Origin of the sequence: Streptococcus infantis, from assembly GCF_047464715.1 — a bacterium.
GTDB classification, from domain to species: Bacteria; Bacillota; Bacilli; order Lactobacillales; family Streptococcaceae; genus Streptococcus; species Streptococcus infantis_S.
Genome location: NZ_JASHBJ010000005.1, coordinates 1 through 57,671, shown reverse-complemented (window position 1 = coordinate 57,671; position 57,671 = coordinate 1). Strand labels below are relative to the sequence as shown.

General features: G+C 40.6%; 50 protein-coding genes, 1 tRNA gene and 1 pseudogene (1 of these 52 running past the window's edge). 38 read left to right on the top strand and 14 right to left on the bottom strand.

What is annotated here, in order from left to right; translation table 11 throughout:
- A protein-coding gene (gene queA / locus QM419_RS07905; protein WP_414278416.1) for a tRNA preQ1(34) S-adenosylmethionine ribosyltransferase-isomerase QueA crosses the window boundary here: on the top strand, nucleotides 1-475 show its end. 563 nt of this gene lie to the left of the window's left edge; the window shows 475 of its 1,038 coding nt (coding positions 564-1,038); its start codon lies off the left edge, out of view; it ends in the stop codon at nucleotides 473-475.
- Nucleotides 476-661: 186 nt separating this feature from the next.
- Entirely contained in the window at nucleotides 662-1,225 is a 564-nt protein-coding gene (locus QM419_RS07900) for an ABC transporter substrate-binding protein (RefSeq protein WP_414278415.1), read from the top strand.
- A 281-nt stretch (nucleotides 1,226-1,506) separates the two neighbouring features.
- Here QM419_RS07900 and QM419_RS07895 read toward each other — a convergent pair whose 3' ends face one another.
- The 4 genes from QM419_RS07895 to QM419_RS07880 form a co-directional block, all read right to left on the bottom strand.
- A complete protein-coding gene (locus tag QM419_RS07895; protein ID WP_250307650.1) occupies nucleotides 1,507-2,385 on the bottom strand; it encodes an SDR family NAD(P)-dependent oxidoreductase in 879 nt (292 codons plus the stop codon).
- Nucleotide 2,386: 1 nt separating this feature from the next.
- Nucleotides 2,387-3,223, bottom strand: a complete 837-nt coding sequence (locus tag QM419_RS07890) for an alpha/beta fold hydrolase (RefSeq protein WP_060955223.1) — start codon at nucleotides 3,221-3,223, stop codon at nucleotides 2,387-2,389.
- 13 nt (nucleotides 3,224-3,236) lie between these two features.
- Complete coding sequence (locus QM419_RS07885; RefSeq protein WP_060955224.1) at nucleotides 3,237-4,241, bottom strand: NADP-dependent oxidoreductase; 1,005 nt, start codon at nucleotides 4,239-4,241, stop codon at nucleotides 3,237-3,239.
- Between the two features lie 77 nt (nucleotides 4,242-4,318).
- Entirely contained in the window at nucleotides 4,319-4,750 is a 432-nt protein-coding gene (locus tag QM419_RS07880) for an Rrf2 family transcriptional regulator (protein WP_060955225.1), read from the bottom strand.
- 650 nt (nucleotides 4,751-5,400) lie between these two features.
- Here QM419_RS07880 and QM419_RS07875 point away from each other — a divergent pair.
- Together QM419_RS07875 and QM419_RS07870 are read left to right on the top strand one after the other, a co-directional pair.
- On the top strand, nucleotides 5,401-6,690 hold the full coding sequence (locus tag QM419_RS07875) for a DUF308 domain-containing protein (protein WP_414278414.1): 1,290 nt from the start codon (nucleotides 5,401-5,403) through the stop codon (nucleotides 6,688-6,690).
- Between the two features lie 9 nt (nucleotides 6,691-6,699).
- Nucleotides 6,700-7,788, top strand: a complete 1,089-nt coding sequence (locus QM419_RS07870; RefSeq protein WP_414278413.1) for an AI-2E family transporter — start codon at nucleotides 6,700-6,702, stop codon at nucleotides 7,786-7,788.
- 271 nt (nucleotides 7,789-8,059) lie between these two features.
- Here QM419_RS07870 and QM419_RS07865 read toward each other — a convergent pair whose 3' ends face one another.
- The 4 genes from QM419_RS07865 to QM419_RS07850 form a co-directional block, all read right to left on the bottom strand.
- Nucleotides 8,060-8,575, bottom strand: a complete 516-nt coding sequence (locus QM419_RS07865) for a DUF308 domain-containing protein (RefSeq protein WP_414278412.1) — start codon at nucleotides 8,573-8,575, stop codon at nucleotides 8,060-8,062.
- A 218-nt stretch (nucleotides 8,576-8,793) separates the two neighbouring features.
- A complete protein-coding gene (locus QM419_RS07860; RefSeq protein WP_260467130.1) occupies nucleotides 8,794-9,210 on the bottom strand; it encodes a helix-turn-helix domain-containing protein in 417 nt (138 codons plus the stop codon).
- Nucleotides 9,211-9,306: 96 nt separating this feature from the next.
- Nucleotides 9,307-9,379 (bottom strand) — tRNA-Lys (locus QM419_RS07855).
- A gap of 262 nt (nucleotides 9,380-9,641) precedes the next feature.
- Nucleotides 9,642-10,913, bottom strand: coding sequence for a replication-associated recombination protein A (locus tag QM419_RS07850; RefSeq protein ID WP_414278432.1), 1,272 nt, complete (start codon nucleotides 10,911-10,913; stop codon nucleotides 9,642-9,644).
- Nucleotides 10,914-11,028: 115 nt separating this feature from the next.
- On the opposite strand from QM419_RS07850, the gene QM419_RS07845 reads away from it, so the two are divergent.
- The 8 genes and pseudogenes from QM419_RS07845 (at nucleotide 11,029) to QM419_RS07810 (ending at nucleotide 19,625) form a co-directional block, all read left to right on the top strand.
- Nucleotides 11,029-11,499 carry a DUF3013 family protein gene (locus QM419_RS07845; RefSeq protein ID WP_254724845.1) on the top strand — a complete coding sequence of 157 codons (471 nt, stop codon included), beginning with the start codon at nucleotides 11,029-11,031 and terminating at the stop codon, nucleotides 11,497-11,499.
- 9 nt (nucleotides 11,500-11,508) lie between these two features.
- Entirely contained in the window at nucleotides 11,509-11,937 is a 429-nt protein-coding gene (locus QM419_RS07840) for an NUDIX hydrolase (RefSeq protein ID WP_235083456.1), read from the top strand.
- Complete coding sequence (locus QM419_RS07835) at nucleotides 11,934-12,335, top strand: hypothetical protein (RefSeq protein WP_036758379.1); 402 nt, start codon at nucleotides 11,934-11,936, stop codon at nucleotides 12,333-12,335. Before QM419_RS07840 ends, QM419_RS07835 begins: the two co-directional genes overlap by 4 nt.
- Nucleotides 12,314-13,264 carry a 50S ribosomal protein L11 methyltransferase gene (gene prmA / locus QM419_RS07830; RefSeq protein WP_235083455.1) on the top strand — a complete coding sequence of 317 codons (951 nt, stop codon included), beginning with the start codon at nucleotides 12,314-12,316 and terminating at the stop codon, nucleotides 13,262-13,264. The genes QM419_RS07835 and prmA overlap by 22 nt, the downstream gene beginning before the upstream one ends.
- A gap of 1 nt (nucleotide 13,265) precedes the next feature.
- The gene (locus QM419_RS07825; protein WP_414278411.1) at nucleotides 13,266-14,009 is read left to right on the top strand and encodes a 16S rRNA (uracil(1498)-N(3))-methyltransferase; all 744 of its coding nucleotides are present in this window, start codon (nucleotides 13,266-13,268) and stop codon (nucleotides 14,007-14,009) included.
- A gap of 10 nt (nucleotides 14,010-14,019) precedes the next feature.
- A complete protein-coding gene (gene pepF / locus QM419_RS07820; protein WP_414278410.1) occupies nucleotides 14,020-15,816 on the top strand; it encodes an oligoendopeptidase F in 1,797 nt (598 codons plus the stop codon).
- Nucleotides 15,817-18,318: 2,502 nt separating this feature from the next.
- Nucleotides 18,319-18,681: pseudogene (locus QM419_RS07815) on the top strand (choline-binding protein C); the annotation flags it as partial.
- 275 nt (nucleotides 18,682-18,956) lie between these two features.
- Nucleotides 18,957-19,625 carry an MIP/aquaporin family protein gene (locus QM419_RS07810; RefSeq protein WP_414278409.1) on the top strand — a complete coding sequence of 223 codons (669 nt, stop codon included), beginning with the start codon at nucleotides 18,957-18,959 and terminating at the stop codon, nucleotides 19,623-19,625.
- A gap of 88 nt (nucleotides 19,626-19,713) precedes the next feature.
- Here the strand turns inward: QM419_RS07810 and trxA are convergent, their stop codons facing one another.
- The 3 genes from trxA to QM419_RS07795 all read right to left on the bottom strand — a co-directional run bounded on the left by trxA (nucleotide 19,714) and on the right by QM419_RS07795 (nucleotide 20,739).
- Nucleotides 19,714-20,028, bottom strand: a complete 315-nt coding sequence (gene trxA, locus QM419_RS07805; RefSeq protein ID WP_001029581.1) for a thioredoxin — start codon at nucleotides 20,026-20,028, stop codon at nucleotides 19,714-19,716.
- A gap of 14 nt (nucleotides 20,029-20,042) precedes the next feature.
- The gene (locus QM419_RS07800; RefSeq protein WP_414278408.1) at nucleotides 20,043-20,264 is read right to left on the bottom strand and encodes a DUF4649 family protein; all 222 of its coding nucleotides are present in this window, start codon (nucleotides 20,262-20,264) and stop codon (nucleotides 20,043-20,045) included.
- 94 nt (nucleotides 20,265-20,358) lie between these two features.
- Entirely contained in the window at nucleotides 20,359-20,739 is a 381-nt protein-coding gene (locus QM419_RS07795; RefSeq protein ID WP_414278407.1) for a MarR family winged helix-turn-helix transcriptional regulator, read from the bottom strand.
- 181 nt (nucleotides 20,740-20,920) lie between these two features.
- Here QM419_RS07795 and QM419_RS07790 point away from each other — a divergent pair, with 181 nt between their 5' ends.
- Together QM419_RS07790 and QM419_RS07785 are read left to right on the top strand one after the other, a co-directional pair.
- On the top strand, nucleotides 20,921-21,295 hold the full coding sequence (locus QM419_RS07790) for a CidA/LrgA family protein (protein WP_004250774.1): 375 nt from the start codon (nucleotides 20,921-20,923) through the stop codon (nucleotides 21,293-21,295).
- Nucleotides 21,292-21,987: an LrgB family protein gene (locus QM419_RS07785; protein WP_414275113.1), complete on the top strand. Its 696-nt coding sequence runs from the start codon at nucleotides 21,292-21,294 to the stop codon at nucleotides 21,985-21,987. Before QM419_RS07790 ends, QM419_RS07785 begins: the two co-directional genes overlap by 4 nt.
- Nucleotides 21,988-22,069: 82 nt before the next feature.
- Here the strand turns inward: QM419_RS07785 and QM419_RS07780 are convergent, their stop codons facing one another.
- The 3 genes from QM419_RS07780 to QM419_RS07770 are packed head-to-tail and all read right to left on the bottom strand — an operon-like array spanning nucleotide 22,070 to nucleotide 23,881.
- Nucleotides 22,070-22,801: a hypothetical protein gene (locus QM419_RS07780; RefSeq protein ID WP_263394365.1), complete on the bottom strand. Its 732-nt coding sequence runs from the start codon at nucleotides 22,799-22,801 to the stop codon at nucleotides 22,070-22,072.
- A 15-nt stretch (nucleotides 22,802-22,816) separates the two neighbouring features.
- Entirely contained in the window at nucleotides 22,817-23,512 is a 696-nt protein-coding gene (locus QM419_RS07775; RefSeq protein ID WP_414278406.1) for an ABC transporter ATP-binding protein, read from the bottom strand.
- A 3-nt stretch (nucleotides 23,513-23,515) separates the two neighbouring features.
- The gene (locus QM419_RS07770) at nucleotides 23,516-23,881 is read right to left on the bottom strand and encodes a GntR family transcriptional regulator (protein ID WP_414278405.1); all 366 of its coding nucleotides are present in this window, start codon (nucleotides 23,879-23,881) and stop codon (nucleotides 23,516-23,518) included.
- 142 nt (nucleotides 23,882-24,023) lie between these two features.
- Between QM419_RS07770 and nrdR the strand changes: the two genes are divergently transcribed.
- From nrdR to QM419_RS07650, 24 genes are all read left to right on the top strand, one after another.
- Nucleotides 24,024-24,497, top strand: a complete 474-nt coding sequence (gene nrdR / locus QM419_RS07765; protein WP_004250782.1) for a transcriptional regulator NrdR — start codon at nucleotides 24,024-24,026, stop codon at nucleotides 24,495-24,497.
- A complete protein-coding gene (locus QM419_RS07760) occupies nucleotides 24,498-25,667 on the top strand; it encodes a DNA helicase (protein WP_414278404.1) in 1,170 nt (389 codons plus the stop codon).
- Complete coding sequence (gene dnaI, locus QM419_RS07755; protein WP_414278403.1) at nucleotides 25,668-26,564, top strand: primosomal protein DnaI; 897 nt, start codon at nucleotides 25,668-25,670, stop codon at nucleotides 26,562-26,564.
- A complete protein-coding gene (locus QM419_RS07750; RefSeq protein ID WP_414275110.1) occupies nucleotides 26,561-27,274 on the top strand; it encodes an NADPH-dependent oxidoreductase in 714 nt (237 codons plus the stop codon). Before dnaI ends, QM419_RS07750 begins: the two co-directional genes overlap by 4 nt.
- Nucleotides 27,275-27,287: 13 nt before the next feature.
- Nucleotides 27,288-28,598, top strand: coding sequence for a ribosome biogenesis GTPase Der (gene der, locus QM419_RS07745; protein ID WP_414278402.1), 1,311 nt, complete (start codon nucleotides 27,288-27,290; stop codon nucleotides 28,596-28,598).
- A 192-nt stretch (nucleotides 28,599-28,790) separates the two neighbouring features.
- Complete coding sequence (locus QM419_RS07740; protein ID WP_414278401.1) at nucleotides 28,791-29,630, top strand: TPM domain-containing protein; 840 nt, start codon at nucleotides 28,791-28,793, stop codon at nucleotides 29,628-29,630.
- A gap of 39 nt (nucleotides 29,631-29,669) precedes the next feature.
- The gene (locus QM419_RS07735) at nucleotides 29,670-30,263 is read left to right on the top strand and encodes a LemA family protein (protein ID WP_414278400.1); all 594 of its coding nucleotides are present in this window, start codon (nucleotides 29,670-29,672) and stop codon (nucleotides 30,261-30,263) included.
- 179 nt (nucleotides 30,264-30,442) lie between these two features.
- Entirely contained in the window at nucleotides 30,443-32,956 is a 2,514-nt protein-coding gene (gene secA / locus QM419_RS07730; RefSeq protein WP_414275106.1) for a preprotein translocase subunit SecA, read from the top strand.
- 80 nt (nucleotides 32,957-33,036) lie between these two features.
- A complete protein-coding gene (locus QM419_RS07725) occupies nucleotides 33,037-34,068 on the top strand; it encodes a 3-deoxy-7-phosphoheptulonate synthase (RefSeq protein ID WP_414278399.1) in 1,032 nt (343 codons plus the stop codon).
- A gap of 1 nt (nucleotide 34,069) precedes the next feature.
- Nucleotides 34,070-35,101, top strand: a complete 1,032-nt coding sequence (locus QM419_RS07720; protein ID WP_414278398.1) for a 3-deoxy-7-phosphoheptulonate synthase — start codon at nucleotides 34,070-34,072, stop codon at nucleotides 35,099-35,101.
- Nucleotides 35,102-35,146: 45 nt separating this feature from the next.
- On the top strand, nucleotides 35,147-35,509 hold the full coding sequence (gene acpS, locus QM419_RS07715; RefSeq protein WP_235084146.1) for a holo-ACP synthase: 363 nt from the start codon (nucleotides 35,147-35,149) through the stop codon (nucleotides 35,507-35,509).
- Entirely contained in the window at nucleotides 35,499-36,602 is a 1,104-nt protein-coding gene (alr, locus tag QM419_RS07710; protein WP_414278397.1) for an alanine racemase, read from the top strand. Before acpS ends, alr begins: the two co-directional genes overlap by 11 nt.
- 24 nt (nucleotides 36,603-36,626) lie before the next feature.
- Nucleotides 36,627-38,642, top strand: a complete 2,016-nt coding sequence (recG, locus tag QM419_RS07705; protein WP_414278396.1) for an ATP-dependent DNA helicase RecG — start codon at nucleotides 36,627-36,629, stop codon at nucleotides 38,640-38,642.
- Between the two features lie 310 nt (nucleotides 38,643-38,952).
- Nucleotides 38,953-39,936, top strand: a complete 984-nt coding sequence (locus QM419_RS07700; RefSeq protein WP_414278395.1) for an acetylxylan esterase — start codon at nucleotides 38,953-38,955, stop codon at nucleotides 39,934-39,936.
- A gap of 350 nt (nucleotides 39,937-40,286) precedes the next feature.
- Nucleotides 40,287-44,030 carry an SIALI-17 repeat-containing surface protein gene (locus tag QM419_RS07695; protein ID WP_414278394.1) on the top strand — a complete coding sequence of 1,248 codons (3,744 nt, stop codon included), beginning with the start codon at nucleotides 40,287-40,289 and terminating at the stop codon, nucleotides 44,028-44,030.
- Nucleotides 44,031-44,322: 292 nt separating this feature from the next.
- Entirely contained in the window at nucleotides 44,323-45,021 is a 699-nt protein-coding gene (locus tag QM419_RS07690) for an N-acetylmannosamine-6-phosphate 2-epimerase (protein ID WP_414254029.1), read from the top strand.
- Between the two features lie 116 nt (nucleotides 45,022-45,137).
- Nucleotides 45,138-46,454 carry an ABC transporter substrate-binding protein gene (locus QM419_RS07685; protein ID WP_414259703.1) on the top strand — a complete coding sequence of 439 codons (1,317 nt, stop codon included), beginning with the start codon at nucleotides 45,138-45,140 and terminating at the stop codon, nucleotides 46,452-46,454.
- A gap of 237 nt (nucleotides 46,455-46,691) precedes the next feature.
- On the top strand, nucleotides 46,692-47,558 hold the full coding sequence (locus QM419_RS07680) for a carbohydrate ABC transporter permease (protein WP_414259702.1): 867 nt from the start codon (nucleotides 46,692-46,694) through the stop codon (nucleotides 47,556-47,558).
- Between the two features lie 16 nt (nucleotides 47,559-47,574).
- The gene (locus tag QM419_RS07675) at nucleotides 47,575-48,414 is read left to right on the top strand and encodes a carbohydrate ABC transporter permease (RefSeq protein ID WP_004250812.1); all 840 of its coding nucleotides are present in this window, start codon (nucleotides 47,575-47,577) and stop codon (nucleotides 48,412-48,414) included.
- 443 nt (nucleotides 48,415-48,857) lie between these two features.
- Nucleotides 48,858-49,310: a YhcH/YjgK/YiaL family protein gene (locus tag QM419_RS07670; RefSeq protein WP_414259701.1), complete on the top strand. Its 453-nt coding sequence runs from the start codon at nucleotides 48,858-48,860 to the stop codon at nucleotides 49,308-49,310.
- A 20-nt stretch (nucleotides 49,311-49,330) separates the two neighbouring features.
- Complete coding sequence (locus tag QM419_RS07665) at nucleotides 49,331-49,981, top strand: YesL family protein (protein ID WP_004250816.1); 651 nt, start codon at nucleotides 49,331-49,333, stop codon at nucleotides 49,979-49,981.
- Nucleotides 49,982-50,145: 164 nt separating this feature from the next.
- Nucleotides 50,146-51,063, top strand: a complete 918-nt coding sequence (locus QM419_RS07660; RefSeq protein WP_178894574.1) for a dihydrodipicolinate synthase family protein — start codon at nucleotides 50,146-50,148, stop codon at nucleotides 51,061-51,063.
- Between the two features lie 15 nt (nucleotides 51,064-51,078).
- The gene (locus QM419_RS07655) at nucleotides 51,079-51,963 is read left to right on the top strand and encodes an ROK family protein (protein ID WP_414278393.1); all 885 of its coding nucleotides are present in this window, start codon (nucleotides 51,079-51,081) and stop codon (nucleotides 51,961-51,963) included.
- Nucleotides 51,964-52,274: 311 nt separating this feature from the next.
- Nucleotides 52,275-57,671, top strand: a 5,397-nt coding sequence (locus tag QM419_RS07650; RefSeq protein WP_414278392.1) for an alpha-L-fucosidase, incomplete at its 3' end; no start/stop codon positions are given.

The window sequence follows — 57,671 nt, the reverse complement described above, 5'->3', positions numbered from 1 at the left end:
CAAAGAATTACTAGAAGAAATCCAGCAAAAAGGCGTTCATCTAGTCTACCTGACCTTGCACGTTGGACTTGGGACCTTTAGACCTGTTTCAGTAGATAATTTGGATGAGCATGAGATGCACTCAGAGTTTTATCAATTGTCTGAGGAAGCAGCAGCGACCTTGCGTCGGGTCAAAGAAAATGGTGGCCGTGTCATTGCTGTGGGGACTACCTCTATCCGTACGTTAGAAACCATCGGAAGCAAGTTTGATGGGCAAATCCAGGCTGACTCTGGCTGGACTAATATCTTTATCAAGCCAGGCTATGACTGGAAGGTGGTGGATGCTTTTTCTACTAATTTCCATTTGCCGAAGTCTACCTTGGTCATGCTTGTCTCAGCTTTTGCAGGCCGTGAATTGGTCCTCAAAGCCTACCAGCATGCTATCGAGCAAAAATACCGTTTCTTTAGCTTTGGCGATGCCATGTTTATCTACTAAAAAACGAGCAAATCAAAACTAGAAATAAAAGGGCTAATTCCTACTTGGATTAGCCTTTTTTCGATATATGATAGCTATTGAATTAAAAGCAAATAAATGATACACTGAAGACTACGATACAGCCGTCAAATATATGCAAAATCTGACGAGCTACTTTTATCTGAGTCTATTTCAAAGGAGATTTTTATGAAAAACAAAACATTGCGCTATACGAGCCTATCAGTCCTGACCTTGTTGACTGCCTTGACCTTGGTTGCCTGTGGTGGAAAGACCGACAAGAATACGTCAGTTTCAAACCAAAAGGAAACAACAACTCAAGTAACGACGGCTTCAGCAAGTAAAACAGAAGCAGGCCAAAAAGAGGGGCAGAAGTCTGAAGCAAGTAGTGGGTCAGATGCTAAAACGACGCAAGCAGAACAAAAGGAAGATAAGCAAAAGTCACAAGAAGCTTACGCTAAATTTGTGGGAACTTGGGAAAATTATGCAGGGACAACTGCAACAGTTACATCTGATGGAATTGTAACAATCCAAAGTTCAAAAGGAACCTTTAATTATGAGATGGGTCGAGTAGAGGAAAAAAATGGTTATTACTCAGCAGGAATCCAACTTGTTGATGGTGGAGAAGGTGCTCGCCTTATCTACACTCCAGCGGGAGTCCAAAATGAATTGACAGGTACAGATGGTAGCCAAGAAGTCTTGTCCATCGGCCAATCACCAAGTGACAAAGATAGTCATTTTTACCGTAACTAAGAATACCAGTAAGAAGTAAGGGTGTAGAAACGCCCTTGCTTTCTAACCAATTTAAAATATAACAAAGGAAATAGAAAGAGGTAAAGGTGTTTTTTCTATGACGCCGTCGTGTCTTTATCGGCGAATGCAATGGACAGGCTGTTTATTATGACCAAAAGACAGGAGAGGCTTTAGCTGCTCCAAAGAGTGTCTTGCTCAATACTGCAGGCGCTCGTGACACGAATTCCTTTATCCCTGAATTGGTAGTTCTCTTTCTAGCAAAATGGAAAGAGAATTTTTTTCTAATTAAGCAGAGCATATTTCTGTTTAAACAACTCAATTTTATCATTGCAGTAATTGATTAAATCTTGTGCTTTTTCAAATGTGTAGCCTTTTTCAGATACAGACTTGACTTTCTTTTCATCAAAATAGTAGCCAGTCAAGCCCCTGACTTCCTCTGATAAGGTGAGATAATAGCCTGTTTCGATTCCCTGATCTAGATCTTTCGAGAGAGACTTCATCAGGCGTCCGAAGAGAGACTTTTTTGTCTTTTCATCACTAGAATTATTCCCTAAGTTAGTCGAGATAAGACCAGGATGATAGGCATTGATGGTGATGTTTGAACCTCTTAAAAAGAAGTCTCTTGCCAGATAGCGTGTCATCCAAATAGTGTAAAGTTTTGAATTATTGTAGGCCAATCCTGGATTGTATTCTTTCTCAAATCCAAAGTCCAAATCCTTGACCTTGGCAAAATGATGCATATAGGAAGAAGTATTAATGACACGGCTGTCAGCCGATTTTTCTAACAAGGGGCTTAGCTCAGTTGTTAACAGATAGGGAACGAGAACGAATAACATAAAAGTCAACTCGACATTTTTAGCACTCGCTTTTCGTTCTTTTCCTGCATACAGGCCTGCATTGTTAAACAAGACATCGATCCTTTGAAAGTCTCGCTTGATTTCCCCTACAAATCGATAAACATCGTCTAATTTTGAAAAATCTGCCAAGTAGCTCGAAACTCTGCCTCTCAAGGAAACGGCCCGAACCTCTTGAAGCGCCAGCTCAAGTTTTTGAGGATTGCGACCATGGAGGATGACCTGATGGCCTTCACTGGCTAATTTCTTTGCCAAATGTTTACCGATACCGTCAGTAGCACCTGTAATCAGAATCGTTTTGACCATATTAGTCCTCCAAGAAAGCAATGAGTTCTTTTGAAAACTCCTCTGCATATTGGAAGATCGAACCGTGACCAGCATTTGGATAGATGATCAGCTTACTATCTTTTATTTTCTCATGCATATCATAAGAATTTTCTGTTGGAACCTGCATATCCTTGTCCCCGTTGACGATTAAGGTTGGTTGGGTGATAAATCTTAGGTCGTCTTGAGAATCTTTCCCCCAACGTTTAATGGCTTTGAGTTGAGTCAAGAAACCAGGCACACTCATGTCTTTGTCCGCAAATTCCTTGGTTCGCATTCCCATTCGTCCGAGAACTTTCAAAGCTTCGATTTTTCCTTGTTCATCATGGTTATAGAAGATATAGCGTTTAGGATCGATGCGCTCGAGTCCAGCTTTAAACATATAGTTAAATGTTTTCCCTGTGACCTTATCAATCTCTTTTCCACCTCGAGGTCCTGTTCCTGCTATAATGAGACGATTGACCAAATCAGGCTTGATTCGGACCATTTCTTGGGCAATCATCCCTCCCATAGAAAGACCTAGGAGATTGATTTTATCGTAACCAAGGGATTGAATAAAGGCAATCGTCTGCTCAGCCATTCCAGAAATGGTTGGGGCCACTTTTCCTTGACTGGCTCCCACACCAGGAAGGTCGACCACAATCACATGGTGCTTTTCAGCAATCAAGTCCAAAAGTTTTGGATCCCAGTTGTCGAGGGTTGCTGCCAAGTGGACCAGCATCAGAAGAGGTAGTTTTGATTTGCCTTTGCTGAGTTCGCGATAGGCAATTTTGTTCCCTTCAACAGTGATGTATTGATTTTTAGTTGTAAGATATGACATTGTCTTTTCCTTTTTATTTCTTAAAGCTGAGGACAGTTTTTCCACGTGAGCGACCATTAGCGACCTTGTCTAAGGCGCTATTCACTTCTTCAAATGGATAGACTGTATCGATAGATGGCTTGATTTCTAATTTGCTAAAGAGGTCAGCTACCTCTTGTAATTGAGCACCATTGCTTTCCACAAAGATAAAATGGTAGTGAACGCCGTATTTGTCAGCCATCTTATCAAATTTGCGACCAGCTAAGCCAAGAATCATCTGTTTCCATTTTGGCAGGTTCATGCGTTTGGCAAAGTCACCATTTGGCATAGCACGGAGGGAAACAAGCTGACCACCTTTTTTCATGATAGACATTTGTTTTTCAGTCTCAGCGCCACCAAGGGTATCGAGGACATAATCAACCTGGCTAACAGTTTTTGTATAATCCTCTGTTTTATAATCGATAAAGCGGTCTGCTCCTAGGTTCAATACACGCTCAGCGCTATCTCCAGCCCCATTGGTAATGACCTTCAAACCTTTAGCCTTAGCAATCGGAATGGCCATACCGCCGACACCGCCTGTACCACCAGAGATAAAGATGGTTTTGCCAGCTTGAGCCCCCATGAGTTCTAAGGCTTGCATAATGGTTAAGGCAGTCAAAGGAACAGCAGCGGCTTCCTCGTCAGACAGATAGTCTGGAACCTTGGCTAGAGCCTGACTATCGACAGCTACGTATTCTGCAAAGGCACCAATATGATTAAGTGGTAAACGCCCAAAAACTCGGTCTCCGACTTTGAGATTTTTGACTTGTCTACCTGTCTCTTCAATGATACCGACCACTTCATTTCCAGCAGTTTGTGGAAGTTTGTAAGGGACGATCACCTTTACTTCACCACGGGAAATCATGTTATCCAGAGGATTAACACCAGCTGCGGTGACTTTGACCAAAACTTCTTTGTCTGTGATGCTTGGTTTTGCGATTTCTGTGATGTTTAGTGTGATATTGTTTTTGTTATAAGTAGTATGTTGTGCGACTTTCATTGTCTACCCTTTTCTATTTTTTGTTGTATCCGATAGAGATACAAGCATAGTCTTTTTAAAACTGATCTGCATGCAAATCAGTTTCGTTTTTGTTTGGCATCTTTATAAAGATTGTTAATGACATCTTCTAAGGTTTGCTGGGCTAGTTCCTTATCAAGTTGAGCTTCAGCGCTAGCAAATAGTGGCGAAATGGCAGCTTGAATATGTTTCCCTACTGGGCAATCCGGATTGCTATTTTGGTGAACGGGAAATAAGCTGATGTGGTTGACTTCTTGTGTGGAAAAATAAATCTCAAGTAAGGTCACTTCCTTTGGGGACTTACTGAGTTGATAGCCTGTTTTTCCTTGATGGGAAGTAATTAAGCCAGCGTTTTTCAATAAGGCAATCACCTTACGAATATAACTAGCGTTGGTTCCGACGCTCTCAGCCAGAGCTTGTGAACTTAAGGTATCCTTGCTCTCGCTAATCATGGTTAGGATATGTAAGGCTACTGAAAATTTTGTATCCATATAAACTCCTTTGGATAACTTGTATCTAATACGAGAACAAGTATATCACAAATAAAATGAAAAGCAAGACTTTTGTTTTAAATTTTTAAAATATTTTTGAAGAGTGTCATCAGATTAGAGATGTCTGGAAAGGCAGTTCATAAAAAATAGTGAGATAAACTTGTTTTAAAGAAACAGCATCTCCCCTCTCTGCTTGATCAAACATATCTTAGTTTGTGCCTAGTAAACTTTGTTTAATAATCTAATTATATGTTATTTCATTCCGTTTTTTTGTTCTTTTCAAAGCGTTATGAGGACTTGAAACTTCTTTTATGATTTTTAATTAGTAAAATGTTGAACTATAGTGAGTTTTGTGTCACAATAGATAGTATATAAATCATTAATAGAATAGAAATAATATTTTCCTACCTTTACAAGAAGGATTGGTTGCACCTTTTTTATCTAGCAATTATGGTTAGCTTTCAAGTTTAGCTAGTTTTTAAAAGCTCTGATTTCGACTCAATAAAACAAATTTCAGAAGTGCAAAAGACAAGATGGTGACATTGCTACAGTCAGTCGCCATGTCTTGCTGGCACAGGCTGTTTGTGCCGTCAGCTATTTACCAGTCAATTTGATCAAAGGGCTTAATTATTATTTTTGAAAGGTCTTTTATGGAAAAAATTCTTTCTTTAGGTCTGACAGGTAAGAAATTACTTGTTCAGGGTTTCTTGTTTGTTCTGCTAGGTCTTATCTTGATGGTCACGGGAACTTGGTTGCCAGTGACGGTTATTCGACTGGTTCTGTTTTTAGCTTGGATAGCAACGGTCTTAGATTTAGTATTACGTATTTTCAAAAAAAGTCAGTCAACGGACACCTTGGGAGTTGCACTGGTTAAATTGTTAGTGATGGGATATTTGCTAGGCTCGAATCTTGCTACTGATGTGCCAATTTATATTTTGGCTCTTGTGATTGGAATTTCTCAGATTTTTCATGCTAGTATCAACCTTGTCACCTATGTTCTCTACCGCAAAAACAAAATTCGACCTCGTTTTCGTTTCTTACTAGATGGTCTCGTACTAGTTTTTCTTGGTGGGACTAGTCTTTTGTCCTCTACGGGAAATTCTGTCTTTCAACTCTTTGTTTTAGGGGCTTATTTTTGCCTTTATGGTGTGTCCAATATCCGTGACGGTTTCTTATTTGAAAAGGAAATTGGGAAAAACCATCTCAAACGTCGTGTCAGAATGAGCTTACCTATTGCCCTAGCCGCTCTCATCCCTGCAAGTACTTTAGCAAAAATCAATAAATTCATGCAGGAAAATGCTGATGAGGAAGAAGATATCCATCTTGGAATAGTGAAGTCTGGTAAGACAGCAGAGCTAGAAATTTTTGTTCATACAGCTGAGACCTCCCTGTTTTCAGCTATTGGTCATGTGGATATCTTCTATCAGGGCCGTGTTATTTCTTATGGCAACTATGATCCGTCATCTGAGACCTTATTTGGTATGGTAGGAGATGGTGTCTTATATTTCTGTGACCGTGATAAGTACATTGACTTATGTAAACGGGAGAGTCAAAAAACGCTATTTGGTTACGGAATAGATTTGACACCGGAAATGGAAGAAGCGGTTCAGGAAAAATTAGCTGAATTAAAACAACTAACGATTCCTTGGGAGCCAAGCGCAGATAAAATTAAAACGGAAGATGGTAAGGAAGACTACACCTACGCTTATAAAATCAGACATGAGACGGATGGGGAACTTTATAAATTTATCAAATCTAAGTTTAAATCCTACTTTGTCTTGTCCACAAACTGTGTGCTCTTGGCTGATACCATAGTCGGTCAAGCTGGAACAGATATCCTCTCACCAAAAGGATTTATCGCTCCAGGAACTTACCAAGCCTACCTTGATCGAGAGTTTGAAAAACCAAATAGTATAGTCGTATCTAAACATGTTTATTAAGGAGAATTTATGAACTTAGTTAAAAAATATACCCCGTTAATCCTTTTTATAGGGCTGGTTGCTCTTGTAATTCTGAATGCATCGAGCTTTATATCAGGAGCAATCTCTCTCTTTGATGTAACATCAACCTTGATTTATGGTGCTGTTATTGCTTTTGTGCTTAATGTTCCTATGAAAAAAATTGAACAGTACTTAGTTAAATTGAAGGTAAAGGCAGAGTTGCGTCGTCCGATTGCCATGGTACTTGTTTTCCTAGCTCTTATCTTAATCGTGATTGCTCTTTTGGTTTTGGTGCTGCCAACCCTAGCTCAGACTATTAGTCAGCTGGGAACAGTCCTTTCAACAGTCCTTACTCAACTTGGGAAATTGCTAGGCAGCTCGGAATTTGTAACCAAAGACATGTTGTCAACTATCGTATCAGGCATACAGGGACAATCTAGTTCTATTAGCCAAGCTTTGATAGGTTTTTTATCAGGTCTGACTAGTAATATCGGCAATATTTTTTCAAGTTTGATGAATGCCTTTTTGATTATAGTCTTCACCTTTTTATTTTTATCCAGTAAGGAACATTTGGCAGCGATGACGAGTCGACTTCTAAAAGTTTTTCTTCCAGAGAAGGTGGTGATAAAGTTGACTTACATTGGACAAGTAGCACTAGAGACTTATGACCAATTTTTGATGAGTCAGCTGATTGAAGCATTTATCATAGGAGTTATGATAGCGGTTGGTTACAGCCTGTTTGGGATACCCTATGGAGTAATGACAGGTATATTTGCAGGAGTGCTATCGTTCATTCCTTATGTAGGGCCTATGATTGCTTGTGTTGTGGGAGCGATTTTTATCTTCACAGTCAGTCCTACTCAAGCCTTACTTTCTCTTCTTCTATATCAAGTTATACAGCTGATTGAAGGAAACCTTATTTATCCCAAAGTTGTAGGTCAGTCTATTGGTTTACCAGCTATTTTCACGCTTGCGGCTGCTAGTATTGGAGGCAATCTCTTTGGCTTACTTGGGATGATATTCTTTACCCCCGTATTTGCTGTTATCTATCGATTGGTTAAAGAATTTGTCGTTGCAAAGGAAAATCAGGTAGATTGAGAAAGACTGAATTTAATAAGATATACTAAGAAGAGAGTGAAAGATTCTCTTCTCTTTTATTTTTAAATACTTTGCTACAAAAAGCTATTGGACGTAAAAAAGCCTTGATTTCAAGGCTTTTTCCTGTTGATTTAGATGCCCCTACAAGGGCTCGAACCTGCGCCCCATAGATTAAGAGTCTACTGCTCTACCAACTTAGCTAAAGAGGCAACAGAAAAAGCTGAGAATGTAACTTCCCAGCTATTTTAATATGCCCAAAATGGCAGCTAGATTATTTACGAAAGGCATCAAGGATATAGGTGAAACCAACAATTAAAAATGCAAAGGCAACGACATAAACGACAAAGACACTTGTAGCTACTGGATTGAACAAAATCACTAGACCTAGTAAAAATGCAAGCAACGCTATCCACATGATATGGTTGCCAATAATAGGGAAAATCAATCCCAGACGATTGCCTTTAAAGAAAGCAATAATGGCTTCTACAATTAACCAAATTCCTACAATGGTCGGAATGACGACCGGCAGGGTCACAAAGCCATAAGCAACGAGGTAAAGAGCTAAGAGAAGACTAACAAATCCTTGGAAAAGATAAACAGGTGAGCGAAGCTCTTTTGGTGCAGAGAAATAGCCTAAAATAGCTGCTATAGAAGAAACCAGTAAACCAAATGAAATCCACCAGCTGTAAGCAACAAGATTAGCTACTGGGTTTGTAAATAGGAAAAGTCCTAAAAGGACAAAAACAACTCCTGCAAGGAATAGCAGTAAACGATTAGAAAATTTCATTTCAACACCCCCTATATAGTATAGTTTTCTAATAAAACTATTGTACTTATTTTTATAGAAAATGTCAATAAAATAAATAAACAATTTGGAAGTTTCAGTCTGACTTACAAAAAGAAAAGGAGTTTTCACTCCTTTTCACAGATTGAAGACAAAGTCCTTATAAAAGTGTCTTCTAAAGATTTTAACTTCAATCTGAAGCGAGGTTATCCTCGCTTTTTCTATTTATCAAACAATTCCTTATTTTCAATTAAGAGTTCTAGTGGAGATTTATCCCTTGCTTCAATAAAACCAGGTTCATATTGGTTATGAAGTGTTCTTTTCTGAGAAGTTGGATCAATATACAACTCATCTCCATCTTCTGTGTATAGTTGGTTGCCTCTTGTTAGGTAAAGTAAATCCTCTAAGTACTGTCCATCAGTATGTAGGAAATGCTCGATGTATTTGACAGCTTTTAAGATTTCACTTACTTTATCAGAGTATTCATTAGATTCAAGAACACTCTTTTCTAACTCAATCTCTTTACTCGTTCCAAAGAGTTGGGTTGGAGTTGCATTAAAATATTCCGCTATCTTATCCAAATTTGCAAAGGTAGGATAGCTTTTTTGTTTTTCATAATCAGAGATGTCTGGAAAGATTGCTCATAAAAAAAATGTGGGGCAAATGATGGGGCAAATCAGTTATAGACAAGCAAAAAAGCCTTATAAATAAAGGCTTTTTCCTGTTGATTTAGATGCCCCCTACAGGGCTCGAACCTGTGACCCATAGATTAAGAGTCTACTGCTCTACCAACTGAGCTAAGGAGGCAAATAAAAAGCTGTATTGGTGCCGAAACTTCACGGTTTGTATTGAACCCGCGCAATTAAGCAGGTGGGCAACTCGCTCTAACTGAAGCTGTTTCCGTGTGAGACGGCCTACATGCTGTTAGAAGACTTTTGTTTCCCTAATAATACAAAAAATAGTCGGTCAACACTTAAATGTGAAGTCGTACACCACAGCGTTTCTATGATTATATGATACCACTTTTTCAAAAAAAATCAAGGGAAAATTAAAAATTTTGAAAAGGATTTCATAAGTTTCGTAATTTATCAATGGTTTCCTTGCGTTGAGCTAGGGCACGTTCGTATTTTCCACTATCTTCTGGTGAGAAGTAGCTATGGTTGCGGATTTTTTCTGGCAAGTACTCTTGTTTGACCCAGTGACCTGGGTAGTTGTGTGGATAGAGGTAGTTTTGGGCATTGCCTAGTTCCTTGCTACCACTATAGTGACCATCACGCAAGTGACGTGGGATTGGTAGGTGACCGGATGATTTAAGATCAGCCAGAGCCTTATCCATAGCCACATAGGCTGAGTTGGATTTTGGAGAAAGGGCCAAATCAATCACAACATTGGCAATGAGGATGCGGGCTTCGGGGAATCCAATCCTCTGTGCTGCATCCAAAGCAGTTACAGTATGAATCTGGGCTTCAGGATTGGCTAAGCCAATATCTTCATAAGCAATCACAGTCAAACGACGAGCTAGGCTAGGAAGGTCACCGGCCTCTATCAAGCGAGCAGCATAGTGGAGACTAGCATCGACATCGGATCCACGGATGGATTTTTGCAGGGCAGATAGAACATCATAGTGTCCGTCTCCATCCTTGTCCATAGTGATGTAGTTTCTCTGAAGACTATTTTCCATGATGTCGAGCGTAATGTGACGTATACCTTTGTCATTAGCTGGAGTGGAGAGAACTGCCAAATCCAGCGAGTTAAAGGCAGAACGGAGATCACCGTTGGTAGATGTTGCGATAAAATCAAGGGCATCATCATCTAACTCGACAGGGAAATCAAAGCCTCTTTCAGGGTCAATCAGGGCTATTTGAACGGCCTCTTTAACATCTTGGTTAGACAAGGGTTCCAACTCAAAAATCTGAACACGGCTACGAATGGCTGGCGTGACAGAAAAGAAAGGATTTTCAGTCGTCGCTCCAATCATAATGACCAGTCCACTTTCCAAGAGAGGCAAGAGAAAGTCTTGCTTGGTCTTGTCAAGACGATGAATCTCGTCCAGTAGCAGTACAAGGCCACCTGAGAATTTAGCTTCTTCAGCAATTTCTTGGAGACGTTTTTTACTATCAACAGTTGCATTGAAGGTTCGAAAGGCATATTTGGTTGTTCCAGCGATGGCAGAAGCGATACTGGTTTTCCCGATACCCGGAGGTCCATAGAGAATCATGGAGGACAGGCGGTTAGCCTCCACCATGCGGCGGATGATTTTTCCTGGGCCTACCAGATGCTCTTGACCGATGACCTGGTCGATGGTTTTGGGGCGCATACGAAGCGCGAGATTGTCTGGCATAGCAGTCCTTTCTAACATGGATTTTCTGATACGAATGTGGTAATATGGTAGTATCTATTTTAGCATATTTCCGAGTATTCGGGGCGATTGAAGAGTCGTATAGAAAGAGGACAACATGGCAACATACGGATTTTTAGATGTTTTACAAGAAGAGTTGGACAAGAACTTTCCTTTTGACTATGAGATTAGCTGGGACAAACGCAATCATGCAGTTGAAGTGAGTTTTCTGCTAGAGGCGCAAAATCCTGCAGGAGTGGAGATGCTAGATGAAGACGGAGAGGTTTCGTCAGATGATATCCTTTTTGAAGAAGCGATGCTTTTTTATAACCCTGCCAAGTCAACAGTTAATGCAGAAGACTATCTCACAGTCATCCCTTATCTGCCGAAGAAAGGTTTTTCTCGTGAATTTTTAGCTTATTTTGCACTATTCCTCAAAGATACTGCAGAGGTTGGACTAGATGCCCTCATGGACTTTTTGGAAGACCCAGAAGCAGAAGAATTCGTCATGGAATGGAACCAAGAAGTCTTTGAAGAAGGGAAAGCAGGCTTGGAAGAGGGAGAATTTTATCCTTATCCGAGATATTAGGAGTCTAGCATGGAAATAGAACTTACTGATTTCCAAGGTTGCAAGATTGCTCTATTTTGCGGAGATAAGCTACTGACCATCTTGCGTGATGACAAGGAAAATATCCCTTGGCCCAATATGTGGGAGTTGCCGGGTGGTGGTCGTGAAGGGGACGAAAGCCCATTTGAATGCGCGGCGCGTGAAGTTTATGAGGAACTAGGCATTCACTTGACCGAAGATTGCCTGCTCTGGAGTAAGGTCTATCCCAGCATGCTCTATGAAGGCAGACAGTCAGTATTTATGGTCGGGCAACTAAGTCAAGAACAGTTTGACAGTATCACCTTTGGAGATGAAGGGCAGGGCTATAAATTGATGAACATTGAGGAATTTTTGACATCCAGTCAAGTAGTTCCGCAGTTGCAGGGTAGATTGAGGGATTATTTGGAGGAAGTGAAATGATTTTTGCGATTGCAACAACCACGTTAAACAAGGAAGTTAAACGCAAACTAAAAACTGGACAATACTCTAGGGAAGAAGCTACATTCATTTACATGGAATATTTAAAGTTAAAGAAGCAGAGAGAAAGTGGTACGAAAGTAGCTGGGATCTCTATGGCTGTTATTTGGGGATTAATGCTTGTTTTACCCTTACTGAGTGGTGAAGGTCTCGTACTGCCCCTTTCAGTACATTTTTTATTACTGCTACTGCTTGCAGGAATTGTTCTATTTGTTTATTATCTTATGTTTGGTATTTTTAAACAGCAGATTCATAGCGCAATGAAAGAACACTATACAGATGTGATTGAAGAATTTAAGAAGAATAAGGAAAATACAAAATGGAAACATGGCAAGAGTTAAAAGTAACGGTTAAGCGTGAGGGAGAGGAATTAGTTTCCAATCTCTTGATCGAGTTAGGCGCCCAAGGGGTAGCGATCGAAGACAGCATGGACTATGTGGGAAATGTCGACCGTTTCGGTGAGATTTTCCCTGAGGTCGAGCAGCAAGAAGAAATCGTGGTGACTGCCTACTACCCTGACACAGTTGATGTAGCAGCGGTGGAAGCGGACTTGCAAACTCGTCTTGCAGAATTGACAGACTTTATGGATTTGGGAGAGGTCAAGATTGGGACGACTGCCTTGGCTGAGGAAGACTGGGCAGACAACTGGAAGAAATACTATGAACCAGCTCGCATTACCCATGACCTGACCATCGTACCATCATGGACGGACTATGAGGCGACGGCGGGAGAAAAGATTATCAAGCTAGATCCAGGGATGGCCTTTGGAACAGGAACCCACCCTACGACCAAGATGAGTCTTTTTGCCTTGGAGCAGGTCCTTCGTGGTGGAGAAACAGTGCTAGATGTAGGGACTGGTTCAGGGGTTCTTTCTATTGCAAGCTCACTCCTAGGTGCCAAGGAGATTTTCGCCTATGACCTAGATGATGTAGCGGTTCGAGTCGCTCAGGAAAATATTGAGCTCAATCCTGGCATGGAAAACATCCATGTAGCAGCAGGAGATTTGCTTAAGGGTGTTGAGATTGAGGCAGATGTCATCGTGGCTAATATCTTGGCAGATATCCTCATTCATCTGACAGAGGATGCTTATCACTTGGTCAAGGATGAAGGTTACCTCATCATGAGTGGCATTATCAGGGACAAGTGGGACATGGTCCGTGAGTCAGCAGAAGCAGCTGGATTTTTCCTTGAAACTCACATGATTCAAGGAGAATGGAATGCCTGTGTCTTCAAGAAAACCAAGGATATTTCAGGTGTGATTGGAGGCTAGCATGCAGCAATATTTTGTAAAAGGCAGTGCAATCTCTCCTGTCACTATCGAGGACAAGGAAACCAGCAAGCATATGTTTCAGGTCATGCGCCTGAAAGAAGATGATGAGGTGACCCTAGTCTTTAATGATGGCATCAAGCGTTTGGCGCGCGTGGTTAATGTAGAAGCCCGTCAGTTGAAGCTGATTGAGGAATTAGCAGACAATGTAGAACTGCCAGTTCAAGTGACCATCGCATCGGGCTTTCCAAAAGGAGACAAGCTGGAGTTCATCACTCAGAAAGTAACAGAACTCGGAGCTAGTCAGATCTGGGCCTTCCCTGCCGATTGGTCAGTTGCCAAATGGGATGGCAAGAAATTGGGCAAAAAGGTTGAGAAGTTAGAAAAAATCGCCCTCGGAGCAGCAGAACAAAGTAAGCGAAACCTTGTCCCAAGTATCACTCTTTTTGAAAAAAAGTCTGACTTTCTAGCCCAACTGGACCAGTTTGACCGCATTGTGGTATCCTATGAAGAGTCAGCAAAAGAAGGAGAATCAGCTGCCCTTATCCAAGCTATTACTAGTCTTGAAAAAGGGGCTAAATTGCTCTTTATCTTTGGGCCAGAAGGTGGTCTCTCACCTGCAGAAATTGACAGTTTTACAGCCAAAGGAGCAGTCCTTGCAGGACTTGGCCCTCGCATCCTACGAGCAGAAACAGCACCGCTTTATGTCGTATCAGCCATCAGTGTTTTATTAGAATTAGAGAAATAAGAGGAAAAAGATGGAACAAAAACACCGTTCAGAATTTCCTGAAAATGAACTTTGGGACTTAACAGCTCTATACCAAGACCGTGAGGACTTCTTGCGTGCGATTGAGAAGGCGCGTGAAGATATTAACCAGTTTAGTCGTGACTACAAGGGCAATCTTCACACTTTTGAAGATTTCGAGAAGGCCTTTGAAGAATTGGAGCAAATCTATATTCAGATGAGCCATATCGGGAATTACGCTTTTATGCCTCAGACGACAGACTATAGCAATGAAGATTTTGCCAATATCGCCCAAGCTGGAATGGACTTTGAAACAGATGCCAGCGTAGCCTTGACCTTCTTTGATGATGCCTTGGTAGAAGCAGACGAAGAAGTCTTGGACCGTTTGGGTGACTTGCCACATTTGACTGCAGCTATTCGTCAGGCAAAAATTAAAAAAGCCCACTATCTTGGGGCTGATGTGGAGAGGGCCTTGACCAATCTGGGTGAAGTTTTCTACAGTCCACAGGATATCTATACTAAAATGCGAGCTGGGGACTTTGAAATGGCTGATTTTGAAGCCCATGGAAAAACCTACAAAAACAGTTTTGTGACCTATGAAAACTTCTATCAAAACCACGAGGATGCTGAGGTTCGTGAGAAATCCTTCAGTTCTTTCTCAGAAGGACTTCGTAAGCACCAAAATACAGCTGCGGCAGCCTATCTTGCTCAGGTTAAATCTGAAAAACTGTTGGCAGATATGAAGGGCTATGACTCAGTCTTTGATTATCTTCTGGCTGAACAAGAAGTGGACCGTGCCATGTTTGACCGCCAGATTGACCTCATCATGAAGGACTTTGCGCCAGTTGCTCAGCGATATCTCAAGCATGTTGCCAAGGTGAATGGTCTTGAGAAGATGACCTTTGCAGACTGGAAATTGGACTTGGATAGCGCTCTTAATCCTGAAGTGACTATTGACGATGCCTATGATTTGGTTATGAAGTCAGTAGAACCTTTGGGACAAGAATATTGTCAGGAAATCGCTCGCTATCAAGAAGAGCGCTGGGTTGACTTCGCTGCTAATAGTGGAAAGGATTCTGGTGGTTATGCAGCTGATCCATATCGTGTGCATCCTTATATCCTCATGAGTTGGACAGGTCGTTTGAGTGATGTTTATACCCTGATTCATGAAATTGGGCATTCTGGTCAATTTATTTTTTCGGATAATCATCAGAGCTACTTCAATGCCCACATGTCGACCTACTATGTCGAAGCACCGTCAACCTTCAATGAATTGCTGTTAAGTGATTACTTGGAACACCAATTTGATGACCCACGTCAGAAACGCTTTGCCTTAGCTCATCGCTTGACGGACACCTACTTCCATAACTTTATTACCCATCTCTTGGAAGCAGCTTTTCAACGTAAGGTATATACGTTGATTGAAGAAGGAGAGACCTTTGGAGCAAGTAAACTCAACAGCATTATGAAGGGAGTCTTGACAGACTTCTGGGGGGATGCTATTGAAATCGATGATGATGCGGCTTTGACTTGGATGCGCCAAGCTCACTACTACATGGGCTTGTATAGCTATACTTACTCAGCTGGACTTGTAATCTCGACTGCAGGTTACCTTCATCTGAAAAATTCAGAAACTGGAGCTGAAGATTGGCTCAATCTCCTCAAGTCAGGTGGCAGTAAGACACCACTTGAGTCAGCAATGATTATCGAAGCAGATATTTCAACAGATAAACCACTCCGTGATACCATTCAGTTCTTGTCTGATACAGTTGATCAAATTATCACCTACAGTGCGGAGTTGGGGGAGTAAAATCATAAAAGTGCAACAATATAGCAATATTGTTTAGATTTTAGAATGACATTTATTTTTGGTGGTGATTAAAAAAATATTGAAGCAGGAATAGTATTGGTATTCTCTATACTTTTATTTATACTATATAATAAGATTGCCCTAAAAATAGCTGAAGTCTCTACTCTTAAATATTCTCCTGAGAAGGAGTGATGTAGAGAGTACAGATGAAGAGTTACTCATTTTATTTTGAAATATAAGTAAATATGTTAAAATTAATAATGTAAACGTTTTTAAAGAAAGGTTAATTTTATGAAAAAGGAACAAGTGCTGATTGGTTTGGGAGTTGCAACTGCAATAGTAACTGCTTTTAATGGTCATGTCCAAGCAGATGAGGTTACAAATAAACAATCGACTAAAACTACCGTCAGTCAATCAGAGACCAAAAAGGATGTTGAAGTTTCAGAATCAGATGTAAAAAATGTAGAAGTAAAACTGAATCAAACAATTGAAGAAGAAAAGAATGCTCAGAAGATTGTTGATAAAACGCAACAAGAGTATGCATCTGCTGTAACAAATAAGAACAAAGCAGATGACGCTTTGAAACAAGCTCAAGAATTTGCTAAGCAAGCTACACCTGAGAAAATTAAAAATGCAGAAAAGGATCTTGCCGCAAAACAAGTAACTGTCAAGAAAGCCGAAGAAAATTTGGCTGGAGCAAAACAAGGTGAGAAACAAGCTCAGACAAGTGTCGAGAACCAACAAACAGTTGTTAATAAGGCAAAAACTCAGGTTGATCAAAGAGCAGTAGACGTAAAAAAGGCACAAGACAAAGTAAGGGTAGCAGAGAATTCTTTTGATTGGAATACATTACGTGAGGTCCAACAAACTGCTGGGAAATTGGATGCGAAGGTGAAAGCTGACCAGGCTAAAGTGAGTTCTTTAACTAGTGAGTTCTCAAAAGCACAACAAGAAAGAAAAGCACTTGTAGAAAGAGGAAATAAGAACCGTTCTACTCTTGAAAAGAATTTAAAATCAGCTGGGAATGAGTTTTTAACAGTTACGGTCCCTCACGAGATTCAATCAAATTCTGTTAGCGAGAGTGATTCCAAGACTCCTCCACTTGAGGAAAAAACTTTTGTAGGAAGAGATGGAAAGACCCTTTATGTTGCTGCGAACGAAGATGTGAATTTTAGTGGCGAAAGAACTGAAACAATTGTAGTAAAATCTAAGGATTATATCCACACCCCTCATGTAGTTGATTATAAGAAAGTTTCTGAATATGTTCGTAAGTACTTAATCGAGTTACGTAGAATCAACGGCATTGATATTCCAGTGCCACCTGTGACTGACAAGGCTTTGAGATATGGAAAAGCTAGGGCCGATGAAATGGTGGCAAATGATAAACTATCACACGATACAAAATTAAAAAATCAAGATTTTGGTTTTAAGGACGCAACAGAAAACGCTACAGCTGGTTCCGTTCCAGAAAAGAGCCTGTTAAGTGAAAAAGAACTTGCTTATAAAGAGGTTTTAAGCTACTTTAATGACTACAACAATGCCTCAGCATATGGCTCGTCAGATCCTAAAGAAGCAAATACATTTAACTATGGTCATAGAATTCCATTGCTAGCAGCTTCTGGGACAGGAATGGCTATAGGAGCATCCTCTAGCGATAAAACAAGCTATGGCAATTATGGAGTGTTAACATTTATTAGTGAGAATAAAGATGTTTATGGAATACTTCCTTCTGGAGCTAAAGGGTATAGTAGTTATTTTTTAGCAAAAGCGGAAAATAAAGATAGTAATCCAGATTATAGCGAATTTTACTTTAACGGGAAACGAGTAAAATTTTTACCTAAAATAACCTTCCGTTATGTTTGGAATGAAATCACACATCCTAAAAATCCAGCCTATACTAAAGCGAAAGAAGCTTTAGATAATTTTAATCGAAAACAAAGAAATGAAGAGACTGTGGCAAATGAAAAACTATCGTCTCTAAACAATAACCTTACCATTGCTAAAGCGACTTTAGATAAATATAAAAAAGAACTAGACAAATCTAAAAAACGTCTTGCAGATTTAACAAAACAAAATCAATCTAAGTTAAACGTTTTAAAATTTGCTAAATCTGAGTTGAGTAAACAACAAACTCTGCTAAATGCTGCAAAATCTGAACTTTCGAAGCAAGAATCTCAATTAAATCGATTGAAAGCAATCAAGAATAATAAATCACATGCTAGTAAGAATGCGGAACAGTCATTAGCTAATGCTAAAAAGGATTTGACAAAGGCGCAACAAGATGTCATTGATCTCAAAAATGCTCCAAGAAAACTCGACGATGCTAAAAAACAATTGATTAGCGCTAAACAAAAACTTGAAGAATCTAAAAAAGCACTCGATAATGCCAATGTTAAATTAAAACTTGCTAATGCTAAAAAAGAGGCTGCTAAAAAGGAATATACGAAAGTATCTGAAGCATATAAACAATATTTATTGTTAAAACAAAAAGCGGCTTCGAAAGGAAGTTGGGTTCAATCCTCCGGCCGTTGGTGGTACAGACACAACAATGGTTCTTATACAACTAATGGTTGGGAACTAATCGACAGTACATGGTATTATTTTGACAGTTCAGGATGGATGCAAACAGGTTGGGTAAAAACAGGCGGTTCATGGTATTATCTCAATTCTTCAGGAGAAATGAAAACTGGCTGGGTAAAAACAGGTGGATCATGGTATTACCTCAATTCTTCGGGAGCAATGCAAACAGGTTGGTTTACTGTCTCAGGGAAATGGTACTATGCATATGGTTCAGGTGCCTTAGCAATCAGTACAACCACACCTGATGGATATCGAGTTAATTACAATGGCGAGTGGATTAGATAGGGAATTCTTGACTATCTGAAAAATGGAGTTAAAACACTATCATTCTGTCTAATATAGTTTGACTATTTAAGAGGTGTAGATTTTCAAATGACTCCATAAGTTTTTATAATAAAAAATAAAAGTACATAATTTGGGGAAACTGTATCAGATGAATTGCGCTCTTTTTTAAAAGTGTTTATAAGAAAAACTTTCCCCTGTATTTCCAAGCACTTTTCTTGAAACCCTTTCCTTCATTTGATAGACTAATACATAGTTTGAAATAAAGGAGACTTAACATGAAAAAATTTGTTGCTGAATTAATCGGTACTTTTATGCTTGTGTTCATCGGAACAGGAGCTGTTGTTTTTGGAAATGGTGTTGAAGGACTTGGACACCTTGGAATTGCTCTTGCTTTTGGTTTAGCAATCGTAGTCGCAGCCTTCTCAATTGGAACTGTTTCAGGTGCTCACTTGAACCCAGCTGTTTCTATCGCTATGTTTGTTAACAAACGTTTGTCATCTTCAGAACTTGTAAACTACATCCTTGGACAAGTAGTTGGTGCTTTCCTTGCATCTGGATCTGTCTTCTTCCTCTTGGCAAATTCAGGTATGTCAACTGCAAGTCTTGGTGAAAATACCTTGGCAAATGGTGTCACTGTCTTTGGTGGTTTCTTGTTTGAAACAATCGCAACTTTCTTGTTTGTTTTGGTGATCATGACTGTAACATCAGCAAGCAAAGGAAATGGCGCAATCGCTGGTTTAGTAATTGGTTTGTCATTGACAGCTTTGATTCTAGCTGGTTTGAACGTCACTGGACTTTCAGTAAACCCAGCTCGTAGTTTGGCTCCTGCTGTATTGGTAGGTGGCGCAGCTCTTCAACAAGTTTGGATTTTCATCCTTGCACCAATCGTTGGTGGAGTTCTTGCAGCTCTTGTTGCTAAAAACTTCCTTGGAACTGAAGAATAATTGAAACTCAAAAAACCTACTCTTCACATTGGAGAGTAGGATTTTTTATATATTAAAATCCCCCACATGAGAAGTGGGGGATTTGTGATTAACTCAATTCAGCAACGATGGCTTTGATTTGTTCTGCAGTGTGAACGCCTGCAACTTGTTTAACGACTTGTCCATCTTTCTTGAAGAGAAGAGTAGGGATAGACATGATTCCAAATGCACGAGCTGTATTTGGATTTTCGTCAACGTCCATTTTAACGATTTTCAAAACATCTTCTGAAAGTTCTTCAGACAATTTGTCCAAGATTGGACCTTGCATACGACATGGACCACACCAAGTTGCCCAGAAGTCTACCAAGACCAATCCGTCTTTTGTTTCTTGTTCAAATGTTGCGTCTGTAATTGCTTTTGCCATAGTATTTCTCCTTTTTAGTTATATTGGCTTAAATCTTGTTTCATGAGATAGAAGAAGACATCTCCATAAGTCCCATGGTAGTCCAGAACATGACCATTGTAGGTTAGTTTTTGGACAGGGTAATAGTCTGCGACACCAATCAGGCAGGCATGTTGAGAACGTTCAAATTCTTCGTATGACTCGAAAGTCATACTTCTCTCTTGCTTGCTGGCATCCAGATAAGTGATTTCAATCATAGGATTCTCCTTTGCTAAATCATGTCTTCATTTTACTCCTCGGAAAAGGGAATGTCAAGAAAATTGATTGCGCACGCAAGTTTTTTGAAAAACTTTAAGATAACCAACTTGCTTTTGTTTCAAGACTTTCTTCGACTGCTTTTTGTAGATAAGCAAGAGTGGTCTGGCCCTCCTTAGTGAGGCAGATAAAACTAGCTCGCTTGTCCTGATCGCAGCATCTCCGACTAAGTAAACCACAGTTTTTTTCTTCTAGGCGTGCCACCATCCGTGATACAGCACTAGGGCTCAGATGAAGTTTATCTGGCAAGTCAATCTGTCTCAAAGATTTTTCTTGAGCCTGATTTAAAAAGTGCAAGAGATAGAATTCTTTGAGCGTAAGACTCTGTTCACTCTGCTCAGCGATCGTTTGCTCTAAAATAGCTTCTAGCTCTACTTGTCGGCGGTTGAAGTCGAACCATTTTTCCAAGTAAGTCATGTTAATCTCCTTTCCTCTATAATAGATGTAAATGGATTTTTGCATCTAAGATGCTTGCGCACGCAATTAGTATACAACTTTTTAGATGAGATAGCAAGAAGGATGTTTCTTGTGTATTTCCTTGAAATTTTCTGAAAAAGTAGTAAACTGGTATGCAGAAAGTCTATTTGTGGAGTAAACGATGAAGTTATATGTTCAGTTAATGATTCTCTTTGTCATTTCACTGATTGGTGAGGGAATCTCTAGCTTTTTCCATTTGCCTATCCCTGGAAGCATTATTGGTTTGATTATTTTATTTTTAGCCTTGCAGTTCAAGTGGTTGCGGGTACGTCATGTCAACATGGTTGGGAATTTTCTCCTGGCTAATATGACTATTCTATTTTTGCCTCCTGCAGTTGGGATTATGGAGAAATTTGATGTGATTGCTCCCTATTTATTGCCGATTGTCTTGATTGTCTTTTTTGCAGCAGTTATCAATATTATCTTGATTGCGTTGGTCGTTCAGTTTATCAAAAAGCGTTATGAAGGTGATTACGAAGAAAGAGGTGCTAAATGAGCGAATTTGTATCCAATCCACTTTTTGGGATAGCCTTGTCTATCCTGGCCTATCTCGGGGGCATGATTATCTTTAGACGATATCCTCATCCTCTGACGACTCCCTTGCTGCTAGCGACTTTATTTATCATAGCATTTCTGAAATTGACGGGTATTTCCTATGTTGACTATTATCAAGGTGGGGTTTATCTGAATAACTTGATTGTACCTTCGACAGTAGCACTTGGGATTCCTCTCTATAAAAGTTTTCACCTCATGAAGCACCATGTTAGAAGTATTCTGCTAGGTAGTCTTTTAGCAGTCATCGTAAATACCACTTTTACAGCACTAGTCGCCAAATTTTTCGGCATGGATTTCTTCTTGGCGATTTCGCTTTTTCCTAAGTCAGTAACGACTGCGATGGCAGTTGGGATTACGGATAAACTTCAAGGGATCACAACAATCACCTTGGTAGTGGTCGTAGCAACTGGCATTCTGACTAGCGTTATTGGACCAACACTTTTGAAATGGCTAAAAATAGACGACCCAGTAGCTGTTGGACTGGCCCTGGGAGGAACAGGTCATGCGGTTGGAACTGGGACAGCCTTCCGTTACGGATCAGTCGCTGGTGCCATGGCTGGTTTGGCAATCGGTGTCACAGGTCTGCTGTATGTCTTTATCAGTCCCATCGTAGCTGGTTTAATATTGAGTTAAAGGTCAAGTATTTCTTGGCCTTTTATCTGTTTAATTAAGAATAAAACACCCCCAGCAAATTTTTTTGCTAGGGGGTTATTGATTATTGAAGGTTAACTTTATTCTTTAAGATATAGTAGGTGCCGAGATAGAAGCCGACGCTAAGGATTAAGTCCTTGAAAATTTCAAAGGATAATACCCAATTGTAGTCGAAATCGATGCGAAGATTTAGGGTGATAAAACCAAGGACTATTTGGATAGCGATGTAGGCGACAACCGCAAGAGCTGTACGGTATTCATTAAAGAGTTGACCGATAGAGATAGAAAAGTAGATACAAAGGATACTTGCAAGAGTGTTAACGATATAGGAAATCAAGGCTAACCAGAAATCATCTTGATAATTTTTGAGAATAAAATCGGCAACGTTGGATATTAAGACGTCTGGTTGAATCATGGACATGATGATGTAAAGACTAAAAAGGAAAACCACTGTACTTGCCAAAGACCAAACAAAGGCTCCAAGAAGTTTAGCGGAGAGGATCTGGTGTTCAGATACTGGCAGGGTGAGAGTTAAATAGCCACGACGATCGTAAACGCTTCCCTTAAATCGTTGAATAATCAAAATCAAGGTTGAGATACTCAAAGTAATAACCAGACCCCCAAAAACCAGAGATAGAAATACTAACATGACAACACCCTTGTCTTGATAATAGGTACTAGTGAGGGTGCTGCCCTGAATTCCTATGATGACAGATAGGGATAGTACAGCAGCATAGAGGGCTAAAAACCATTTATTGACATTTTTAAATTCATAACGAACTAAATTCCAAAACATAAGAATCTCCTTTAACTAGGCTTTGAATTCGTGACGGAAGAGCTGGCCGATAGACTCTCCTGATTCGTAGCGAATATCATCCACATTTCCTTGACGGACAACTTTTCCATCCTTGAGGAAGACAATCTCATCCAAGATTGGTTCGATGTCTGAAATCAAGTGAGTTGAAATCAAGACAGTCGAAGTTGGAGAGTAGTTGTTGATGATGGTGTTCAAGATGTAGTCACGAGCTGCAGGATCGACACCACCGATTGGTTCGTCAAGGACATACAAACGAGCATCACGACTCATGACAAGGATCAACTGAACTTTTTCTTTATTCCCTTTTGAGAGTTTCTTGAAACGGCTATTCTCATCGATACCAAGGTCACGAAGAAGACCTTGAGCACGTTCGAGATTGAAATCTTTATAGAAGGTCTTGAAAAAGGTAAGAGCTTCTTTGACCTTCATCTGTTCGTTGAGATAGGTCGTATCAGGTAGATAAGAAACAATTGCTTTAGTTGCTGGGCTTGGTTCCATGCCATTGATGAGGATACGCCCTTGCTCTGGTTGGAGTAAACCGTTGATTAATTTAATCAGGGTTGTTTTTCCAGAACCGTTTGGGCCAAGGAGACCCACAATCTTTCCTGCCGGGATTTCAAGGGAAACATTTTGAAGAGCAGGGCTTGCTCCATAGAATTTTGAAACATTTTCAAACGTTAACAAGGTCATAGTCTAAACTCCTTCAATATAATCTCTCAAAACAGTTGGTAGTTCTTCTTTTTCATAGCCAAATTCTACCATGCCTGTTACAAACTGCTGCAACTGTTCTTCTGATAGTTGCTTCCGGGATTGGAGAATTAAGTCCAAGTCCTCGGTGACAAAACGCCCTGCAGTCCGCTTGGTGTATACGAAGCCTTCTCTTTCTAAATCTGATAGGGCACGTTGGATGGTATTAGGATTAACGCCAGCCTCGCTAGCAAGTTCTCTGACAGTTGGCAGTTGTTGGTTGGGTTCTAGTTTATGGGAAATGATTTGCAGTTTGATCTTATCCATTATCTGCAAATAAATGGGTTTGTTGTTATCAAATGTCCAGGACATCACGGTCTCCTTTCTACAATTTCTTTTTGTGTCACTTAAATAATACAACTAAACAATAAACTTGTCAAGTCAAAAGGAGAATTATTTTGGGAATTGCTCAAAAAATGGTATAATGAAAAGAAAACGACAAGGAGGGGAAGGCATGCGTTGTCCAAAATGTGGCGCCACTAAATCAAGTGTTATCGATAGCCGTCAGGCTGAAGAAGGAAATACGATTAGAAGAAGACGTGAGTGTGAAGAATGCCAACATCGTTTTACGACCTATGAACGTGTAGAAGAAAGAACGCTGGTTGTGGTCAAAAAGGATGGCACACGGGAGCAGTTCTCCAGAGATAAAATCTTTAACGGGATTATTCGTTCGGCTCAAAAACGTCCGGTGTCTAGTGATGAGATTGGCATGGTGGTCAATCGTATCGAACAAAAACTCCTCAGTCGCAATGATAATGAGATTCAAAGTGAAGATATTGGTTCTCTGGTCATGGAAGAATTGGCTGAACTGGATGAAATCACTTACGTTCGTTTCGCCAGCGTCTATCGTAGCTTTAAAGACGTGAGTGAGCTCGAAAATCTTCTCAAACAAATTACGCAATCTTCAAAGAAGAAAAAGGAAAAATAAATGAAGCCTAATGATCGTTTTTCTTTTCTAAAGAATAATCGGGTGTCGCAAGATCCCACATCTCTGGTGCAGTGCTACCTCCCGATTATCGGTCAGGATGCGCTGAGTCTTTACCTTTACACCCTAGCCTTTTGGGATAATGGGCAAAAGGAACATCTTTTTGCTGCTATTCTCAATCATCTCAATTTTGGGATGGACAGGCTTTTAAAAGCCTTAAAAATCTTATCAGCCTTCAACTTGGTCACTCTTTACCAAAATGGGGATGCCTATGAACTTGTTATTCACCCAACGCTTTCTAGTTCGGATTTCTTGCGTCATACGGTTTATCGTACCTTATTGGAGAAAGAAATCGGTGAACCAGCAGTTTCTGATTTGCGCCAAGAGTCTGCAGATGGGGAAGCTTTGACTGTTCCTTTGAGTCAGGCTTTTCCAGAGATAGAAGAATTGGCTAGTCATGATGAGACACCAGTAAAAGCTGATTTTAAAAATGATTTTGATTTGGAGCATTTTCGTCAACTTATGACGAGAGACGGCCTCCGTTTCCAAGATGAACAGACAGATGTCTTAGAGTTATTTAAAATATCTGACGAGAAAAAATGGACTTGGTTTGAGACCTATCAATTGGCTAAGGCGACAGCAGTTTCACAAGTTATTTCTGTCAAGCGTATGCGTGAAAAATTAGCACAAGAGTCTGTCTCTTCGGACTTTAGTCCCCAAGAAGCGACTATTATCAGGGAAGCTAAAAGCAAAACTGCCCTGCAGTTTTTAGCGGGAATCAAACAAACACGAAATGCAGGAATTATCCAAGCTGAACGCGATTTGTTAAAACAGATGGCTGACTTAGGCTTGCTTGATGAGGTTATCAACATTGTTATACTCTTGACCTTCAATAAGGTTGATTCTGCCAACCTCAATGAAAAATATGCCATGAAAGTGGCCAATGATTACTCTTATAACAAGATCAGAACTGCTGAAGAAGCTGTACTTCGCATCAGAGAGAAGAATCAAAAGGGGCAAGAACAAAAATCAGCGAAAACAAGCCAAGCCAAAAGTAATGTCCCAAAATGGAGTAATCCAGAATATAAAAATGAAACCAGCGAAGAAACTCGCTTGGAATTAGAACGCAAGAAAAAAGAAATGTTAGCCCGATTAGGAAAAGGAGGAGACTAGATGGAAAGTGTAGGAGATGTGCTTAAAGATCATCCCAGCCGTTTTCAATACCAGGACTTGGTCCAGCAGATTGTAAAAGATCCTGATGTTGCGGCTTTTATCCAGAAGGAATCTCTCAGTCAAGAGGAATTGAATCGTAGTATCTCTAAGTTTAATCAATATATCACCGAACGTGATAAGTTCCTTCGCGGAGATACCGACTATATTGCTCGAGGTTATAAGCCAATTTTAGTCATGAATCATGGTTACGCAGATGTATCCTATGAAGAAACTCCGGAACTGATTGCGGCTGAGAAGGAAGCTGCTATCAAGAACCGTCTCAGACTGATTAATCTTCCAGCTAGTCTTAAAAAAGCTAGCCTAGCTCAAGTTGATTTGGATGACTTGGGACGCATGCCAGTTTTTGAAAAGCTCTTTACTTTTGTTGAGCAATATCCAGAAGTCCGTAAAGGTCTCTATCTCTATGGAGACTTTGGAGTCGGGAAGAGCTTTATGGTGGCTGCCCTAGCCCATGATTTATCAGAAAAACGTGGTGTTTCATCAACCCTTCTTCACTATCCTAGCTTTGTCATTGATGTCAAAAATGCTATCGGTGATGGGAATGTTAAGAATTTGGTAGATGAAATCAAGCAAGCTGAAGTCTTGATTTTGGATGATATTGGCGCCGAGCAATCAACGCCTTGGGTTCGTGATGAAGTCTTGCAAGTCATTCTCCAATATCGTATGCAGGAAGATTTGCCAACCTTCTTTACCTCAAATTTCAATTTTGAAGATTTGGAAAAACATTTTGCTAAAGGTAAGAACGGAAACGATGAAACATGGGAAGCTAGACGCGTTATGGAGCGTATCCGTTATCTTGCAGAAGAAACACGACTTGAAGGAGAAAACCGCCGATGAGTGAAACAATCACCTTAATGAAATCTCATACTTCGGTTCGCAGATTTAAAGAAGAAGCGATTCCTCAAGAAGATTTAAATACCATTTTGTCTGCAGGACAAATGGCTTCTTCTTGGAAAAATTTCCAATCTTATTCTGTGATTGTAGTCAGAAGTCAAGAAAAGAAAGATGCTCTTTTTGAGCTGGTTCCTCAGGAAGCGATTCGTCAGTCTGCTGCCTTCCTTCTCTTTGTAGGAGATTTAAACCGTGCAGAAAAAGGAGCTCGTCTCCATACGGATACTTTCCGACCTCAAGGAGTGGAAGGTCTCCTGATTACTTCTGTGGACGCAGCCTTGGCTGGGCAGAACACCTTGCTTGCAGCAGAAAGCCTGGGCTATGGTGGAGTAATCATCGGTTTAGTGCGTTACAAATCTGTTGAATTGGCAGAATTGTTCAACCTTCCTGACTATACCTACCCAGTTTTTGGGATTGCACTCGGTGTGCCAAACCAAAATCATGATGTAAAACCAAGATTGCCACTCGAAAATGTTGTTTTTGAGGAAGAATACCAAGAACAAACAGCTGAGGCTATTGAAGCCTATGATCGTGTGCAGACTGAATATGCAGGAGCTCGTGCGACTACTACTTGGAGTCAACGTCTTGCAGAGCAATTCGGTCAGCCTGAACCAAGCTCAACTAGAGAAAATCTTGAACAAAAGAACTTATTGTAGAAAGTGAGAAAACATGGCCTTACCAACTGTTGCCATCGTAGGACGTCCCAATGTTGGGAAATCAACCCTGTTTAACCGTATTGCAGGGGAACGCATCTCAATCGTAGAAGATGTCGAAGGAGTAACACGAGACCGTATCTATGCTACTGGTGAATGGCTTAACCGTTCTTTCAGTATGATTGATACTGGAGGGATTGATGATGTTGATGCTCCATTTATGGAACAAATCAAGCACCAGGCAGAGATTGCCATGGAAGAAGCTGATGTCATCGTTTTTGTAGTTTCCGGAAAAGAAGGCATCACAGATGCTGACGAATACGTAGCCCGTAAACTCTATAAAACTCATAAACCTGTTATCCTCGCTGTCAACAAGGTTGACAATCCCGAAATGCGAAATGATATCTATGATTTCTATGCTCTTGGATTGGGAGAACCACTGCCAATTTCATCTGTGCATGGGATTGGTACAGGGGATGTATTGGACGCTATCGTCGAAAATCTCCCACACGAAGTCGAAGATGAAAATCCAGATGTCATTAAATTCAGCTTGATTGGTCGCCCGAATGTCGGAAAATCTAGCTTGATCAATGCCATTTTGGGAGAAGATCGCGTAATTGCCAGTCCTGTAGCTGGTACAACTCGTGATGCCATTGATACACATTTTACAGATGCGGATGGCCAAGAGTTTACCATGATTGATACGGCTGGTATGCGTAAGTCTGGTAAAGTCTATGAAAACACAGAGAAATACTCAGTCATGCGTGCCATGCGTGCTATTGACCGTTCAGATGTAGTCTTGATGGTCCTCAATGCTGAAGAAGGCATCCGTGAGTACGACAAGCGTATCGCAGGATTTGCCCACGAAGCTGGTAAAGGGATGATCATTGTAGTTAACAAGTGGGATACTCTTGAAAAAGATAACCACACCATGAAAAACTGGGAAGAGGATATTCGTGAACAGTTCCAATATCTACCTTACGCACCGATTATCTTTGTTTCGGCTTTGACCAAGCAACGTCTTCACAAACTCCCAGAGATTATCAAGCAAATCAGCGAGAGCCAAAATACCCGTATCCCTTCAGCAGTCTTGAATGATGTCATTATGGATGCTATTGCCATCAATCCAACACCGACAGACAAAGGAAAGCGCCTCAAGATTTTCTATGCGACTCAAGTGGCAACCAAACCACCAACCTTTGTTATCTTTGTGAATGAAGAAGAACTTATGCACTTCTCTTACTTGCGTTTCTTGGAAAATCAAATCCGCAAGGCCTTTGTCTTTGAAGGAACACCGATTCATCTCATTGCAAGAAAACGGAAATAAAATGATAAAAAGAAGAAGGTTCTCAGGCCTTCTTTTTTGTAGAGGTTACCAAGAACGTAAGACTAAATTTGTCATCAAATTAACATCATTTTCCTGGTCCTTGTCACGGTTTTGTAATGGAAACGTACTTTCTTTGTAAAAGTCAAAATGCTATAATGCTCTAAACAATTTTCCTTGCATAAGGAGGTTATTATGAAAAAAGATAGTTTGTTAAAGAATCCATTCTTGGTGCGTTTACTTGGATTGCTGATGGCATTTTTCTTCCTATCAGCATTCACTGTACCTGAAAAACCAGACTACGGTATTTATGACCCAAATCATTATTTGACAGAGGAAGTAGTTACTCAGATTCGTGATTTGAATGAAGCCAATAGTCAAAAGGCAGAAAAGCTTCAAATAGGTGTCTATATCGTAGATAGTCTGGAAGGAGAAAGCATTGAAACGGTGGCTAATGAAACTGCCAGGGCTTGGAAGATTGGCTATTCAGGAGATAATTTTGGAAGTCTCATTGTAGTAGCTGTTCAAGACCGTAAATCAAGAATTGAAACCAGTAATAACACCGCCATTAGAATAACGGACTATCAAACCAAGCAGATTTTGGCAGCCAGCCGTACAGATTTCAAAACTGGTGACTATGGTAAAGGAATTCTAGCGATTGCCAAAGGATTGGACAATCAGTTTTATAGAGGAAGTGGAACATTTCCATCTGATGAATCCTCTGAAATCAAACGTTATTCTGATAGCATCAGTGGGAAAAAATCGAGTCGCAATAGTAGCTCGTCTAGTCATCGTAAGAACAGTGACCCTATGGACAATGTGTTCGGAGTCGGGATAATCATTTATTTCATTATCGTATTTATAGCCATTATTAGAGGCGGCGGAGGTGGCCGAGGAGGAGATTCCTCTGATGGAGGATGGTGGTTTAGTGACTCTTCCGACTCAGGGTCATCTTGGTCCGACTCAGGATCAGACTCCTCTAGTAGCTGGGACGGCGGAGGCTTCGATGGCGGTGGCTCATCCGATGATTGGTAATGTTCGTATGAAATTTAAAGAAATAAGTAGGTTTAAGAAATGAAAAATAAAGGAATTATTTATGTATTAAGCATTTTGTTAGCTATTCTCTTGCTAGGTGGATGCTCAGTAGTAGGCACTTATAACGGTCTTGTCTCAGAACAAACCAAGGTCGAACAAGCACAGGCAGATGTAGCGACAGCCCTTCAACGTCGTTCAGACTTGATAGGAAATTTGGTAGAGTCTGTAAAGGGACAGATGAACCATGAGACAGAAGTCTTTACCCAAATCGCAGAAGCACGAGCAAAAATTGGAACCGGATCAGTGACTTCAAAAGAGAACCAAGAAGCTCAAGGAGAGTTGAGCTCGGCTATCTCACGTTTGATTTCGCTAACAGAAAACTATCCAGAATTGAAGAGCAATCAAAACGTTGAACAACTCATGACGGAGTTGGCTGGAAGTGAAAACCGTATCTTTGTAGCTCGCAAGGATTACAACAAAGTGGCAACAGAATACAATCAAAAATTAAGAAGCTTCCCAACAGTTCTTTTCGCTAACATGATGAACTTTAAAGAGGCAGAAACCTTTAAAGAAAGCGAAGAAGCCAAGACAGCTCCAAAGGTTGATTTTAGCACTTCTACAACTAAAGAATAGGCTTGAAATTTCTAAAAGAAAATCGATGATTAGCAATTGTTTGAACATTTACAAAAAAAGGCTCTAAATGAGCCTTTTTTAGCTTGTATAAACACGGATTATTTCTTGAAAAAGCTGGGCAAATATGCTACAATAAAAAGAACATTCTAAAATATTCAGAATTTAAAGTAAGGAAAAAAATGGCAAATTTATTAAAAACAATCATCGAAAATGATAAAGGGGAACTTCGCCGATTAGAAAAGATGGCTGATAAAGTCCTCAAATACGAAGATGAAATGGCTGCTTTGACAGACGAGCAGTTACAAGCTAAGACAGAAGAATTTAAACAACGCTATCAAAATGGTGAGACGCTTGATCAACTCTTGTACGAAGCCTTTGCGGTTGTACGTGAGGGAGCTAAGCGTGTTCTTGGACTTTTCCCATACAAGGTTCAGGTTATGGGTGGTATCGTTCTTCACCACGGTGACGTTCCAGAAATGCGTACAGGGGAAGGGAAAACCTTGACAGCGACAATGCCTGTTTACCTAAACGCTCTTTCAGGTAAAGGTGTACACGTAGTTACCGTCAACGAATACCTTACAGAACGTGACGCGACTGAGATGGGTGAGTTGTACTCATGGCTTGGTTTGTCAGTAGGGATCAACTTGGCTGCGAAATCTCCAATGGAGAAAAAAGAAGCTTATCTCTGTGACATTACGTATTCAACAAACTCAGAAATTGGTTTCGACTATCTTCGTGATAACATGGTTGTTCGTGCGGAGAACATGGTTCAACGCCCACTTAACTATGCCTTGGTCGATGAGGTTGACTCTATCTTGATCGACGAAGCTCGTACACCATTGATCGTTTCAGGAGCTAATGCAGTTGAAACGAGTCAACTCTACCACATGGCTGACCACTTTGTGAAGTCTTTGGATAAAGATGACTACATCATCGACATTCAGTCTAAGACAATCGGTTTGTCTGACTCAGGTATTGACAAGGCTGAAAGCTACTTCAAACTAGAAAACCTTTATGATATCGAAAATGTGGCTTTGACTCACTTTATCGACAACGCCCTTCGTGCCAACTACATCATGATTCTTGATATTGATTATGTGGTCAGCGAAGAACAAGAAATCTTGATTGTCGACCAATTTACAGGTCGTACCATGGAAGGTCGTCGTTACTCTGATGGTTTGCACCAAGCGATTGAAGCTAAAGAAGGTGTGCCAATCCAAGACGAGACTAAGACATCAGCATCGATCACCTACCAAAATCTTTTCCGTATGTATAAGAAATTGGCAGGTATGACAGGTACTGGTAAAACAGAAGAAGAAGAATTCCGCGAAATCTACAACATTCGTGTTATTCCAATTCCTACTAACCGTCCGATCCAACGTATCGACCATTCAGACCTTCTCTACGCTAGTCTCGATGCAAAATTCAAGGCTGTAGTAGAAGATGTTAAGGCCCGTTACCAAAAAGGTCAACCAGTCTTGGTAGGTACTGTTGCCGTTGAAACCAGTGATTTTCTTTCTAAAAAATTGGTTGAAGCAGGCGTACCTCACGAAGTGCTGAATGCTAAAAACCACTACAGAGAAGCACAAATCATCATGAATGCTGGTCAACGTGGTGCGATCACTATCGCAACAAACATGGCCGGTCGTGGTACCGATATTAAGCTTGGTGAAGGTGTTCGTGAGCTTGGTGGACTTTGTGTTATCGGTACAGAGCGTCATGAGAGCCGTCGTATCGATAATCAGCTTCGTGGACGTTCAGGTCGTCAAGGTGACCCAGGTGAGTCACAATTCTACTTGTCGCTCGAAGATGATTTGATGAAACGTTTTGGTTCAGAACGTTTGAAAGGTGTCTTTGAACGTCTCAACATGTCTGACGAAGCCATCGAATCTCGTATGTTGACACGTCAGGTCGAAGCAGCGCAAAAACGTGTTGAAGGAAATAACTACGATACTCGTAAACAAGTCCTTCAATATGATGACGTTATGCGTGAACAACGTGAAATTATCTACGCACAACGTTATGAAGTTATAACTGCAGAACGTGACTTGGCTCCTGAAATTCACGCTATGATTCGCCGTACGATTGGACGAATTGTCGATGGCCATGCTCGTTCTAAACAAGATGAAAAGCTTGAAGCAATCTTGAACTTTGCCAAGTACAACTTGCTTCCAGAAAATTCGATTTCACTTTCAGATCTAGAAGGTTTGTCAGACCAAGCTATCAAGGATGAATTATACCAACGTGCATTGAAAGTCTACGATAGCCAAGTTGCTAAACTTCGTGACGAAGAAGCAGTGAAAGAATTCCAGAAAGTCTTGATTCTACGTGTTGTAGATAACAAGTGGACTGACCATATCGATGCCCTTGATCAGTTGAGAAATGCTGTTGGTCTTCGTGGTTATGCCCAAAACAACCCTGTCGTGGAATATCAAGCGGAAGGCTTCCGTATGTTTAATGATATGATTGGTTCGATTGAGTTTGATGTGACTCGCTTGATGATGAAAGCACAAATTCATGAACAAGAACGACCACAAACCGAACATCATATTAGTACGACAGCAACTCGAAATATTGCTGCCCAACAGACAAATCTTCCAGCTGATTTGGACCTCAGTCAAGTAAAACGTAATGACTTATGCCCATGTGGATCTGGTAAGAAATTTAAAAACTGTCACGGTAAACGACGTTAAGAATGACTAATTTTCAGGCGGATGCCTAGTGAAAAGTGAATTTTCGCTTGGCGTCCGTTTGCTTTATAAGGAGATGGATAATGGTATTTACAGCAAAAAGCCCTAAAATTAATATTGATGAAGTACGTAGTTTGTCTAAACTAGAAGGACAAGTACTTGCGAACAAGCTCCAACGTGATCAAGAGCTTGAAGCAATTATTCGTGGGGAAGACCAACGTATTTTGTTGGTAATCGGTCCTTGCTCGTCTGATAATGAAGAGGCGGTTCTTGAGTATGCTAAGCGTTTGTCAAAACTTCAGGAAGAAGTCAAAGACCGTGTCTTTATGGTTATGCGTGTCTATACTGCAAAACCACGTACTAATGGTGATGGATATAAGGGCTTGATTCACCAACCAAATGCCAAAGAAGCACCTAGTCTCATCAATGGAATCAAGGCAGTTCGTCATTTGCACTACCGTGTTATTTCTGAAACAGGAATGACAACAGCTGATGAGATGTTGTACCCAGAGAACCTTCCTTTGGTAGATGATTTAATTTCTTACATGGCAGTTGGAGCCCGTTCAGTTGAAGACCAACAACACCGTTTTGTAGCTAGTGGAGCAGATTTTGCAACAGGTTTTAAAAATCCAACCTCTGGAAATCTCAATGTCATGTTCAACGGTATTTATGCAGCTCAAAATAAGCAAAGTTTCCTTTTCCTAGGGAAAGAAGTCGAAACTACTGGAAATCCTTTATCGCATGCTATTCTCCGTGGAGCTCTCAACGAGTACGGGAAAAACATTCCTAACTACTACTACGATAATTTGATGGATACTATTGCCCAGTATGAAAAGATGGGACTTGAAAATCCATTTATCATCATTGATACCAACCATGATAACTCAGGTAAACAGTATATGGAGCAGATTCGTATCGTTCGTCAGACTCTGATTAACCGCGACTGGAATGAAAAGATTAAAAAATATGTCCGTGGTTTCATGATTGAGTCTTATCTAGAAGACGGTCGTCAAAATGAACCAGAGGTCTTTGGAAAATCTATCACCGACCCATGTCTAGGATGGGAAAATACTGAAGCTCTAGTTCGCGAAATCTACCAAAGACTAGGAGACTAATATGGCATTTATCGAGAAGGGTCAAGAAATCGATATTGAAGCGATTAAGGCGGAAACACAGCTATCTGCAGAAGTCTTGCAACATAAGGAAAATCGTGATCAAGAATTAGCAGATATCCTTTCAGGTAAGGATGATCGTATCCTTTTGGTCATTGGACCTTGTTCGTCTGATAATGAGGAAGCAGTGCTTGAGTATGCCCGTCGTTTAGCAGACTTGCAGAAAAAAGTGGCGGATAAGATTTTCATGGTTATGCGTGTATATACTGCAAAGCCACGTACCAATGGAGATGGTTACAAGGGTTTAGTTCATCAGCCAGATACTTCTAAAGCGCCAAGTTTGATTAATGGTTTGCAGGCAGTTCGTCAACTTCATTATCGAGTGATTACAGAAACCGGATTGACTACAGCGGATGAAATGCTGTATCCGGCCAATCTCGTATTAGTCGATGACTTGGTGAGTTATCATGCAGTAGGTGCACGTTCAGTCGAAGACCAGGAGCACCGTTTTGTTGCTTCAGGGATTGATGCACCAGTGGGAATGAAGAATCCAACCTCTGGGAATCTGTCTGTTATGTTTAATGCTATTTATGCAGCACAAAACAAACAAACCTTTCTCTTCCATGGCCAAGAAGTTGAAACTTCAGGAAATCCCTTGGCTCACGTAATCTTACGTGGAGCTATGAATGAATATGGGAAGAATGAGCCAAACTTCTACTATGAAACTCTTTTAGATGCTATTGGACGTTACGAGTCTATGGGTCTTGAAAATCCTTTTATCATGATTGATACCAACCATGATAATTCAGGGAAACAATATATGGAGCAAGTTCGAATTGTTCGCCAATCTTTGCTCAATCGTGACTGGAATGAAAAAATCAAGAAGACAGTTCGAGGCTTCATGATTGAGTCTTACTTGGCAGATGGTCGACAAAATCAACCAGAACTTTTTGGTTGTTCGATTACAGACCCCTGCCTAGGATGGGAAAATACAGTAGCCCTGGTAGAAGAAATCTATACTACCTTAACAAAATAAGTGAAAAGGATGGAGTTGGGGGTATCTCAACTCCTTTTGATGAAAATGATAGTTGGACACGGAATTGATATCGAAGAATTAGCTTCCATACAAAATGCAGTTGAAAAAAGAGAAGGTTTTGCTCGACGTGTCTTGACAGACAAGGAAATGGAGCGCTTTTCTAGTCTCAAAGGTCGCAGACAGGTCGAGTATTTGGCTGGTCGTTGGTCAGCTAAAGAGGCTTTCTCAAAGGCTATGGGAACGGGAATTGGGAAGTTGGGCTTTCAAGACTTGGAAATCTTGAACAATGAAAGAGGAGCTCCCTACTTCAGCAAATCCCCGTTTTCAGGAAAAGTTTGGCTATCAATCAGCCATACAGATCAGTTTGTGACAGCTAGTGTTATTTTGGAGGAGAATCATGAAAACTAGTCCACATAGACCAACCAAAGCCCTCATCGATCTGGGTGCTATCCGCTACAATATCCAACAGATGGGAGCTCACATTCCCAAAGATACCCTTAAATGGGCGGTTGTAAAAGCCAATGCCTACGGACACGGAGCAGTAGCTGTTGCGACGGCTATCCAGGATGATGTTAACGGCTTTTGCGTTTCTAATATCGATGAAGCCCTCGAACTTCGTCAGGCAGGAATTTCTAAGAAGATTCTTATTTTAGGAGTATCTGAGGTTGAATCTCTTTCACTGGCTAAGGAGTATGCCATTACCTTAACAGTGGCAGGATTGGAATGGATCCAGAAACTCATAGCTACAGAGCCAGACTTATCAGGTTTAACCGTTCATCTTAAAATTGATTCAGGTATGGGGAGAATTGGTTTTAGAAGTGCAAGCGAGTCAGAACAGGCTCAAACTTTGCTCAAGGAACATGGGGCTAATGTTGAAGGGATCTTTACCCATTTTGCAACTGCAGATGAAGAGTCAGACAGCTACTTTAAGCAACAGTTGGAATGTTTCAAGGAAATACTCGCTGGCTTGCAAGAAGTCCCTGAACTAGTCCATGCGAGTAACTCTGCGACTACTCTATGGCATGCAGAAACGATTTTTAATGCAGTTCGTATGGGAGATTCTATGTATGGTCTCAATCCAAGCGGACAAGTTTTAGAGTTGCCTTATGAACTGAAGCCGGCCTTGACCTTAGAAACTGCTATTGTTCATGTCAAAACAGTTCCAGCTGGGGCTTGTATGGGCTACGGAGCGACCTATCAGGCAGACAGTGAGCAAGTTATTGCTACTTTGGCAATCGGTTATGCGGATGGTTGGACACGCGATATGCAGAATTTCTCAGTTCTGGTGGATGGACAATTGTGCCCTATCGTAGGGCGCGTATCCATGGATCAAATCACGGTTCGTTTGCCTAAGCTTTATCCATTAGGTACCAAGGTAACTTTGATTGGCTCAAACGGGGACAAAGAAATTACTGCAACAGATGTAGCAGTCTACCGAGGAACTATTAATTATGAGGTAGTTTGTCTCCTCAGTGATCGAGTTCCGAGAGAATATTATTAAGAAACAGAAGGAAAGGAGAAGAGCATGAATTTACATCAACCCTTGCATGTCTTGCCTGGCGTGGGACCAAAATCAGCAGAGAAATATGCCAAACTAGGAATTGAAAACCTGCAAGATCTCTTGTTCTACTTTCCTTTTCGTTATGAAGATTTTAAGACCAAGCAGGTGCTAGAGCTAGAAGACGGTGAGAAGGCAGTCCTGTCTGGTCAGGTGGTGACACCAGCCAGTGTTCAGTATTATGGTTTTAAGCGTAATCGCCTACGTTTTAGCCTCAAGCAGGGTGAGGTTGTGTTTGCGGTGAACTTCTTTAACCAACCCTACCTAGCAGATAAGATCGAGCTAGGAGCGACTTTAGCAGTCTTTGGCAAGTGGGATCGCGCCAAGGCAAGTCTCACTGGCATGAAGGTTTTAGCCCAAGTCGAGGACGACCTTCAACCTGTCTATCGTCTCGCACAAGGAGTTAGTCAAGCAAGTCTTGTTAAGATTATTAAAACCGCCTTTGATCAGGGGCTAGATCTCTTGATAGAGGAAAATCTCCCTCAGTCCTTGCTAGATAAATACAAACTCATGTCTCGCTGTCAGGCTGTTCGTGCTATGCATTTTCCTAAGGATTTGGCAGAATACAAACAGGCACTTCGTCGAATCAAGTTTGAGGAGCTCTTTTATTTCCAAATGCAATTACAGACCCTCAAGTCTGAAAATAAGGTTGATGGAAGTGGTCTGGTCTTGAACTGGTCTCAGAAAAAATTAACTGCAGTAAAAGAAAAGTTACCCTTTGCTCTGACCCAAGCCCAAGAAAAAAGCCTGCAAGAAATCCTAACAGATATGAAGTCGGACCACCACATGAATCGACTCTTACAAGGGGATGTAGGAAGCGGGAAGACAGTGGTTGCAGGTCTTGCCATGTATGCTGCTGTAACGGCTGGTTACCAGGCCGCCCTCATGGTTCCAACAGAGATTCTTGCAGAGCAACATTTTGAAAGTCTAGAGAGTCTCTTTCCTGATTTGAAACTAGCTCTCCTAACAGGTTCATTAAAAGCTGCAGAAAAACGCACGGTCTTGGAAAGCATTGCTAAGGGTCAAGTTGATGTAATTATTGGTACCCATGCTCTTATACAGGATGGGGTGGACTACGATCGACTTGGATTGATCATCATCGATGAGCAACACCGCTTTGGTGTAGGGCAAAGGCGTATTTTACGGGAAAAAGGTGAAAATCCAGATGTCCTCATGATGACGGCAACTCCGATTCCACGAACCTTAGCCATCACAGCCTTTGGAGATATGGATGTTTCCATTATTGACCAGATGCCAGCTGGACGTAAGCCAATCGTGACACGTTGGATCAAGCATGAGCAATTACCCCAGGTTTTGACTTGGTTGGAAGGTGAGATTCAAAAAGGTTCTCAAGCCTATGTTATTTCGCCCTTGATCGAAGAATCTGAAGCCCTGGATCTTAAAAATGCCATTGCACTCTCAGAAGAGTTGACGACTCATTTTGCAGGAAAAGCAAAAGTTGCTCTCTTACACGGAAAGATGAAGAGCGACGAGAAAGACCAGATTATGCAGGAATTCAAAGAGAGAAAGACAGATATCTTGGTTTCTACAACGGTTATCGAAGTTGGGGTCAATGTTCCAAATGCGACAGTCATGATTATCATGGATGCTGATCGTTTCGGGCTTAGTCAACTTCACCAGCTTAGAGGACGTGTCGGTCGTGGAGACAAGCAGTCCTATGCAGTTCTAGTGGCCAACCCAAAAACTGACTCTGGGAAAGACCGCATGCGTATCATGACAGAAACGACCAACGGTTTTGTCCTTGCGGAGGAAGATTTGAAAATGCGAGGCTCTGGAGAAATCTTTGGGACCAAACAGTCGGGTCTACCAGAGTTTCATGTAGCTGATATCATCGAAGACTTCCCAATCCTTGAGGAAGCCAGAAAGGTAGCTAGCTATATCAGCTCCCTTCCTAACTGGCAAGAGGATCCAGAATGGCACATGATTGCCTTGCATCTGGAAAAGAAAGAATATCTGGATTAAGCTTTTTCTAAGATAATGTTAAGTTTGCTTTTAGGATGAGTATCTATACTAGAGTCATCAAAAAGAAACGAGGACTCTCTCATGATTATTAAAGTAAATTACCCAAAGACATTTCAAAAAGAAATTCAACCTTCTCCTAAATACTAAGAAAAGAGCGAAATCGCTCTTTTTTATTTTTTTAAAACTACTTTCAGAGGGATTCTTGCAGGGATCGGACAGTAAATCCACTTTCCGTTTCCCTTTCTTTCTTGCATTGCTTCTCCATATGTGCTACAGTTATGATAACGGTTACAAAACAAAGGAGAATTCTATGAGAAATCCAGCATTAGTAGAAGAAATGAAAACTTATAGAGGGCGAGATGAAGTTCCTCAAGATTTTGATGCTTTTTGGGATGGTGAGATTGGCAAGGTTTCGATCTTGCCAGACTACCAACTAGAGGAACGTGATTTTCATATTCCAAATGTAAAGTGCTATGAATTAACCTTTAAAGGTACACGTGATGGTCTCGTTTATGCGCGTGTAGTTTTACCAAAATCAGAACAGAAAGTGCCTGTCATTTTCCACTTCCATGGCTATATGGGACGTTGCTGGGATTGGACAGATATGCTAGCCTTTACCGTCGCTGGTTATGGTGTTGTATCGATGGATGTTCGTGGGCAATCTGGATACTCACAAGATGGCTTACGTTCGCCTCTCGGAAATACAGTTAAGGGCCAAATCATTCGTGGTGCAGTAGAAGGAAAAGAGCAACTCTTCTATAAAGATGTCTATCTAGATATTTATCAATTGGTTGAAATTGTCGCTAGTCTGCCTCAAGTAGATGAAGGGCAGTTGGCTAGTTACGGAGCTTCACAAGGTGGAGCGCTGGCTTTAGTGGCTGCAGGGCTCAATCCACGTATCAAGCGAACTGTTGCTATTTATCCATTCTTGTCAGACTTTAGACGAGTATTAGAAATTGGGAATACCAGTGAAGCCTATGATGAACTCTTCCGTTATTTTAAGTTTCATGATCCATTCCATGAAACAGAAGAACAAATCATGGAGACGCTTGGTTATATTGATGTGAAAAACCTTGCCCATCGCATTAAAGGTGAGGTGAGAATGATTACAGGGCTTGATGACGATGTCTGCTATCCAATCACCCAGTTTTCCATTTACAATCGTTTGACTTGTGAAAAGAGCTATCGTCTCATGCCAGAATATGCCCACGAAGCTATGAATGTCCATGTCAATGACCAGGTTTACAACTGGTTGTGTGGTAGTGAGATTCCCTTTACCTATGTAGGTCATTAAAAAAATGAAAAAGAGCCCTGTTTTAGCAGGGCTTTCTTTGTTGAGGAGTAAAGAAAGTAGTTTCAAAAAGTTTGAAACATAGAAATATATCTGAAAGTAAATTCTATTATAGATTACTAAGGCTAAAACTTGGAATATTTATTATATAATAAGTGTAGTATCAATTTGAAAGGAGTAAAATTGTTGCTTGCTTTAAGATATAAAGTAGAAAAATGCAACAGAAATTCAGATGAAAAGAATGGGAAAAACCCATCAACAATACAGTTTCTTTATTGCTCAAAGCCCTAGGGGCAAAAATTTTTAAGCAAAAAAGAAAGCGCTTTATTTTTGTGGAAAATGGAAGGAAATATATGACACAGAGAGATTTTGAACGGAAACAACGTTTTGGGATTAGAAAATTTACAGTAGGAGCTACATCAGTAGTCATTGGGGCAGTTGTTTTTGGTGCTTCACCAGTTTTAGCTCAAGAAGCTCCAGCAACCAGTGGTGAAACAGCTGGACAAGCTTTGCCAGAATTGCCAAAAGAAGTAGAATCAGGAAATCTAGCTAACCTTGATAAGGAACTTGCTGATAAGTTGGCAAAAGCGACGGATAAAGGAACTGAAGTAAACCGTGAAGAGCTGAAAGCAAACCCAGGTTCTGAAAAACCGACAGAAACTGAAAAACCGACAGAAACTGAAAAACCGACAGAAACTGAAAAACCAACAGAAACTGAAACTCCAGCAGAGACTCCAGCAGCTGAAACTGAGAATGAGGAAGTTGGTAGCGTCCCACGTGACTTCTACGCAAGAGAATTAGAAAATGCTAATGCTGTTGTTGAAAAAGAAGATGTAGAGACCAACTCAACAAATGGTCAACGAGTTGATTTGAATGATGAACTTGATAAACTGAAAAAACTTCAGAATGCTACCGTTCATATGGAGTTTAAGCCAGATGCATCTGCTCCACGTTTTTACAACCTCTTCTCAGTTTCTAGTGATACCAAAGTAAATGAGTACTTCACCATGGCCATCCTTGATAACACAGCTATCGTTGAAGGTCGTGATGCAAATGGAAACCAATTCTATGGTGATTATAAAACTGCTCCTTTGAAAATTAAGCCAGGTGAGTGGAACTCTGTAACCTTTACAGTTGAAAGACCAAATGCTGACCAACCAAATGGTCAGGTTCGCGTCTATGTAAATGGTGTCTTGTCGCGCACAAGTCCTCAGTCTGGTCGCTTCATCCAAGACATGCCAGATGTCAACCATGTACAAATTGGTACAACAAAACGTACAGGAAAAAACTTCTGGGGCGCTAATCTTAAAGTCCGTAATCTAACTGTTTATGATCGTGCCCTTTCTCCAGAAGAAGTTAAAAAACGTAGCCAACTTTTTGAAAGAGGAGAGTTGGAGAAGAAACTTCCTGAAGGAGCAAAAGTTACGGATAAACTGGACGTTTTTGAAGGTGGTGTGAACCGCAAGCCAAATAAAGATGGTATTGCAAGTTACCGTATACCTGCACTTCTAAAGACAGATAAAGGTACCTTGATTGCCGGAACGGATGAAAGACGCTTGCATCACTCTGACTGGGGTGATATTGGTATGGTTGTTCGTCGTAGTGATGACAATGGGAAGACATGGGGAGATAGAATTACCATCTCTAATCCTCGTGACAATGAAAAAGCTAAAAATCCAGAATGGCCATCTCCGGTTAATATTGACATGGCTTTAGTCCAAGATCCGAAAACCAAGAGAATTTTCTCAATTTATGATATGTTCCTCGAAGGGAAGGCAGTATTCTCTCTACCAGGGAAAGCTCCACAAGCCTATGAGCAAATTGGAGATAAGGTTTATCAAGTCTTGTACAAACAAGGTGATGCGGGACGTTATACTATCCGTGAAAATGGTGAAGTTTTTGACCCTGAAAATAGAAAAACAGAATACCGTGTTGTAGTTGATCCTAAACAACCAGCTTATAGCGATAAGGGTGATTTATACAAGGGTGAAGAACTAATTGGCAATGTCTATTTCGAATACAGTGACAAGAATATCTTTAGAGTTTCAAATACCAACTATCTCTGGATGTCTTATAGTGATGATGATGGGAAAACATGGTCTGCACCTAAAGATATTACATACGGTATTCGCAAGGACTGGATGCACTTCTTAGGTACTGGACCTGGTACAGGGATTGCCTTGCACTCAGGACCTCACAAAGGTCGTCTCGTTATCCCAGTCTATACTACAAATAACGTATCTTACTTGAGTGGTTCTCAGTCTTCACGTGTTATTTACTCAGATGACCATGGTGAAACTTGGCAAGCAGGTGAAGCAGTCAATGATAACCGTCCAGTAGGTAACCAAACAATTCACTCTTCAACAATGAATAATCCAGGTGCTCAAAATACTGAGTCAACTGTTGTTCAGTTGAACAACGGAGACCTCAAACTCTTCATGCGTGGATTAACAGGAGATTTGCAGGTTGCAACAAGTAAGGACGGTGGAGCAACTTGGGAAAAAGATGTAAAACGTTATGCGGATGTTAAGGACGTATACGTTCAAATGTCTGCTATTCATACTGTACAAAATGGTAAGGAATATATCGTCCTCAGTAACGCAGGTGGACCAGGACGTTACAACGGTTTGGTACACTTGGCACGTGTGGAAGCTAACGGAGAATTAACTTGGCTTAAACATAATCCAATTCAAAGTGGTAAATTTGCCTATAACTCATTGCAAGATCTTGGGAATGGTGAATTTGGCTTACTTTATGAACATGCAGATGCCAATCAAAATGAATATACTTTGTCTTATAAGAAATTCAACTGGGATTTCTTGAGCAAAGATATGGTTGCACCAACTAAAGCAAAAGTAAAAAGTGCAGTAGATATGGGTAACAATATTGTTGCACTAGAATTTGATTCAGAAGTCTTGGTAAACCAAGCTCCTGTTCTTAAATTAGCGAATGGAAACCTAGCAACCTTCTTAACTCAGTACGATACAAAAACTCTACTATTTGTTGTCAAAAAAGAAGATATTGGCCAAGAAGTTACAGAATTAGCTGGTGGTGCAATTGAAAGTATGCATAATTTACCAGTTAGCCTTGAAGATGCAGGAATCCCTGGTGGAATTAATGGTAAAGAACCTGCCATTCATGAAGTTCCAGAGTTCACTGGAGGCGTCAATGGTGACGAAGTGGCAGTACATGAAGTTCCAGAATATAATCCAGTGGAGACCTCAAAAGGGGAACCGGCAGTTCATGAAGTTCCAGAATTCGAAGGTGGCGTAAATGGCGAAGAAGCAGCTGTAACAGAGGCACCTGAGTATACAGAAGCTATTGGAACAGTGGGCGACGAGCCAGCACCAACAGTAGAAGTTCCGGAATTCGAAGGTGGCGTAAATGGCGAAGAAGCAGCTGTAACAGAGGCACCTGAGTATACAGAAGCTATTGGAACAGTGGGCGACGAGCCAGCACCAACAGTAGAAGTTCCGGAATCCACAGGTGGCGTAAATGGCGAAGAAGCAGCTGTAACAGAGGCACCTGAGTATACAGAAGCTATTGGAACAGCAGGTGAGGAAACAGCACCAACTGTAGAAGTCCCAGAATTCGAAGGTGGCGTGAATGGTGAGGAAGCGGCTGTAACAGAGCTCCCTGAGTACACTGAACCTAGTGCAACAGTAGGTGACGAAGCAGCGCCAACGGTGGAAATCCCAGAATTCGAAGGTGGTGTCAATGCAGTAGAAGCGGCAGTTCATGAGCTTCCAGAATTCACAGGCGGAGTAAACGCAGTTGAAGCGCTCAAAAATGAGCTTCCAGAATTTGCAGGTGGAGCAAATGCAGTTCAAACCCTTAAGCATGAACTTCCAGAATTCACAGGCGGAGTAAATGCAGTCGAAGCAGCAGTCAATGAAGCTCCAGAATATAAGGGTGAAGAAAAACCGCTTGTCACTTTAGTAGCACAGCAAGACAAGACATATCAAGCTCCAGCAGCTCAACCACAGCAATCAACCCTCCCTGCAACAGGAAGTGAGGTTTCTACTCCTCTAGTATCTGTAGGAATGGTTGGAATGCTCCTCGGCTTGTTTGGAATGGCTAAGAAAAAAGAAGATTAATGGCAACATTGAATCTAAAAAGTCTCTATAAAAAAGGTTTAGACTTATATTAGAAGGGTCTGTAACGCTCATTCGTTACAGGCTCTTTTGTTTGCAGAAAGCGAAGATTCTAGTAGAAATAAGCGGATGAAAGGAGAATTTAACTCGGGCAGTTCTCCCTGAAACTACTTTCAGGAGATTCTGTTTCATAAAATTGTTTTGAAACTTCAATCTATTCTAGTACAAGTTCTTGAAAGCGCTTTTAAAATGATATATAATAGGCTCATAAGAAAAAAGAAAAGGAGGAAAGTAGATGCCACAGATCAGTAAAGAAGCTTTGATTGAGCAGATTAAAGATGGAATCATCGTTTCTTGTCAGGCACTTCCTCATGAACCGCTTTATACAGAAGCGGGAGGTGTAATGCCCTTGCTAGTCAAAGCGGCTGAGCAGGGTGGAGCAGTCGGTATCCGAGCAAATAGTGTTCGAGATATTAAGGAAATCAAAGAGGTCACAAATCTTCCGATTATCGGAATTATCAAACGTGATTATCCACCACAGGAACCATTCATCACTGCTACTATGAAAGAAGTTGATGAACTAGCGGCTCTAGATATTGAGGTGATTGCTCTTGATTGTACCAAGAGAGAACGCCATGATGGCTTGGGAATTCAAGAATTCATCCGTCAAATCAAAGAAAAATACCCAAATCAACTCTTGATGGCTGACACAAGTACCTTTGAAGAAGGGCTTACAGCAGTTGAAGCAGGAATTGACTTTGTTGGAACAACCTTGTCAGGCTACACATCTTATAGCCCGAAATTGGATGGTCCAGACTTTGAATTGATTAAGAAACTTTGTGATGCAGGAGTAGACGTCATCGCAGAAGGTAAGATTCACACACCAGAACAGGCTAAGCAAATCCTAGGTTACGGAGTGCGAGGCATTGTAGTTGGTGGCGCTATTACTAGACCAAAAGAGATAACGGAACGATTTGTTGCGGGTCTCAAATAAGACAATTAAAACACGAGGAGAGTGGTTGATTAGTAAAACAAAATGTAAACGTATACAAAGTTGTCAATACTCATTATCCGTTTCGGATACGCTTATCATCATTTAGGAGAATACTAATGAAATTTAGAAAACTAGCTTGTACAGTACTTGCGGGTGCTGCTGTCCTATCTCTTGCTGCTTGTGGCAAATCAGACGCTAAAAAAGACGCTGCAAGTGATGCAGGACAAACTGAAATCACTTGGTGGGCTTTCCCAGTCTTCACTCAAGAAAAATCTGGTGACGGTGTAGGAACTTATGAAAAATCTATCATCGAAGCTTTCGAAAAAGCAAACCCAGATATCAAAGTTAAACTAGAAACAATCGACTTCAAATCTGGTCCAGAAAAAATCACGACAGCTATTGAAGCTGGAACTGCTCCAGATGTACTTTTCGATGCACCAGGTCGTATCATTAATTACGGTAAAAATGGTAAATTGGCTGAGTTGAATGACCTCTTTACAGATGAATTTGTTAAAGATGTTAACAATGAAAACATCATTCAAGCAAGTAAAGCTGGTGACAAAGCATACATGTATCCAATCAGTTCTGCACCATTCTACATGGCTATGAACAAGAAAATGTTGGAAGATGCTGGTGTAGCTGACCTTGTTAAAGAAGGTTGGACAACTGATGATTTTGAAAAAGTTTTGAAAGCGCTTAAAGACAAAGGATACACTCCAGGTTCATTGTTCAGTTCTGGTCAAGGGGGAGACCAAGGAACACGTGCCTTCATCGCTAACCTTTACGGCGGTTCTGTAACAGACAAAGAAGTTACTAAATACACAACTGACGATCCTAAGTTCGTCAAAGGTCTTGAAAAAGCAACTAGCTGGATTAAAGATGGTTTGTTGAACAACGGTTCACAATTTGACGGTGGAGCAGACATCCAAAACTTTGCAAACGGTCAAACATCATACACAATCCTTTGGGCACCAGCTCAAAACGGTATCCAAGCTAAATTGTTGGAAGCAAGTAAAGTTGAAGTGGTAGAAGTTCCATTCCCATCTGATTCTGGCAAACCAGCTCTTGAATACCTTGTAAACGGATTTGCAGTATTTAACAACAAAGATGAAAAGAAAGTTGCTGCTGCTAAGAAATTCATCCAATTCATCGCTGATGATAAAGAGTGGGGTCCTAAAGACGTAGTTCGTACAGGTGCCTTCCCAGTTCGTACTTCATTTGGTAAACTTTACGACGATAAACGTATGGAAACTATCAGTGGTTGGACTAAATACTACTCTCCATACTACAACACAATCGACGGATTTGCTGAAATGAGAACTCTATGGTTCCCAATGCTTCAATCAGTATCTAATGGTGACGAAGAACCTGCTGCAGCTTTGAAAACATTCACTGAAAAAGCGAATGAAACAATCAAAAAAGCAGCTAAATAATAAGCCCTAAATAAAAAGTAAAATCCCCCCTTTTCCCTGTGCACATCTGTGTACGAAAAGGGGGACTTTTGTTTAAAAAATGTAAGGAACTGACAGGTCAAAATTAAAATGAAGTTCTTACATAGGCTTTTCTTGGAAAAAATTTCATTTTGATTTTACATCAATGTCAGACAACAATCAAAAAAACAAAAACTATTTGAAAGTGAGGTGCCGACTGTGAAAGTCAATAAAATTCGCATGAGAGAAACAATTGTTTCTTATGCATTCTTAGCACCAGTATTAATCTTCTTTACCGTCTTTGTCCTAGCTCCAATGATCATGGGATTCATCACTAGTTTCTTTAACTACTCGATGACTAGCTTTGAGTTTGTGGGATTTGACAACTACATCCGCATGTTTAAAGACCCTGTCTTTACAAAATCTTTGATTAATACCGTAATCTTAGTTATCGGATCTGTACCAGTCGTTGTACTCTTCTCACTATTTGTGGCATCACAAACTTACCAACAAAATGCAGTTGCTAGATCCTTCTATCGTTTTGTATTCTTCCTTCCTGTTGTAACAGGTAGTGTTGCCGTAACGGTTGTATGGAAATGGATTTATGATCCTCTATCAGGTATTTTGAATTTCGTGCTTAAGTCAAGCCATATCATTAGCCAAAACATTTCTTGGTTGGGTGATAAAAACTGGGCTTTGATGGCGATTATGATTATTCTTTTGACAACATCAGTTGGTCAGCCAATCATCCTTTACATCGCTGCAATGGGTAATATTGATAACTCTCTTGTAGAAGCGGCGCGTGTCGACGGAGCAACTGAGTTACAAGTTTTCTGGAAAATTAAATGGCCAAGCCTTCTTCCAACAACTCTTTATATCGCAATCATTACAACAATCAACTCATTCCAGTGTTTCGCTTTGATTCAGCTTTTGACTTCCGGTGGTCCAAACTATTCAACAAGTACACTTATGTACTACCTATACGAAAAAGCCTTCCAATTGACTGAGTATGGCTATGCCAATACTATTGGTGTATTCTTGGCAGTTATGATCGCTATCGTCAGCTTTGTTCAATTTAAAGTACTTGGAAACGACGTAGAATATTAATAGAAAGGAGACAGCTATGCAATCTACACAAAAGAAACCTTTAACAGCCTTCACTGTTATTTCAACCATCTTCTTGCTTTTATTGACTGTACTGTTTATCTTTCCATTCTACTGGATTTTGACAGGTGCATTCAAATCACAACCAGATACCATTATGATTCCACCACAATGGTTCCCTAAAGCTCCAACAATGGAGAACTTCCAACAATTGATGGTGCAAAACCCAGCCTTGCAATGGATGTGGAACTCAGTCTTCATTTCATTGGTAACAATGTTCTTGGTTTGTGCAACCTCTTCACTAGCAGGTTATGTATTGGCTAAGAAACGTTTCTATGGACAACGCATTCTCTTTGCTATCTTTATTGCTGCCATGGCTCTTCCAAAACAAGTTGTCCTTGTACCATTGGTACGTATCGTCAACTTCATGGGAATCCATGACACTCTTTGGGCAGTTATCTTGCCTTTGATCGGATGGCCATTTGGGGTCTTCCTCATGAAACAGTTCAGTGAAAACATTCCAACAGAATTGCTCGAATCTGCTAAAATCGATGGATGTGGTGAGATTCGTACTTTCTGGAGCGTAGCCTTCCCTATTGTGAAACCAGGATTTGCAGCTCTTGCAATCTTTACCTTCATCAATACATGGAATGACTACTTCATGCAGTTGGTTATGTTGACATCTCGTAACAACTTGACCATCTCACTCGGGGTTGCGACTATGCAGGCTGAGATGGCAACCAACTATGGTTTAATTATGGCAGGGGCTGCTCTTGCAGCTGTGCCAATCGTAACAGTCTTCCTTGTCTTCCAAAAATCCTTCACTCAAGGTATTACTATGGGAGCCGTTAAAGGTTAATACTCTGCGAAAATTGAATATAGTACAATCTGTTTATCAGTATGCAGAAGTATAGTTGATAGACTAAGAGAATACAGGATATATAAGTGTCTACAAAATGGAGAGGAGTTGGTTACTTCAGGAAGTTTTGTTAGACACTTATAAACTTAATTTTTGACTTTTTAGATACTATTTAGAATAGTTATTTCCCATTTTAGTGGTATCCAAGATAAGTATGTTGTACTTATCTTGGACGGAGTTTTTGAGAGTAAAATAGTTCGGGGAACTATTTTAGCCTGAGCCTAGAAATGAATGAGCGAGGAGCTCAAAAATTAGGTCTTTCATTTCATGGTTTTCTAAAATCATCCACTGGATAATTTTACCTTCCGTCCGCACTATTTAAGGGAAATGGTAAAAAAGATAAATCAAATTGGAAATAAGCATCAGAAGTAAAGGAAATTACTATGATTTTTGATGATTTAAAAAACATTAGCTTTTACAAGGGAATTCACCCAAATCTGGACAAAGCTATAGATTATCTCTATGAGCATCGTAAGGATACTTTTGAATTAGGTAAATACGATATTGATGGGGATAAGGTCTTTCTAGTTGTACAGGAAAATGATCTCAACAAAGAAGAAAATGATCGCTTTGAGCATCATAAAAACTATGCAGATTTGCATTTGTTAGTTGAAGGACATGAGTATTCTAGCTACGGTTCTCGCATCAAAGATGAGGCTGTAGCCTTTGATGAAGCCAGTGATATTGGCTTTGTTCATTGTCACGAACAATACCCACTTTTGTTGGGATATCACAATTTTGCAGTTTTCTTCCCAGGAGAACCTCATCAGCCTAACGGTTATGCAGGTATGGAAGATACAGTTCGCAAATATTTATTTAAAATTTTAATCGATTAGTCAGTTAGGAGGAGCAAACAATGGCACATAAAGGATCTGGATTGATAAAAGCGGCATTTGATACGGATAACTTTCTGATGCGTTTTTGTGAGAAAGTGTTAGATATCGTGACGGTTAACCTACTCTTTGTTGTGTCTTGTTTGCCTATTGTGACTATTGGAGTAGCTAAAATCAGTCTCTATCAGACAATCTTTGAAGTGAAACGCAGCCGTCGTATTCCTGTTTTCAAAATCTACATTAGAGCCTTTAAGCAAAATTTGAAATTAGGTTTTCAGTTAGGATTGCTGGAATTAGGAATCTTTTTGATCAGTGTGGTTGACTTATCACTATTTTGGAGTCAAACTGGAGTTGCCTTTCAACTCATTAAAGCTATTTGTTTGGGAATTCTGATATTTTTAACACTAGTTATGTTGGCTAGCTATCCAATTGCTGCACGCTATGAATTAACTTGGAAAGAAGTGCTCCAAAAGGGCTTACTTTTGGTCAGTTTTAACTTCGTTTGGTTCTTCTTGATGCTTGCGATTATTTTGTTAATCATTATGCTTCTCTATCTATCAGGCTTTACTCTAGTGCTTGGTGGTTCAGCATTTCTACTCTTTGGCTTTGGTCTACTTGCCTTTTGCCAAGCTGGATTAATGGAAAAATTGTTTGCTAAATATCAAGCAGATTGAAAACGATATGAAACTACTTTCAAACAAGAAAAGCTATGGGAGATGAATAGAAATTAAAATCTAAGTGGCTGAGATATATTGAAAGCGCTTTTTACAAGGTGTATACTAAAATAGTAAAAAATCATCTGCTCAGTGCAGAAAATAAGAAATCTTAGGAGAAATCTATGTCAGATTTAAAAAAATATGAAGGTGTCATTCCTGCCTTCTACGCATGTTATGATGATGCGGGTGAAGTAAGCCCAGAACGTACTCGTGCCTTGGTGCAATACTTTATTGATAAAGGTGTTCAAGGGCTTTATGTCAATGGTTCTTCAGGTGAATGTATCTACCAAAGCGTAGAAGACCGCAAATTGATCTTGGAAGAAGTGATGGCAGTTGCTAAAGGCAAGTTGACTATCATTGCTCACGTGGCATGTAACAATACTAAAGACAGTATCGAACTTGCTCGTCATGCAGAAAGCTTGGGAGTAGATGCTATTGCAACAATCCCACCAATTTACTTCCGCTTACCTGAATACTCAGTTGCAAAATACTGGAACGACATCAGTGCTGCTGCACCAAATACAGACTATGTCATCTATAACATTCCTCAATTGGCAGGTGTTGCTTTGACTCCAAGTCTTTACACAGAAATGTTGAAGAACCCACGTGTTATCGGTGTTAAAAACTCTTCAATGCCAGTTCAAGATATTCAAACATTTGTTAGCCTTGGCGGCGAAGATCATATCGTCTTTAATGGTCCAGATGAGCAGTTCCTAGGTGGTCGTCTCATGGGAGCAAAAGCTGGTATCGGTGGCACTTATGGTGCTATGCCAGAACTCTTCTTGAAACTCAACCAATTGATTGCAGATAAAGACCTAGAAACAGCGCGTGAATTGCAATACGCTATCAACGCTATTATCGGTAAATTAACTGCAGCTCATGGTAATATGTACTGTGTTATCAAAGAAGTCTTGAAAATCAATGAAGGGCTTAATATCGGATCAGTTCGTTCTCCACTTACACCAGTGACCGAAGAAGATCGTCCAGTTGTAGAAGCAGCTGCTCAATTGATTCGTGAAACTAAGGAGCGTTTCCTCTAATCAATAGGAGGCTTTATGACTAATTACGTTGCAATTGATATTGGTGGAACTAATATCAAATACGGTTTAATTGACCAAGATGGACAACTTGTAGAGTCTAACGAAGTAGCGACTGAGGCTCATAAGGGTGGCCCACACATCTTACAGAAAACAAAAGATATCGTAGCTAGCTATCTAGAAAAAGGACCAGTGTCAGGTGTAGCCATTTCCTCAGCGGGAATGGTTGATCCTGATAAGGGTGAAATTTTCTATGCTGGTCCACAGATTCCAAATTATGCCGGAATCCAATTTAAAAAGGAAATTGAAGCTAGCTTTAATATTCCTTGTGAAATTGAAAACGATGTCAACTGTGCAGGGCTTGCTGAAGCTGTCTCTGGTTCAGGAAAAGGTGCAAGTATTACCCTTTGCTTGACAATTGGGACTGGTATCGGTGGTTGCTTAATCATTGATGGACAAGTTTTCCATGGCTTTAGTAATTCTGCCTGTGAAGTTGGTTACCTGCACATGCAAGATGGAGCTTTCCAGGATTTAGCGTCTACGACAGCTCTTGTTAAGTATGTAGCAGACGCACATGGAGATGAAGTGGAACAGTGGAACGGTCGCAGAATTTTCAAAGAAGCTACTGAAGGCAATAAACTCTGTATGAAGGGGATTGACCGTATGGTGGATTACCTTGGTAAGGGTCTGGCTAATATTTGTTATGTTGCCAATCCAGAAGTTGTCATTCTTGGTGGAGGCATCATGGGACAGGAAGCCATCCTAAAACCAAAAATCCGTAAGGCTTTGAAAGATTCGCTTGTTCCAAGTTTGGCAGACAAGACTCGACTTGAATTTGCCCACCATCAGAATACTGCTGGTATGCTCGGAGCATATTATCATTTCAGAACCAAACAGTCCTAAATTGGCTTTGCCAATTTAGGTTTTTTTGGCAGGAAAAAAGTTAGGTAAAACTTTAATAAAACTTTGGAAGCCCTTGCATTTCTTGGAATAATATAGTATATTTATTATACTGAGAAATCTCGAAAAAGCGTTTGTAAAATCAAGTCATTTTTTTATTCAGAAAAATGTAAGCGATTTCTAAAATGAATTTAAACAGAAGATAAGAGTGGGAGGAAGAAGAGTTTTAAAGTAGGTACTGAGAAATAAAATTGTCGCCAGCAGAAACTGGGCTCTTGCAGTAGCTGACTGCTTTTGTTCATTAGGAGAATTTGATGAAACAGTATTTTTTTGAAAGAAGTCGTATATTTAGTATTCGTAAACTAACGGTTGGTGTAGCCTCTGTGGCAGTTGGACTGGCTTTTTTTGCATCTGGAAATGTTGCCGCTAACGAAGTTGTGACAGAGCCAAAACTGGAAGTAGAAGGTCAAGCAAAAGAAGTAATCGATGTTGATAAAGAAAAAGCGGAAGCAGTTAAGGAAACTAAAGAAGTAGTGAGTCCTGTTAATGAAGAAGTTGCTAAACAAGCAGCTCCTGCTATAGAAAAAGTAACAGAAGAGGCTAAAACTACTGAAGAGGCTGGAGATTTACTTCCAGAAGAAATTCCTGACCGTGCTTATCCTGATACGCCAGTGAAAAAAATTGATACTTCAACTATTGTATCAGAAAAGGATAGCCCGAAAGTAGAAACTAAGAGTATTCTAAAAGCTGAAGAAGCAAGTGCAACTGGAGGAGAGAAAGAAAATAGAGCCATTATCAATGGTGGTCAGGATCTCAAACATATTGACTATGAAGGACAACCAGCTACATCTGCGACTATGGTTTATAGCATTTTTAGCTCTCCACTTGCAAATGGTGGGAAGCAGGATTATCTCAATTCTGGCTCTGGTATCTTTGTTGCACCAAATATTATCTTGACAGTAGCACACAACTTCTTAGTCAAGGATGCGGATACCAATGCGGGATCTATTCGTGGTGGTGATACTGCTAAATTCTACTACAATGTCGGTTCAAATAGTCCCAAGGTAAGATCTTTGCCAAACTCAGGAAAGACGGTTATTTTCAAGGAAAAGGATATCCATTTTTGGAATAAAGATAAGTTTGGTGAAGGTTACAAGAATGACCTAGCCTTGGTCGTAGCACCTGTTCCACTTCAAATCGCTAGTCCAAATAAGGCCGCAACCTTCACTCCTCTGGCAGAGCATCGGGAATACAAAGCTGGAGAACCTGTTAGTACCATTGGTTATCCTACAGATTCAAGCTCACCAGAATTGAAGGAGCCGATTGTTCCAGGACAGTTGTATAAGGCTGACGGTGTTGTTAAAGGTACTGAAAAATATGATGATAAGGGAACAGTAGGTGTTACCTATCGTTTGACTTCTGTATCAGGCCTTTCTGGTGGCGGTATTATCAACGGTGATGGCAAAGTCATCGGAATTCACCAACGTGGTACTGTTGACAATATGAACATTGCTGAAAAAGATCGTTTCGGAGGAGGTTTGGTCTTATCTCCAGAACAACTAGCTTGGGCTAAAGGCATCATTGAAAAATACGGTGTCAAAGAAGGCTGGTATCAAGGCGATAACGATAATCGCTATTACTTTGATTCAAAAGGACAATTACTCAGAAATACCACAGCTGTCATTGGTGGAAACAAGTATGCCTTTGACAATAGCGGTCTTGCTACCCTAGTTGAAGGCGTTGACTACGGCCGTGTAGTTATCGAACATGTGGACCAAAATGATAACCCAGTCAAAGAAAACGATACTTTTGTAGACAGGGCAGAAGTTGGTGCACAATTCAATTATAACTACAAATCGGAAATTGAAAAAACAGATTTCTACAAGAAGAATAAAGAAAAATATGAGATTGTTTCAATTGGTGATTCTCCAGTCAATAAACAATTGAAAGACGCTTGGAATGAGGATCATAGTGTTGTGAGCAAGGCTCCTGCAGGAACTCGTGTCATTAAAGTAGTCTATAAAGTTAACAAAGGTTCCTTTGAGGTTCACTATCGCCTGAAAGACTCTGATAAAGAGTTGACGACTGCAGATGTGGACAATAACGAAGGTAAAGAATACGATGTTTCCTTTGTTCATAAATTCCAAGCTAAAGAAATTGCAGGTTATCGTGCAGTCAATGCAAGTCAAGAAGCAACTATCAAGCATAAAGGGGTGAATGAAGTTATTTTTGAATACGAAAAGATTGAAGATCCAAAACCAGCAACTCCTGTAACTCCAGTGGTTGATCCAAAAGATGAAGAAACTGAAATTGCTGCTTACGGTCCACTTCCAAGCAAGGCTCAGTTGGACTACCACAAGGAAGAATTGGCTGCCTTCATCCACTATGGTATGAATACCTATACTAACTCTGAGTGGGGTAACGGTAGAGAAAATCCTCAAAACTTTAACCCGACTAACCTTGATACAGACCAGTGGATTAAGACATTGAAGGACGCTGGATTCAAACGAACAATCATGGTTGTCAAACACCATGACGGATTTGTAATCTATCCTTCTCAATATACAAAACATACCGTAGCTGCTAGTCCATGGAAAAATGGTAAGGGTGACCTTCTTGAAGAAATCTCAAAATCAGCAACTAAGTATGACATGAATATGGGTGTGTACCTATCACCATGGGATGCAAATAATCCAAACTATCACGTGAATACTGAAAAAGAGTACAACGAATACTACCTTAACCAACTCAAGGAAATCCTTGGCAATCCTAAATACGGAAATAATGGTAAATTCATCGAAGTATGGATGGACGGTGCTCGTGGTAGCGGAGCTCAAAAAGTAACCTATACCTTTGACAAGTGGTTCGAGTACATCAAGAAAGCTGAAGGGGATATCGCTATCTTCTCTGCTCAACCGACAAGCGTACGTTGGATTGGTAATGAACGTGGGATCGCTGGAGATCCAGTTTGGCATAAAGTCAAGAAAGCTAAAATCACCGACGATGTGAAGAATGATTATCTCAATCATGGGGATCCAGAAGGAGATATGTACTCAGTCGGTGAAGCAGACGTTTCTATCCGTTCAGGTTGGTTCTACCATGACAATCAACAACCAAAATCAATCAAAGATTTGATGGATATTTACTTCAAGTCTGTTGGTCGTGGAACGCCACTTCTACTCAATATTCCACCAAATAAAGAAGGTAGATTCGCAGATGCAGATGTCGCTCGCTTGCAAGAATTCCGAGCAACATTGGATCAAATGTATGCGACTGACTTCGCTAAGGGTGCAACAGTTACTGCAAGCTCTACTCGTAAGAATCACTTGTATCAAGCAAGCCACCTAACAGATGGTAAGGATGATACGAGCTGGGCACTAGCAAATGATGCTAAGACAGGTGAATTCACTGTCGATCTTGGTCAAAAGAGACGCTTTGACGTAGTCGAACTCAAAGAAGATATCGCTAAAGGTCAACGAATCTCTGGGTTCAAGGTTGAAGTTGAACTCAACGGTCGTTGGGTACCATACGGGGAAGGATCAACTGTTGGTTATCGTCGCCTTATCCAAGGTCAACCAGTAGAAGCACAAAAAATTCGCGTGACCATTACTGGTGCACAAGCGACACCTATTTTGACAAACTTCTCTGTTTATAAGACACCAAGCAGTATTGAGAAAACAGACGGCTACCCTCTAGGATTGGATTACCATTCAAATACAACAGCTGATAAAGAAAATACAACTTGGTATGACGAATCTGAAGGTATTCGCGGAACATCTATGTGGACAAACCAAAAAGATGCAAGTGTAACCTACCGTTTCAACGGAACTAAGGCTTATGTCGTATCTACAGTGGATCCAAACCATGGTGAAATGTCAGTTTACGTAGATGGTCAGAAGGTTGCAGACGTGCAAACCAATAATGCAGCTCGTAAACGTAGCCAGATGGTTTATGAAACAGGTGATTTGGCTCCAGGTGAACATACCATCAAACTTGTTAACAAGACTGGTAAACCTATTGCGACTGAAGGTATCTACACTCTTAACAATGCCGGCAAAGGTATGTTTGAGATGAAAGAAACAACTTATGAAGTTCAAAAAGGTCAACCGGTTACTGTAACCATTAAGCGTGTTGGTGGTAGCAAAGGAACAGCAACAGTCCATGTTGTAACAGAACCAGGAACAGGGGTTCATGGTAAAGTGTACAAGGACACAACAGCTGACTTGACTTTCCAAGATGGTGAAACTGAGAAAACAATCACGATTCCAACGATTGACTTTACAGAGCAAGCTGATTCAATCTTTGACTTCAAAGTGAAAATGACTAGCGTTTCTGATAATGCCCTCCTTGGTTTTGCTTCAGAAGCTACGATTCAAGTGATGAAGGCAGAACTACTCCAAAAAGACCAGACAAGCTATGACGATCAAGCAACTCAGCTTGACTATAGCCCAGGTTGGCACCGTGAAACCAATTCATCAGGTAAATACCAAAACACTGAGTCTTGGGCATCATTCGGTCGATTGAATGACGAGCAAAAGAAAAATGCTAGTGTAACAGCCTACTTCTACGGAACAGGTCTTGAAATCAAAGGTTTTGTTGATCCTGGACATGGTATCTACAAGGTTACTCTAGATGGTAAAGAACTTGAGTATCAAGATGGTCAAGGAAATGCCACTGATGTAAATGGCAAGAAGTACTTCAGTGGTACAGCAGCTACACGTCAAGGCAATCAGACTCTCGTTCGTTTGACTGGACTCGAAGAAGGTTGGCATGCTGTGACCTTGCAATTGGATCCAAAACGTAATGATACTACGAGAAATATTGGTATCCAAGTTGACCAGTTCATCACTCATGGTGAAGATAGTGCTCTTTATACCAAAGCAGAGTTAATTCAAGCCATGAAGAGCTGGAAGGATGAATTGGCTAAATTTGACCAAACAAGTTTGAAGAACACTCCAGAGGCGCGTCAAGCCTTCAAGTCAAACTTGGATAAATTATCTGAGCAACTTTCAGCAAGTGAAGCCAATGCACAAGAAGTTCTGAAGACAGCAGCAGCTTTACAAACAATCCTTGATAAGGAAGAAAATTATGGCACAGATGATACGCCAACACCAGATCAGCCAGAAGAACCAAACTATGACAAGGCTATGGCAAGTCTGACCGAAGCGATTGAAAGAAAAACAGCTGAACTCGGTGATGACAAGGAAGCTAAGAAGAAGCTAGTCGCACTAACAGAGCAAGCCTTGGCAGCCATCCAAGAAGCTAAGACTCAGGATGCGGTAGATAAGGCCTTGCAAGCAGCTTTGGCATCTATCAACAGTCTTCAGGCGACTCTGAAAGAGGAGCCGGCTCCAGAAGAACCAAAACAGCCAGAAGAACCAAACTATGACAAGGCTATGGCAAGTCTGACCGAAGCGATTGAAAGAAAAACAGCTGAGCTCGGTGATGACAAGGAAGCTAAGAAGAAGCTAGTTGCACTAACAGAGCAAGCCTTGGCAGCCATCCAAGAAGCTAAGACTCAGGATGCGGTAGATAAGGCCTTGCAAGCAGCTTTGGCATCTATCAACAGTCTTCAGGCGACTCCGAAAGAGGAGCCGGCTCCAGAAGAACCAAAACAGCCAGAAGAACCAAACTATGACAAGGCTATGGCAAGTCTGACCGAAGCGATTGAAAGAAAAACAGCTGAACTCGGTGATGACAAGCAAGCTAAG

What these genes read in the sequence shown, in the direction of transcription:
- QM419_RS07900 (WP_414278415.1), top strand. Translation starts at nt 662, where the DNA reads ATGAAAAACAAAACATTGCGCTATACGAGCCTATCAGTCCTGACCTTG.
- QM419_RS07895 (WP_250307650.1), bottom strand. Translation starts at nt 2,385, where the DNA reads ATGGTCAAAACGATTCTGATTACAGGTGCTACTGACGGTATCGGTAAA.
- QM419_RS07890 (WP_060955223.1), bottom strand. Translation starts at nt 3,223, where the DNA reads ATGTCATATCTTACAACTAAAAATCAATACATCACTGTTGAAGGGAAC.
- QM419_RS07885 (WP_060955224.1), bottom strand. Translation starts at nt 4,241, where the DNA reads ATGAAAGTCGCACAACATACTACTTATAACAAAAACAATATCACACTA.
- QM419_RS07880 (WP_060955225.1), bottom strand. Translation starts at nt 4,750, where the DNA reads ATGGATACAAAATTTTCAGTAGCCTTACATATCCTAACCATGATTAGC.
- QM419_RS07875 (WP_414278414.1), top strand. Translation starts at nt 5,401, where the DNA reads ATGGAAAAAATTCTTTCTTTAGGTCTGACAGGTAAGAAATTACTTGTT.
- QM419_RS07870 (WP_414278413.1), top strand. Translation starts at nt 6,700, where the DNA reads ATGAACTTAGTTAAAAAATATACCCCGTTAATCCTTTTTATAGGGCTG.
- QM419_RS07865 (WP_414278412.1), bottom strand. Translation starts at nt 8,575, where the DNA reads ATGAAATTTTCTAATCGTTTACTGCTATTCCTTGCAGGAGTTGTTTTT.
- QM419_RS07850 (WP_414278432.1), bottom strand. Translation starts at nt 10,913, where the DNA reads ATGCCAGACAATCTCGCGCTTCGTATGCGCCCCAAAACCATCGACCAG.
- QM419_RS07845 (WP_254724845.1), top strand. Translation starts at nt 11,029, where the DNA reads ATGGCAACATACGGATTTTTAGATGTTTTACAAGAAGAGTTGGACAAG.
- QM419_RS07840 (WP_235083456.1), top strand. Translation starts at nt 11,509, where the DNA reads ATGGAAATAGAACTTACTGATTTCCAAGGTTGCAAGATTGCTCTATTT.
- QM419_RS07835 (WP_036758379.1), top strand. Translation starts at nt 11,934, where the DNA reads ATGATTTTTGCGATTGCAACAACCACGTTAAACAAGGAAGTTAAACGC.
- prmA (WP_235083455.1), top strand. Translation starts at nt 12,314, where the DNA reads ATGGAAACATGGCAAGAGTTAAAAGTAACGGTTAAGCGTGAGGGAGAG.
- QM419_RS07825 (WP_414278411.1), top strand. Translation starts at nt 13,266, where the DNA reads ATGCAGCAATATTTTGTAAAAGGCAGTGCAATCTCTCCTGTCACTATC.
- pepF (WP_414278410.1), top strand. Translation starts at nt 14,020, where the DNA reads ATGGAACAAAAACACCGTTCAGAATTTCCTGAAAATGAACTTTGGGAC.
- QM419_RS07810 (WP_414278409.1), top strand. Translation starts at nt 18,957, where the DNA reads ATGAAAAAATTTGTTGCTGAATTAATCGGTACTTTTATGCTTGTGTTC.
- trxA (WP_001029581.1), bottom strand. Translation starts at nt 20,028, where the DNA reads ATGGCAAAAGCAATTACAGACGCAACATTTGAACAAGAAACAAAAGAC.
- QM419_RS07800 (WP_414278408.1), bottom strand. Translation starts at nt 20,264, where the DNA reads ATGATTGAAATCACTTATCTGGATGCCAGCAAGCAAGAGAGAAGTATG.
- QM419_RS07795 (WP_414278407.1), bottom strand. Translation starts at nt 20,739, where the DNA reads ATGACTTACTTGGAAAAATGGTTCGACTTCAACCGCCGACAAGTAGAG.
- QM419_RS07790 (WP_004250774.1), top strand. Translation starts at nt 20,921, where the DNA reads ATGAAGTTATATGTTCAGTTAATGATTCTCTTTGTCATTTCACTGATT.
- QM419_RS07785 (WP_414275113.1), top strand. Translation starts at nt 21,292, where the DNA reads ATGAGCGAATTTGTATCCAATCCACTTTTTGGGATAGCCTTGTCTATC.
- QM419_RS07780 (WP_263394365.1), bottom strand. Translation starts at nt 22,801, where the DNA reads ATGTTTTGGAATTTAGTTCGTTATGAATTTAAAAATGTCAATAAATGG.
- QM419_RS07775 (WP_414278406.1), bottom strand. Translation starts at nt 23,512, where the DNA reads ATGACCTTGTTAACGTTTGAAAATGTTTCAAAATTCTATGGAGCAAGC.
- QM419_RS07770 (WP_414278405.1), bottom strand. Translation starts at nt 23,881, where the DNA reads ATGTCCTGGACATTTGATAACAACAAACCCATTTATTTGCAGATAATG.
- nrdR (WP_004250782.1), top strand. Translation starts at nt 24,024, where the DNA reads ATGCGTTGTCCAAAATGTGGCGCCACTAAATCAAGTGTTATCGATAGC.
- QM419_RS07760 (WP_414278404.1), top strand. Translation starts at nt 24,498, where the DNA reads ATGAAGCCTAATGATCGTTTTTCTTTTCTAAAGAATAATCGGGTGTCG.
- dnaI (WP_414278403.1), top strand. Translation starts at nt 25,668, where the DNA reads ATGGAAAGTGTAGGAGATGTGCTTAAAGATCATCCCAGCCGTTTTCAA.
- QM419_RS07750 (WP_414275110.1), top strand. Translation starts at nt 26,561, where the DNA reads ATGAGTGAAACAATCACCTTAATGAAATCTCATACTTCGGTTCGCAGA.
- der (WP_414278402.1), top strand. Translation starts at nt 27,288, where the DNA reads ATGGCCTTACCAACTGTTGCCATCGTAGGACGTCCCAATGTTGGGAAA.
- QM419_RS07740 (WP_414278401.1), top strand. Translation starts at nt 28,791, where the DNA reads ATGAAAAAAGATAGTTTGTTAAAGAATCCATTCTTGGTGCGTTTACTT.
- QM419_RS07735 (WP_414278400.1), top strand. Translation starts at nt 29,670, where the DNA reads ATGAAAAATAAAGGAATTATTTATGTATTAAGCATTTTGTTAGCTATT.
- secA (WP_414275106.1), top strand. Translation starts at nt 30,443, where the DNA reads ATGGCAAATTTATTAAAAACAATCATCGAAAATGATAAAGGGGAACTT.
- QM419_RS07725 (WP_414278399.1), top strand. Translation starts at nt 33,037, where the DNA reads ATGGTATTTACAGCAAAAAGCCCTAAAATTAATATTGATGAAGTACGT.
- QM419_RS07720 (WP_414278398.1), top strand. Translation starts at nt 34,070, where the DNA reads ATGGCATTTATCGAGAAGGGTCAAGAAATCGATATTGAAGCGATTAAG.
- acpS (WP_235084146.1), top strand. Translation starts at nt 35,147, where the DNA reads ATGATAGTTGGACACGGAATTGATATCGAAGAATTAGCTTCCATACAA.
- alr (WP_414278397.1), top strand. Translation starts at nt 35,499, where the DNA reads ATGAAAACTAGTCCACATAGACCAACCAAAGCCCTCATCGATCTGGGT.
- recG (WP_414278396.1), top strand. Translation starts at nt 36,627, where the DNA reads ATGAATTTACATCAACCCTTGCATGTCTTGCCTGGCGTGGGACCAAAA.
- QM419_RS07700 (WP_414278395.1), top strand. Translation starts at nt 38,953, where the DNA reads ATGAGAAATCCAGCATTAGTAGAAGAAATGAAAACTTATAGAGGGCGA.
- QM419_RS07695 (WP_414278394.1), top strand. Translation starts at nt 40,287, where the DNA reads ATGACACAGAGAGATTTTGAACGGAAACAACGTTTTGGGATTAGAAAA.
- QM419_RS07690 (WP_414254029.1), top strand. Translation starts at nt 44,323, where the DNA reads ATGCCACAGATCAGTAAAGAAGCTTTGATTGAGCAGATTAAAGATGGA.
- QM419_RS07685 (WP_414259703.1), top strand. Translation starts at nt 45,138, where the DNA reads ATGAAATTTAGAAAACTAGCTTGTACAGTACTTGCGGGTGCTGCTGTC.
- QM419_RS07680 (WP_414259702.1), top strand. Translation starts at nt 46,692, where the DNA reads ATGAGAGAAACAATTGTTTCTTATGCATTCTTAGCACCAGTATTAATC.
- QM419_RS07675 (WP_004250812.1), top strand. Translation starts at nt 47,575, where the DNA reads ATGCAATCTACACAAAAGAAACCTTTAACAGCCTTCACTGTTATTTCA.
- QM419_RS07670 (WP_414259701.1), top strand. Translation starts at nt 48,858, where the DNA reads ATGATTTTTGATGATTTAAAAAACATTAGCTTTTACAAGGGAATTCAC.
- QM419_RS07665 (WP_004250816.1), top strand. Translation starts at nt 49,331, where the DNA reads ATGGCACATAAAGGATCTGGATTGATAAAAGCGGCATTTGATACGGAT.
- QM419_RS07660 (WP_178894574.1), top strand. Translation starts at nt 50,146, where the DNA reads ATGTCAGATTTAAAAAAATATGAAGGTGTCATTCCTGCCTTCTACGCA.
- QM419_RS07655 (WP_414278393.1), top strand. Translation starts at nt 51,079, where the DNA reads ATGACTAATTACGTTGCAATTGATATTGGTGGAACTAATATCAAATAC.